Below are 57,671 nucleotides of genomic sequence, written 5' to 3' on the forward strand. Positions count from 1 at the left end.
AAACGCCGCTGAAAACCCAGCGGCGTTGTAATTTGTACCCCCTAAGAGAGTCGAACTCTTGTTGTCAGATTGAAAGTCTGGTGTCCTAACCGTTAGACGAAGGGGGCTTCGAACCAAACCATATGATATTAACACTCAAAAAAGCAGTACGCAACTCACGGCGTGTTGAGACTAAGTACAACTGCAAAGCTACGAGAACAGCGGCGGCAGAGCATTATTGTGCTATGTAGGTGAAGTCGTGAATCGTGCGACCAGCCTCCAAGCCTTTGCGCTCAAAATTCGTAAGAACTCGACCAGCAAAGCGCTCAGACTCGCTAAAATCTGCGTGCGGAAGAGCTGCTGCAGTATCAGCTGTACCTTTCCCTACATGCTCAATTGGAAGACTTGCGCTTAATTCGCCAATATTTGCAAAATCTTCGCGAGAATCCATAATCTCATGCACATGCAAAGCGTAATCCTCAATATCTGTAGCAATGCGCCACGCACCCCCTCTACGCAACGCCTGGTGTATTGTAGAGACAAGCTCTGGCTGCACAATACGACGCTTATGGTGGCGCATTTTAGGCCATGGATCCGGGAAGAAAGTCCAAACTTCTTCTAAAACTCCGCAGTCGCACGCAGCGAAGAAATCAGGAGCGTTAATTTGTGCAATACGAAGATTAGTCAAACCTTGCTTTCCAGCAAGAAGCATTGTGTGAGCAACGCCTGGATCATAAACTTCAAGCGCTAAAAAGTTAGTTTCCGGCAAACGTTCAGCTGCGGCAACAATGTTTTCGCCTTGTCCGGAACCAATTTCAACAATAAGCGGATTGTCATTCCCCCACTTATCGCTAATCCAATCATGCGTAATGTTCAAATTTTCGCGCAATCTAAATGAGCCAGGTGCTTCAGTAACGTCTAGCAGGTACTGACTTGCATAACGCTCCTGAGCGTGCTGTAAACGCGCATCTAAGCGCCCAGAACGACGCACAAACGACAATACAGTGCGTTGCTTGGCTTGCATAGTGTTTTCGTTTTCATTTTCAGTGCTCATGAGATTACTTTCGTTATTTGGGTTACATGCCTTTAGTTTAAATTCGCATGATTTTAGTCATGCTCGTACACATCGCTTTTATGCTACCAAAAAGTATAAAAAAGCAGCGAAAGTTGTTAAACAAACGCTGCTCAATTAATTCTTTAGCAAATACAATTTTAGGAGAACAAGTCACGCGCAGTATTGTCGTTCGGAGCATCCTCCACTTTGATATTCACTTGTGCCGGGCTTAGCAAAAATACCCTAGGAGTCACACGCTCAATAGAACCGCGAACACCAAATACAACTCCAGCAGAAAAATCAACAATACGATACGCAACCGATTCAGTTACACCAGTAAGGTTTAAAACCACTGGAACACCGTCACGCAAAGCACGACCCACCATTTGCGCATCATCGTAAGACTTAGGATGAATTGTAGTAATACGACTCATACGACTAGCATTCGCACGAGCAGAACCGCCACGCAAATCATTACCATGTTGCGACACAGCAGGAGTTACCGAGCGATCATTATCGAATGACGTTTCTTGAACATCAGATTCAGCATAATCATCATCCTCAGGCACATCTGCCATACCAACGTATGACATCACGTTCTTCATAAAGCCAGCCATGAAGCAACCCTCCTCTCGTTACGCTTAACGCAGAAAATCAGGAATATCTAATTCGTCAGGTTCAGCAGTCTGCTGTACAGGAGCTGCAGAAGGAGAATATTGCTGATTCATTGCAGGCTCAAACATAGAAGGCATAGAAGCAGGTTGTTCTACTTGTGGAGCAGCTTGAGCTTCCTCTTTGAAAGATGACGTAGACTGTGCAGGAGCTACAGGCTTAACATCTGCTTGCATATCAACAAACTGACCAGCTTTAGCTGAGGACTCCTCCGCCTTAGGATGGGCATCAAATCCAGCAGCAATAACCGTAACTCGAACCTCATCGCCGTAAGAATCATCCAAAGAAAGACCCCAAATAATTTGAGCTTCTGGATGAATAGCTTTACGAACAAGTTCAGTTGCAGCAGAAGCTTCCTGAAGCTTCAAATCACTTGGACCTGCGATATTAATCAAAGCACCGTGAGCACCCTCAATGCTTTCTTCCAGCAATGGGGAGCTAATAGCAATTTCAGCTGCCTGAGTTGCACGATCCTCGCCTTTTGCAGCACCAATACCGAACAGTGCGGTACCTGCTCCGCGAAGAACAGCTGTAACATCAGAGAAATCAACATGAATGTAAGAATTCATGGTAATTAAATCAGTAATGCCTTGCACACCTGCGAGCAACGCAGTATCTGCCGTCTTAAATGCTTCAATAATTCCAATAGTACGATCAGAAATTTCCAAAAGACGATCGTTTGGAATAACAATCAACGCGTCAACTTCTTTGCGAAGATTCTCGATACCAAGTTTTGCAGATGCAGCACGTTGCGGTCCTTCAAAACCGAATGGACGTGTAACAACAGCAATAGTCAAAGCACCTTGCTGATGAGCTGCACGAGCCACAATTGGGCTTGCACCAGTACCCGTGCCGCCACCTTCACCGCAGGTAACAAACACCATGTCAGCACCCTTAAGTGCCTCTTCAATGTCTGATTGATGATCCTGCGCAGCCTTAGCACCCTTTTCAGGATCAGCACCAGCACCCAAGCCTCGGCTCGAAGCATCAGATAATGAAATCTTTACATCAGCATCAGAACGCAGTAAATCTTTAGCGTCAGTATTAATGGCCACAAACTCTACATTCTGTAGACCCTCGCTGATCATCCGATTGACGGCGTTACCGCCGGCACCACCGACGCCGACTACCTTGATGATGGTTTTGTCGTTGAAATTGTCAGTCTGGGCAATCTCGCTCACCGTTATCTCCTGTCACTCACGCACGTTTACACAATATTTTAGCGTAAAACGCTCGATACTGACGACGTTTTCACAATAAACTGAAAAAATGTCACTGCTTTGATGATACACCGTGCTATATGCAAATATGAGCACAAGGTGATTTTAATAGAACACTATCGAAATAATCAGTGCAAAAAAATGACGAAAGCCCTAGAAAATACTAGTAACTTGCATCCATTGGATCGTCACCAAATAACGCCTCTCGCTCTTCGTGACTAGTTGTACGAGAATCTAACCACCCATACGGCAAATGAACTTTTTTAGCAAATCTAACTCGTCCACGCGGCGTGTCTAACACCTTTTTTGGCAAACAAAGAGAACCATCAAGCATATCGAGATTACGTTGAACATCCTCAATCGACTCGCACTCCATAAACGCTTTACGAGTGCCACCACCAACAGGAAAGCCCTTTAAATACCAAGCGACATGCTTACGCAAGTCGTGAACAGCCATACGCTCGTCACCATCATAAAACTCAACTAAAAGCTTCAAGTGACGCAAAATAACAGAACCAACTTCTGCCAAAGTAGGATTCACACGATTATCGCTACCTTCGCAAGCATTGCGAATATCAGCAAACAACCATGGGCGACCTTGACATCCTCGACCGATAGCAACGCCAGCGCAACCAGTTTCCTTAAACATTGCGAGCGCATCTTCCGCACCCCAAATATCACCATTGCCAAAAACTGGAATATCGAGTGCTTCTACAAGCTCGCCAATACACGTCCAGTCTGAATGACCACCATAATATTCTGCAGTTGTACGAGCATGCAAAGTTACAGCAGCGCATCCTTCTTCTTGCGCAATATGACCAGCTTGAATAAAAGTTTCATGATTCTCGTCAATTCCAACGCGGAATTTAGCCGTAACAGGGATTCCTGCAGGTTCGCAAACAGAAACAACGCGATGCAAAATTTCTTGCAACAAATCAGTTTTCCAAGGAAGAGCAGAACCGCCGCCACGTCGCGTCACTTTTGGAACTGGACAGCCGAAGTTTAAGTCAACGTGATCAGCCATGTTTTCGTCGACAACAATTCGAGTAGCTTGTTCTACAATAGAAGGATTTACACCATAAAGCTGCAAAGAGCGCACTTTTTCGCTAGGCGCAAAACGGCAAAGTCTAAGCGCTTTTGGATTTCGTGCAACTAACGCTCTAGCCGTAATCATTTCTGCCACGTAAAGCCCGTCCGGACCAAATTCGCGGCAAATTACGCGAAACGGCCAGTTAGTGATCCCAGCCATTGGAGATAAAACAACAGGAGTTGCAATATGAACTTTCCCTAAATCTACTGGTTTTATAGAAAAATTCATATTGCTTTAACTCCGTTCACTATAATAATAATTTTGCTTATTAGTGCTTAAGCACTACTCGCTTAAGCACTACTCAAACGCGTATTAGTACAATCCGCCAGCAGTAGCGATTTGTACAGGCTTAGACTCGTCTTCGCCAGCTTCTTTAGCAATATCCGTAGCACCGTCGGCTGCACGAGTACCAACGATTTCAACAGGACCTTGCGGATACTTAACGCGCTTTTCGTTAATTCGGCTAGCAACGTAATCTGCAACCTTGTCCAAAGAAACGCGCTCTTGTTGCATGGTGTCGCGCTCGCGAATTGTAACAGCATGATCTTCCAAAGTATCGAAGTCGACTGTTACGCACAAAGGAGTACCAATTTCGTCCTCACGACGATAGCGGCGACCAATAGCACCAGCCTCATCGTAATCGATAACCCAATCATGCTGACGCAAATCTGCAGCCAAATCTTGAGCAACAGCTTGCAATTCTGGCTTCTTGCTCAAAGGCAAAACTGCAGCTTTAACAGGAGCCAAACGAGGATCAAGTCGAAGAACAGTGCGCTTGTCAACTCCGCCTTTAGTGTTTGGAGCTTCGTCAACGTCGTAAGCATCAACCAAGAATGCCATAAGCGAGCGCGTAAGACCAGCCGCAGGCTCAATAACGTAAGGCACATATTTTTCGCCAGTAGCTTGGTTAAAGTAGCTCAAATCCTCGCCGGAATGCTTAGCATGAGCAGACAAATCGTAGTCAGTACGGTTTGCAATACCCTCAAGCTCTCCCCAATCCGAACCTTGGAAGCCGAATTTGTATTCAATATCGACAGTGCGCTTGGAATAGTGGCTGAGCTTCTCCTTAGGATGCTCATACATGCGCAAGTTTTCTGGCTTAACACCCAAATCCACATACCAACGCACACGAGTGTCAATCCAATACTGGTGCCAAGCTTCGTCGGTTCCAGGCTCTACAAAGAACTCCATTTCCATCTGCTCAAACTCGCGAGTGCGGAAGATGAAGTTTCCAGGCGTAATTTCGTTGCGGAAAGACTTACCAATATTCGCAATGCCAAAAGGCGGCTTTTGACGAGCAGAAGTCATGACGTTCTTAAAATCAACGAAAATACCCTGAGCTGTTTCTGGACGCAAATAATGCAAGCTATTTTCGTCTTCAACCGGTCCTAAATGAGTGCGAAGCATCATGTTGAAGTCACGTGGCTCAGTCCAGTTTCCGCGAGTACCACAATCTGGGCAAGCAATGTCTTTTAATCCATTTTCTGGCATCTTGTCGCCATGCTTTTCAGCATAAGACTCTTCCAACTTATCTGCACGATGACGCTTATGACAATTCAAGCACTCAATCAAAGGATCGTTAAACACGGAAACGTGACCGGAAGCAACCCACACCTGTGAGGGCAGAATAACGGAAGTATCCACACCAACAACATCTCCACGCGTGGTCACCATGTAGCGCCACCATTCGCGCTTGATATTATCTTTTAACGCAACACCGAGCGGGCCGTAATCCCACGCAGAACGCGTGCCACCGTAAATTTCGCCGGCTGGGAACACAAATCCTCGACGCTTAGCCAAGGAGACGACTTCATCAAGCTTTGAAACAGCCACAATACACCTTTTCGTAAAACTAGAAAATTCGGGTGAAAACGTTGCTATTATAGAAAAACCCTGTGACGCTTGTAAAATTGTTAAAGTAATGCAAATTTATAAGTTTGTTGACGCATTATTTGGCGTTGTCTTGTTTTGCTAGATTTGCATAAGATTACGATTTTAAAGGGATTGTTACTATGAGTGAAAATAATAACGAGAATACAAACGACCACGCGAACGAGCACAGAACTAACACGGTCGCGGCGTTGTGCATTGCTCCAAGCGGAGTCGGAGACGAGTTGAGCGAGTACGTGGCGGATGCTGTACAAGTAATTCGCGATTCTGGATTAAAGAACGAAACTAACGCAATGTTCACGAATATTGAGGGCGAATTTGATGACGTTATGCGCGTTGTGAAAGATGCTACGATGACTTTAGTTAGTAAAGGATACCGTACTGGAGTAATACTAAAATTAGATATTCGCCCTGGTTTTAGCAATCAAATTGACGCAAAAAGTGCGCTTGTAGATAAGATTCTCGACAAACGAAATAAAGAAGAATAAAACTAAAATCAAATAGTCTCAAAACTCAAAAAAGTTATAATAAAACAAAAGAAAGCAGGAATTTATGCTGCAACTTACGGCAGTTCAGAAAATATTATCCGATTTAGATGAAACCCAAGCAGAACGAGAAAAACAATACAAATACTTTCATCAACATCCTGAACTGTCAATGAAAGAAGATCATACAGCTCAAACAATTATTGATATTCTTAGCGAAGCTGGGATTGAAACAAAGCGAGTTGGAAAAACAGGCGTTGTGGCAGAGATTAAAAACGGCGAAGGTCCTGTTGTTGCTATGAGAGCGGATATCGATGCGCTTCCAATTAAAGAAAATTCAGGAAAAGATTACACTTCAACAGTTAGTGCGCAAGACGAAAATGGCAAAACGGTTGGAGTTTCACACGCTTGCGGTCACGATTTTCATATTTCCAGCCTACTTGGTGCCTTGAAGGCTTTTAATGAGCATAAAGATGCTTGGAAAGGAACGTATATTGGCGTTTTTCAGCCTGGAGAAGAAACAGCTCAAGGCGCAAAAGACTTGGTGAAAAATGGCATTATGAGCATGATTGCAAAGCCTGACGTTTACCTTGGTCAGCATGTGTTGGGCACTATTCCTGCAGGAACAGTCGGTATTCGTTCGGGCGCGTTCTTAACTACTGCAGCTTCGATTCGCGTGCACATTTTTGGTAAAGGTTCGCATGGTTCTATGCCTGAGTTGAGCGTTGACCCGGTGGTTGTTGCTTCGTCAATTGTGCTTAAATTGCAGACGATTGTTTCTCGCGAACTTGCAGCTAAAGATTACGCAATTGTTACAGTTGGCGCGCTTAATGCAGGAAGTAAGTCGAATATTATTCCTGATGATGCCGAGCTTTTAATTAACACAAGAACTTATAGCGAAGATACTCAAAAATTTGTGCACAATGCTATTGAACGAATTGTGCGTGGAGAGTGCGAGCTTGCAAGATGTCCTAAAGAACCAGAGTTTACGTATTATGATTGCTATCCGCTTACAAATAATGATCAGAATGCATCTTTGCGCGTGCGTAAAGCTTTTGATGAATACTTTGGAGAAGATTCTGTAGATATTTCGCGCGCTTCTGCTTCGGAAGATTTTTCTATAGTCGCGAACGCTTTTAAAACTCCTTACGCTTACTGGAGCTTAGGTGGTTTTGCGGATATGCAGAATGCTCCTGGAAATCACAATCCGGCATTCGCCCCAGATTTGCAGCCCACTCTTAATCGCGGATTAGAAGCTGCAGTTGTGGCAGCTTGCGCTTGGCTCACTAGCGAAAAGTAACAAATCTTAGTGAGATACTAGGCGTTTTTTACGCCACCAAACCTGCGGTCGCGATGCGCATAGCGGTCAATCGACCTCCACAGCACTTCGCGGCCGTAATCCGGGAATAGTTCCGGCACAAAATCAAGTTCCGCGTAGGATGCTTGCCAAGGCAAAAAGTTGCTAGTGCGCTGCTCGCCGGAAGTGCGAATCACCAAATCGCAATCTGGAATATCCGGATTATACAAGTGCTCAGCAATCATTTTTTCACTTACACGATCGCCTTTAATTTTGCCATTTTGAATTTCTTTCGCGATTTGCGCGCAAGCATCCGCAATTTCTGCACGACCGCCGTAATTTATGCAAAAAACAACGTCAATAGTTTTATTATTTTTGGTGATTTCTTGCGCTTTTTCCAACTCGTCAATAACAGACTTCCACAATCTAGGGCGCCTTCCTGCCCAACGAACGCGCACTCCCCATTCGTTCATTTGCGCAACTCTGCGGTGAATAATATCCCTAGAAAATCCCATTAAAAAGCGCACTTCTTGTGGAGATCGCTTCCAATTTTCGGTAGAAAAAGTGTACAAGCTTAAGTAACGAACTCCTGCTTCTATAGCTCCTGCAATAACGTCAAAAACTACCGGTTCTGCAGCTTTGTGACCTTCGGTTCGAATCATTCCGCGCTCTTTTGCCCAGCGTCCGTTTCCGTCCATAATCACACCGACATGACGAGGCACTTTGCCCTTAGGAAAATCTGGTATGTGAGAAGGGTCACTAAAAGGAGCCGCTGGAATATCGAGCGACTTATAATCCACGTTTTCAAAAGCCATACTTACGAATGTAACAACCCCATCGAACGAATAGGTCGCTCAAGATAATATTCAGCCCATTGCTGAACGCATCGCATAGTAGAAGAATCAACCGACACTCCGTCAAGAACAGACCAGTTTCCTTGCGCAAGCGCACACAATTGCAAACGCGTCGAATTAGCACAAACTATTGAATCCGGAGTGTGATCACTTGCACACATCATTCCACCTGCGCAAGGCGAAAAATAGCATAAATCTTCATTTTTCCCACATACAACACAAGCTTGTAGTCGCGGAGACCACCCAGCTAATGACAATGCTCGCAATATATACGACACGCCAATAGCATCAGGAGAATGCTTATGCTTGGACAATGAAAGTAAAGCCGCAGTAAGTAGACGATACTGCCCTAGCGTATCTTGATATTCACGCCTGTATTCATCTGTATATTCGTTAGAAACAAGCAAATCCACAACTTCAAGCATGACGTTTGCATACTCATAGGACGTATAATCTGCACAAATTTCACCAGCATAAGCAGCAATAGAAACAGCCTGCGAGACTACATCCAAAGATTTACCTTGTGCAAGAAGCAAATCAACACGCATAAGCGGCTCAAGACGACCACCAAAACGTGATTTAAGCCTACGAACTCCCTTTGCAACAGCACGAACTTTGCCATGCCGCTTAGTAAGAAGCACAACAATCCTATCCGCTTCACCTAAAGGAAAAGTACGAAGCACAACAGCTTCATCGCGATACAATGGCATAAATCAAACTATATCTTTTTTAATAGTTAGATTAATTACGATCGTTATTTTCCGAATCGTCGTCGCCTTGAGAAGAGCTACCGAAATTAGTAGATTCATCAATATGACCAATAATTGGGAATGACAAATCTGGAATATCTAAACTCAATGGCTTACTCGGCTGCAAATTAGAAACATGCAACTCCGGAATATTAAGCGAAGAATGCTGCGAGGAATGCTGTGCAGAATCTTGAGGAGCAAATGATGGAATTGATTCATCAGGAGCAGGAGCCGCAACAGGCTTAGGTGCAGATGAATTATTGCGATTACGAGCTGCAGGAGTGAAAGAAGGAGGTAGCACAGAAGATTCAGAAGAGTTTCGCATTACTGTAGCGCTTTGCAAAAGCTCGTCATTGCTATCAGTATCGTTAAGAACATTAGAAGGCTTACTTGCAGCAGCATGAGGTGTAAATATTGCGCGCTCAGACTTATTTAACGCTTCAAACGAATCATTAGAATCTTGATTAGCATAATCTACAGGAGCAAAAATGCTTTGTTTATCATGATTTGGCACGCTAGGTATTGAGCGAGGTGCAATCTTAGACAATCTATCCGCAGTGTCTTCATCATCCACAGCATCCTCAACAGGTTTGAATATTGAAGAAGCAGAAGGTGCAGTGGCAGAAGCGGAAGAAGCTGCAGAAGCAGCACTGAAATCAGATGCAGGCTTTATTGAAGGAGCAAATGATGGAACAGGCTCTTCAGAATGGTTATAAGATTCCGTAGATTCTGAAGATTTAGCAGGCTCTTCAGCTTTAGTTACAGGAATAACAGAAGGTGGAACGGAAGCCGAGATAGAAGGTGAAACAGAAGCAGGAGCAGAATAAGATTCAGATGCTGCTCGAGAGTATGAGGAACTACTATTATCCGCATCAACATACTGTTCTACACGCTCAAAAGATTCCAAGCTGCTAAGCAAACGCACACAAGCGTTTAAATAATAATCAACTTGACGCTCATCATAACCGTGCTTACCGTTTTTTTGCGTAAAAATCACATTAGAAACATAAGCAGAATCAATATCTTGTAATGTTTCTTTGTCCGTTTCCCACTCAAGCTCATGACCAAGCATAAGAGCAATCTTATCTAAGGCTTGATCGACCATAATATCCACTTGTTTACGCGCATAAGACGGGTGACGCGAAGAACCACGATCAAAACGATCGCGATAATCTCTTTGAGCATGTTGCAAAAGTTTACGATAAAGCACTTCTACACGAGCTTTCCATGCAACTCGTCCGCATTGCGCCAATTCTTGCTCAGTGCACTTATCTACTACCGCACGTTCCAAACGCGATAACGCAGCATCAACTTGACCAATAATGTAACCATTACGCTCCAAGTCAAAAGAAACCTCTTGAATATCTTTCTGCGTAAGTCGAGCTTCATCGCTTTCGTACAAAGTGTGAGCACGCTCTAGAAAAGCATTCACCTGTGCGACGTTATATCCTAACTTACGCTTACCCACACGCTCCATTGCTGAAGCATTACGAGCGGTATCAGGTTTCTGAGCCATCGAATATCGACCTCCTGAGCACATGTTCTTATTCAGTATACTGTACGCGATTGTTACGACGCGCGCCACACGTTGCATTCGTACACACCATCATGTATGTTTTTAATTTGTTGCAAACGGGCGATTAGCTCAGCTGGCTAGAGCGCCACCTTTACACGGTGGATGTCGGGGGTTCGAGTCCCTCATCGCCCACTTTCTGCTCTTTATTTGGTTTCTGCTTTATTTGGTTTATAGTTTTATTTCACATTGCAGCTTGGTAATTTATTTGCACCACGACCAGAACCAATAGCTTTTAACGCTTTGTAAGCATCATCCAATGTTTTTACACTTACAACGCGCAAACCTTGTGGCACATGCCCAACAACTTCATTGCAATTATCGTAAGGCGCTAAGAACCAAGTAGCTCCATCTCTTTTAGCTGCAATCATCTTTAAACGAATACCACCAATTGCACCAATTTTTTGCGATTTTTCAATAGTTCCAGTTCCGGCTATCGTCTTACCACCAGTTTCTTGTTCAGGAGTAAGCTTGTCAAGAATTCCTAGAGTGTACATCATTCCGGCAGACGGTCCACCAATATCTTCAATATGTAAACGAACTTTTACATCTTCTTTTTTAATTCCAAGATGCTTAGACGCGTACTGTAACGCAACATTTTGAGCAAGATTTTGCGAATTATCCATCTCGTTCGTGGATTCCTTCTCATACTCGTCAGCGCTCTGCCCTACTGGCACAATAGCTTCACGAGGCAACAAACTTTTATGAGGATCCATCCATGAAATCAATGAATAAAATGTTGAAACCTCATATCCAGGAACACCAGAAACATTGACAGTAATCAACAATAATTTACCAGTATCATGATTTTCTTTTACTCGAGAACCAGACATATCAATCACAGGAGTATTTGATAGGGATCCTAAAACATCCTGCGTTGGACCAGGCTCTTCTACGACGTATGCACTTGGAAGCGACAACGCAAAAATCGCAACAATTACTGTAAAGAATCCTGCAAAATATCGCAAAGAATGCGAAGTAATGTACAAAACTAAAGCATGAGACAGCGAGCGCAAGGATCTAAAACACGCACGGAATACACTAGCACCTGTAGAAAAGCGAAACATGCTTGTATCATGACACAAGCCCTATATAGTTTTGCTTTAAAATATATTTGCACGCAAGTTATAGCGCATAAAACCATATTATCGAGTAGAATATTTGTATTAAGAAATATTTTTATTAAGAAGATGCGCTAAACTCGCATATAAAGACGTGTAAAATACGTATAAATACTTATAAAATACGTACAAATACGTGCAGATACGAAACGTATAAAAATAAAAACTGTAAATTATGCAACACGTGGCACGAGAAGGATATGCTCATGAATGACGATGCAATTCACCAATGGCTCATTGAATGCTTTGGGCCAATACAAGGAGAAGAAGCATGGAAACAACTTGATCAGCTTCCGTTTGAGCTACGCGAACAACTCTTAAATCAGAATCCAGATAAGCTTCCTAAACCAGACGAAGTTCGCGGAATGATGCAAGCTTTTAGTGCAGGCGGTCTTAATAATCCATACGAAATGGAAGCAACACTTGAAGAAGGGCCAATTAATCGCAAGTTAGCGCAATCTATTGCTCTACAGCACGCTAATGGCGATCAAGGAAATGTAAATGCAGACGTAGCAGATGCCACACGAAGATCTTTAAGCCAAGCGAACTTGTGGCTAGATATAACGTGCAATTTCAATCCTGCTCCTGGAACGCCAGAAGTATTGTCTAGAGCTGATTGGGTAGAAAAAACGCTGGAAGCTTGGGTTAAATTCGCTAATCCTGTTGCAAAATCAGTAAACGAAGCACTCACTTCTGTTATTGAAGAGCGATTCCGCGATGTGGATGATGCTGAAGTAAAAGGATTATTTGCAGGAGTTGTGCCAATTCCACTGCCTGAAGGAATGAATAATCCAGCGCAACTAATGAAACTGCTTGGAAACACTTCGTTTGCTATGCAACTAGGTCAAGCAGCTGGAGCACTTTCACACGAAGTGCACGGCAGTTTTGATCAAGGTCTTGCGCTTTTACAAAATCCTGCAGGCGGATTAATTCCATATAATTGCATTGAGTATGCAAAAGTGTGGGAATTGGATATTACAGAAGTCATGAATTATTTGGCTTTGCGAGAAGCTGCACACGCAAGATTATTTGCATCCGTGCCATGGCTTATGCCACGATTTGAAGCGCTGATTATTAAGTACGCAAACGGAATAAGCATTGATTTAGAGGCTATGGAAGAACAGCTTCGCGACGTGGAAACAATGAATCCGGAAGCAATTTCAGGAGCTGTTAATTTGCAAAATATTGGCAGCAATGATTCTGAAGAGCAGTGTCAAGCTTTGCATAGTTTGGAAACTTTGCTTGCACTTGTTGAAGGTTGGGTTGATTGTGTTACATGGCAGTCTGGAATGGCTCATATTGTGCACATTGAGCAGTTGCGAGAGATGATGCGTCGCGAGCGAGCTGCAGGAGGACCTGCAGAAGTGACGTTTGAATCGTTACTTGGTTTGCATTTGCGCCCTCGCCGTATGCGCGAGGCATCGCAATTGTGGGAAAAGTTGACTCGCGAGCGCGGTATTGAAGAGCGAGATAGCTTGTGGAGTCATCCAGATTTGTTGCCAACTTTGCCGGAAGCTAGCGAAGTTGCGAAAGACGCTGGTAATGAAAGTAAAGCTGGTAACGCAGGTGACGAAGTTACGAAAGAAATCGATGCGGAGGATGCAACGAAAACTGCTGCAAAAAATGCAATAGAAACTCAGTCTAACCAAACTAGCGAAGCAACTGAAAAAACTAGCGAAACTAGCGAAAGTCACGAAAGTGCAGACAGTTACGAAAGTAACAAAAATACTGATAACGCTATCGAAAATGCGCCTATCGAAAAATCTTTTGAAAAATTAACAGAAGACGATTTAGGCACAAATGATTGGGATGCTGAACTTAGCAAGCTTTTGGAAGAGGATGCACGCCAAAAGAAGCAAAACAGCGAAACCGGTAACGAAACTGACGACGAATCCGGCGACGAATCCGGTAACGAAGCTGGCAACGAATCCGGCAATTCCGACGAAACTGATGCTGACGGCGAATAAAACTCTTGTAAAACTCCTGATTCAATAACAATCCAGCTGAATAATCGACATCAACGCTCAAAACGGCATAAACTGTGCAACTGTGTAAAGAAAAGGTCGGTCTCAACCAAAAACGACCAAAACTTTACACGAGCGTAAAATTTATGCCGCGAGATTAAGCCAGAAAGCGGCTAGGCACGCGATTCATGCCAGTTCCACTGTCTTTTCTAGAAGCGTAAGAAAGATGCAAAGTCTTTTCTGCGCGAGTTATTGCAACGTACATAAGTCTGCGCTCTTCTTCCAAAGCACTGTCATCAGTCGTAGAGCCAAAAGGAATAAGCCCTTCAGAGCAGCCAATTACGTAAACATGCGCAAACTCTAAACCTTTAACAGCATGAATAGTTGAAACAGTAACAGTTGAAATATTAGAAGATGCAAAAATGTCAGAAATACCTTGAGAACCGTAGCTTTGCGCATCCTCTAAAACATTTCGCTGCCACCCCACGTCTTTTCTCACGCGATACGGAAGTTTTGCTGCTTTTAACGCTTTACAAACTACTTGCTGTTGAGCATTGGTTCTCGTTAGTATTGCGCACTCCCCAAGATGTGCAACGCCGCTTTTTACAAGTTTTGCAATTTGCTCAACTACGCCCAAAGCTTCTTCAACATCGGTTGCAAAAACTTGCTGGCTAACACGAACGCCGCCTTTTGTTGCCGCCTTAACTTTTACGTAATCCTTTTTATGCGCAGAAGCCGCAAGCACTCTATTAGCAAGACCTACTATGCGTTCTGTGGAGCGGTAGTCGGTATTCAAACTAATATCTGCTCCAAGAGGAGCAAATTCTTGCGGAAATGAAAGCAAATAGTAACTATTCGCACCTGCAAACGAGTAGATTGTTTGCGCAGGATCGCCCACTACGCAAATATCGCGGTTCTGCCCCATCCATAATCGCAACAATTCGTGCTGTAAAGGAGACACATCCTGATATTCGTCAACTGTGATCCATCCGATTGATTGCTTAATACGGTTTGCAGCTTCCGGAAAATTTCGTAAAATATGGCAGCAAAGTAGAAGAATATCGTTAAAATCGATGCAATTATGCGCATTTTTTTCGGTTTCGTAAGCTTCATATATATCGACAAATTGCTGCGGCTCTAAACCTGCAGGAGGCAAACGGTGCGTAGAAGCGCACACACGCAAGTAATCGTCAGGCGCAATAAGCGAAACTTTCGCCCAATTAATTTCTGCCAAAATATCGCGAGTTTGCAACAAAGTCATATCCGCAAAATCCGGATAACGCTTAAGCGCAGAAGCTATGATTTGCTGAGAATCATTCATAATTGATGGAAATTGTGCTGAACAGACGTCGTTCCACACGCTGCGAATTTGTTGCAAAGCCGCAGAATGAAATGTTGAGACGCATCCAACATTACTTACACCAAGAGCCTCAATACGCGATCTCATTTCCGCAGCTGCTTTTACAGAAAAAGTAACTGCCAAAACTCTTTCAGGATCCCACTTACCAGTAGCGCAAGCATACGCAATTCTGCGCGTAATAGTGCGCGTTTTACCAGCTCCTGCACAAGCTATAATGCGCACTGGCCCTTCTAGTGCGGTAGCAGCTTCGCGTTGCGAATTATCCAACCCGTCTAAAAGTGCTTCTGGAGAAGTCACTTGAGAAGTTTTAGAAGTCACTTGCGAAGGTTCTGGTGAAGAATTCATAATTCTATTGTTGCAGCAATAACAACGCTTACGCAACAAGAATAAAAATATGTGTATAACTTACAAAAAATTGGCAAAATTTCGGTGCTTTGTATTACTGTGGGAGTGTGACACAACTCAGTAGATTCAAGTTGGCAGCACTGGCATCTGCAGCCATGCCCGAAGTACAGTTTGCAGGAACACGCCAAAGTGAGCAAGTTAATGCCACTGATACCGCGGCTGGAATTTCTCACGCCGTTGTGCAAGATATTTCCGGTAAGCTTTACGACGTTTTTATCAGTGCGGATAGTAAAGGTCGCAAGCGTTTGCATGACCGGGCTCGTGCAGCATGGACTCTTGAGCACAGTAAAGATTTGGCAGCTTTGGGATTCGCTTACGACACTATGCTCACGTTTATGCCAGGAAAACGCGAAGATGCTAATAATAACGCTGGAAATGTTGCAAATAATGTAACCGATGAAAATTCTACAGTTGCTGGCACTCAGCAATACGTACAACAGCAATCTACACAACAGCAATCTATACGAATGTCAAGCATTATTGCCAACAACAACGATGAAGACACTGTGCTTATTTGCGAACATCTTGAAGGTAGCGCTCGCGACTTGCGTCTTCTTACTACTGACGATTGCGCAAATGTTGGAACTGCAATCGGCGCTATTCATCGCCTGCGCCCTACTTTCGTAACGCGCGGAAAATACTCTGCTTTTACTACTGGTCAAATTCGCGCACAGTTAACCGGTTGGATTAAAAGACTTCGTCAAGCCGGTCATATTCCAACCGAAATTACTGACAGTTGGTCAAGAGTGTTGGAAACTGAAGGATTGTGGTCATTTGAAACTTGCCCAGTACACGGCGGTTTTATGGATGGCGACATTTTGTTTGCTGGCTCAACAATTACTGCTGTGACAAATTGGCAAAGAATGCAAATTAACGATCCTGCGCGCGATTTGGCTTGGATTTTTGCAAAACTTAACGAGCAGCGCCGAAACGCAGTGCTTTCTGCATACGGTAGAATTATGGGTTCTCGTTTAGATAGTTTGATTATGCTTCGCGCAAACTTGTGGCTGCAAATGGAACAAGTTGGCGATTTTGTTCAAGCTTTGCAACGTGCAGATAACACTAGTATTATGCGTTTTAAGGCTCAAGTTGAGCGTTTAGCGCACGAGCTTAGTCGTATTAGCAATGCACAAACTGCTAAAACTGGTCGTGCTGCAGGAAATCCCGTCTCGACTATTACAGTTGGAACGCTTCTTGAAAATGACAATACGCAAAGTCGCCAAATTTCTAAGAATAATTCTACTGAAAACCAACTAAACACTGGAAATAGCGACGAAACTCATGAGCGAGACATTACTTCAGAAAGAAATACTGAATTAAATAACACTCAAGACGAGACTTACGATAGCAACAAAACTATAAGCGACGATACTCATGAGCGCAAAGTTCAATATGCTGGCACACACGCAGCTAACGCTGAGGAGGCTGAAAAAGCAGCACAACTCGCTGACGACACAGCAACTCAAGTAATTACTCATGTAAAAACCCAAACAGTACACGAAACCGCAGAAACTATTGTGCAAACTGCAATGAGTAAATCTGCCGATAGCAATGCTAGTGCTGAGCATGAAAACGTTAGTAACGCTGGTAGCAATGAGGAAGCTAAGGACGCCAAGAACAACAATGATTCTGAGGTTAAGGATGAAGTTATAGTTGAGCGTGACAGTAAGGTTGATAGCGCAAACGAGACTTCTTCGGACTCAAAACTTTCTGAAGATACAGAAAGAAATACGCAAAAAAATGACGATAAACCAGAAACCGTAATCATCCCTCTGCTAGAGCGTGAAGAACGAGCAATGCGCGACGCACAAGCAGACTTAGACTAAGATAAATAAAATACTAAATACTAATTAAAACGATAAATAGCGTAAAAAGCAAAAGGAGTATGTATGCGAGTTGTTTTAGGAGTAAAAAACGTTTCTGATTCCATCGATTTTGAAACCAACCAAAGCGCAGAAGAAGTGCGCAAAGTGATTAACGATTCCAAAGATATGCTTGAGTTTACGGACGTAAATGGGCGCACTATTATGGTCTCAGCTTCGTCGCTGTCTTACGCGCTCATCGGCGATACACCAAAGCATTCAGTAGGTTTCGGAGCACTCAACTAAAATAACGAACTCTAGCCAAACCTTCTGAAGCTTTGCAGTATTGCTCTGCAGAAGCTAATTACTTATTGCTTAGTGAGCACTAGCATCTGTGCTACCGCATACGCTACTCCGGATGTACCTACAACGCACACAACATAGCCTATTGCGCGGCTCTAGTTGCATGGGATATTCGCGTGGTAGAGATTTGAGATTTTTCGCACTGAGCGCGGCGAACGTCAGAGCCTCAGGCTGCTGATTCGCCAAGCGAAGAAGAAAAATCGAAAAATCTCTGCGATAGACACGGTTATTAACGATTAAACACGCAGAGTTTGGGGGATTTCTTTACGAGCGCTAAAAGAGGACTGAGAAGCTACATTCTTTAAAGAAAGGCGAACACAATAAGCACTTTTAGCAGCCAGAGCGCACGAAGGACGGGACGCGCGAGGAAAGAAATCCCCCAAAACTCGCGCCACATTAAACAAATAGTAAATAAGGAATTTAGAGCTTATAGCCGCGCAAGAGTATTTCCGATACTACTTCGCGGCTTGTTGTTTCTTCGCCCAAACAATTTGGCTTACCATAGCCATGCCAATCCGAGCCGCCCGTCACAAGCAAATCGCACTTACTCGCTAAAGAAAGCAGTCTTTCACGCTGTGCTTTAGAATTTCCGCGATGATACACTTCTAAACCGTCAAGACCAGCTTTAGCAAACGATATAATTTGATTATCCGAAAGAAGCACGCGGTTACGCGTAGGGTCGGCAGGATGCGCAATAACAACAACCCCTCCAGCATCTTTAACAGCCTCAATAACTTCACGAACATTTGGAGAAGGAGTTGGTATATAGTACGGGCTGCACGGAGAAATAGGCCCAGCAAAAGCTTCAGAACGCGTTTTATACACGCCAGCTTTTACTAAAGCATCAGCGATATGCGGCCGCCCGATCGTAGTTAAGTCACCGAGCTTCGCTTGAGCCAAAACGTCATCCCAAGTAATTGGAAAATCGCGCGACATACATTCAACCATACGCTTTGTGCGATCAAAACGACGCTTCCTAGTAAGCTCAAACATGCTCACAATCATGCTATTTTTCGGATTGTACTGGTATGCGAGCATGTGCACAAACACGCCTGAGTCTTGCGCAGTAATCTCCGAACCAAATAATACTGGCACATTCGAAGCTTTAGCAGCCTCTTGAAAATCATGCCATCCTGCAGTTGTGTCGTGATCAGTAATAGCAACACCTTGCAAACCAACGATTTTAGCTTGCGTAATTAAATCTTCTGGAGTTGCAGTGCCGTCTGAATAAACAGTATGACAGTGCAAATCCCAGCGTTCGCGCGCAAAACTCATCATGCTGGAGTTACTATCGCTAGCATGATTTGATGCGTCACGTTGGTTGTTGCTTATTGCGGTCATATAATCATCGTAAACTGTGCCATGTAACGAGAAATGAATATGCACACATAATTATTTGCTATTATTTATTATTATTCACATCATTCGCAATTAGTAACTTTTAGGAGCAGCAATGAAGCAAACTGACGCCGCTAAAGAAAACTATGAAACAACACTTAGCGGATGGAGGCACTCTGCAGCATGGACGTATGGCATTATGCTATTTTTCTCTGCAGTAGCACTTGTAACTTCGCTTATACTTTCTGCTGAAACCCTTGCTTTAGCGCGCGCACCTAAAAAACTGCTCAGCTGCGATTTTAACAGCGTTGTGTCCTGCTCTAGAGTTGCACAAACTTGGCAGGCAGAAATTGTGAAATTTGGCGAATTAAGCTTCCCAAACGCATTCTTTGGAATTGCTGCAGAAAGCGTATTCGTAACGCTCGCAGTTATTGGAATGATTCGCGTACGCGTGCCGCGATGGTTCGCAATCTGCACTTGGCTTGGTGGGTTATGCGCTCTTGTTTATGCTTACTGGCTGTTTTCGCAATCTATGTTCGTAATTCACGCGTTGTGCCCGTGGTGCATTGTGCTTATGTTCTCCACAACAATGCAATTTATATCGTTGACTCACGCAAGCGTAAGTTCGCAAAAGTTGCTTGTTAAGCGTTTTAGCTTGGTTGAAAGCTATTACCGTTTGCGATACGACTTGCTAATAGATGTGCTTTGGGTTGCGGCATTGCTTACTTTGATTTTGTGCCAATATTCTAAAGTATTTTTTGGCTGAATAAGAGCGATTTTTAACGCAAAATCTTAACGCAAGTCTTTCAGCACAAGCTCTTCGCAAGTTGCTGCATGCGCAAGCTTGTATCCGAATTAGTAAGAGTTATGCTGCCTTCTTGAGAATCGCTTGCAAGCTCATTATTAAGTTCCAATATTTTGCGCAAATGATTAATAGTTCCTTCGTTGCCGTCAACAATATTCGTGCGCGCAGGCAAAAACTCGCGGAAATAATCCCTATAAAACACAAAATGAGTGCAGCCCAGCACAACCGAATCAATACTGTCTAAATCATACTCGTCGAAATACTTGTGAAGAGCAGCAAAAACTACATCACGATTATTAAGCTCCCCACCCTCAACAATACGCACTAAGTCGGGGCAAGGCTGCGAAAAAATCGTGTTATTTTGCGAAAAACGTTGCAGCAAATCCGCAAATTTGCGCTCGCGAAGAGTAAGAGGAGTTGCAGCTACGATTACGCGCTGAGGCTCACCTTTACCTAAATCACAAGCTAATTTAAGCGCCGGCTCCATACCTATGATAGGTATATTGTAATGCGCGCGCAAATCGTTCACAGCTGCGGAAGTGGCAGTATTACAAGCAATTACAACAGCTTTTACATTTAAACGAACAAAATGCTCGACGATTGCAAAGCTTAACTTTTTAACTTCTTCAGGCGTTTTAATGCCGTATGGCGCGTTTGCAGAGTCGCCGAAATAAATAATTCGCTCATGCGGCAGAGCAGCATGCAACTGACGAGCTACGGAAATGCCTCCAAGCCCAGAATCAAAAACGCCAATTGCTGCCGACGATGCCATAAACTACCTCCTAAAAACGCTTACTATCGTAATGGCGAGTGTCAACATACTAGGAAAACATACTACGAAATATATTGAACGCTGCCATTTCTAATTATGGCAACTTCGCTAGCAACTTCTTGCACAACGCCAACATCATGAGTAATAAACAAGCATGCGTAACGGTATTTTTGTTGCAAATCATGCAATAAGTTAAGTACACAACGTTGCACTGTTACGTCAAGCGCAGAAGTTGGCTCATCCACAATAAGCAGAGAAGGCTGCAAAATCAACGCTCGCGCAATACCTACGCGCTGTCTTTGACCTCCGGAAAGCTCGTGAGGAAAACGGCTTGCGAATTCAACTGGCAGTTGTACTTGATTAAGCATTTCTTCAACGCGCTCTAAACGCTCATTGGCATCAAGATTCGTGTGTAAAAGTAATGGTTCTGCAATACTCCAGCCAATGGTTTTACGCGGATTTAGTGCGGAACCTGAATCTTGAAAAACGTATCCAATTCGCGATAATGCTTGGCGGCGAGCTTTATTGTTTAATCTGTTTAAGTTTTCTCCATTAAGTAGCACTAATCCTGAATTTGGTTTGATTTGCCCAGAAATAAGCTTTGCAATAGTGGTTTTCCCAGCTCCAGACTCCCCGACTAAAGCTAGTGTAGAGCCAGAGTTAATGCGCAAGTTTGCATTAGCGAGAGCAAGCTTATTTGAATTTTTGCTAAAACGAGCATGCGAATACTTCACACTTACGCCTTGAACTTCAACTACTGGAGATTCAGATCCTGGAGATTCAGAAATATTCTTAGCAATATTCTTAGCAATTGCTTTTGCTACTTCTTCTATACTTTCATAAGAATCACCACTTGAAGCATATTGCATATCAAATTTAGGAACAGAATCTAGCAAAGTGCGCGTATATTCGTGCTTAGGATTCGCAAAAATATGCTGAACTTCGCCAGATTCCACAATATTCCCGCCTTGCATTACATACATTTCATCTGCGAGCGCGCGCACAACACTCATATCGTGCGTAATAATTAACACAGCAAGCTGTAATTTCTCCGACAAATTACGTATAAGACGTAAAATATCTCGTTGCGTGGTGATGTCGAGTGCTGTTGTAGGCTCGTCTGCAATCAAAACTTGTGGATGATTTATTAAAGCCATAGCAATCATCGCACGCTGGAGTTGGCCGCCAGAAAGCTCATGCGGATAAGAACGATACACGCGCTCAGCATCACTCAACTCAACCTCGAGAAGCTGCGAAATCACACGCTTCTTACGATCTCTTTGGCTAAGCTTTCCTGCTTTTTCAGGATGATATATTAGCGCTTCTTCTATTTGCTTGCCAATTGTTTTCACAGGATTAAACGCACTGGACGGCTCCTGAAAAATCATGCCAATCATGCCACCGCGAATATGCTCATAAGAGGCATCTTCGCTAAGCAAATTTATAAAAGATTCGTTAGTATCCGAAGCGTTAAGAAGCGCCGCATTCCCTTCAACACGCGCATTATTATCGAGCAATCCCATAAGAGCCAGCGCAGTAAGTGACTTTCCAGAACCGGACTCGCCTACTAACGCAGAAACTATTCCAGCACGCAATCGCATAGAAACATTGCGTGTAATTTGCCTACCGTCAATCGAAACCGACAAATCTTCAACGCTTATAACAATTCTTTTACGCGCATCCAAATCTTTATTATTCAAAGCTTGCGCATCCAAATTCGTCATCTTCAATCACCTATTCAAAGACACAGCCGCATAATTAGGGTAAGCAGGAAAACTTCCGATGTAGAAATTCTCAACACCGCTTCCATGAATAAACGTATTATGCGAGTAAATAAGCGGAACAACAGGAGAATCTTCCATAATAGCGTGATCCGCCTTTTGCCACAGTTTATGAGCCGAATTCTCGTCAACAGTTTGCACAGCTTCGCGAATTAAAGCATCTACTTTAGGATTCGAATAACGAGAAATATTCCAGTTACCGCCGCCAATTTGCGAAGAATCAAAAAGCGGTCCCAAATTCGCAAAAGCAGAAGGAAAATCAGGCTGCCACGAAGCCAAAGCCAAATCGTAATCTCCGGAATTTGACGTAATTGCATCCGTAAAGTTTACTGCGTCAACAGTTTTAATCGTCACTTTAATACCAGCTCGCTTTAAACTTGATTGCACAGAAGATGCCACTTGCGTTTGATCCGGACGAGCAATCAGAATCAACTTAATATCGGTTTTACCTGATTTTTTCAACAGTTGTTTAGCTTTCTCAACGTTCCCTCGAGGATCTTCAGAATACAAATTAAACTGCTTTCGACCAGAAATACCAGGCGTAATAAGCGTAGTAGCAAAACCTCCAGCAATTTCGCCACCCTTCGCAGTTCGATACGACTGCTTATCAACAGCATACTGAATCGCTTTTCGAACATTGATATCCGTTATTCTGCGCGTATTAATAGCCAAATATTCAAGAGCACCATCACTACTAGTAGTTAGCAACTTGCGAGATTGAGGATGCGCTTGTGCTTGTGCAAGCTGAGCAGGCGGCACAAAATCAGCCAAAAATGCGGTTTTTGTATCCGTATTTCCTTGAATCATAGACTGAGCTGAAACAGTAGTATCTGAACCAAGTTTCCACACAATTTCATCTGCAGAAGCTGTGCGAGTACTGTCGAGCTTGGAATCCCAATACTTATTGCGTTGCATTACAACTTGCTTTCCGACTTCGTTCTGCACAATCCTGTATGGTCCTGAAGATTTCGGCCTTTTACTATATGTCTGAGCATCGCCTGAACTAGTTGGAACTGGCACAAATGCAGCCAAAGATGTCACCCACGGCCAATCTGCAAAAGGTGCTTTCAAATGGAAAATAATCGTTTGATTATCTGGAGTTTCAATCGAATCAAGCGACTTTCTGTCGAATGGTCCTCTATAGTTTTCAGCTCCAACAAGAAGAGTTTTGTGATATCCAAAACCACCGCTTAACGAATCTGCAAACGAGCGCTCAATACCAAATTTAATATCGTGCGAAGTGATTTCGGTTCCATCTTCATACTTAACACCTTTTTTAAGAGTGTATTTCCAAGTTTTTCCGCCGTCACTTGTTGTGCCAGTATCCGTTGCCAAATCTGGAACTACACGCGTTTGCTTGCTTAAATCCGGATTTACTTTCCAAGTAGTAAGCGCGCGGAAGATGAAATTATTTGACGTAATTGGCAAACCCTGACTGCGCGCTGGATCGAAATTCATATTCGTATTTGACGTAAATATTGTAAAAGTTCCGCCTTTTTTAGGATTAGAATTTAGCACGGAAGTGTTCGTAATACTGGTTTTCCCAGAGTTGTAATTTGTGCAAGCTGAAAGCGAAAGTAGTGAAATTGTAAGTAGTGAAAAAGCTGCTGTTGAAGCAAGAATTTTCTTTGAAGCCGTATTATTTTTGAAAATGAACATAATAATCCCCTTATTTCTTTAATCTTTTCTATTTAAAATTTAATTCTTTAAAACTCGCGCATAAGCTATTTAACATTTTTGAACTTGAGAAAAAGTGAGCGAGCTGACACGAGCAGCATCAAGCAAACGCAAGCGCTTAGCCCTCGCCCACTAACAATTTCACTCGAAAAGCACTAACAGACTGCAGCACGAGGATCGATGAAACGATAACAGATGTCAACAATAAGATTCGCAACAATCACAAGCGCAGCCGCAAAAAGCGTCACACCAACCAGCACTTGCAAATCAAGATTTTTAACAGAATCAAGAAGTAGTGAACCCAAACCTTGCATAGAGAAAACTCTCTCAGTAATCACAGCACCGCCAAGCAAACCGCCTAGATCCAAGCCAAACATTGTTAGCACAGGAAGCATTACGTTAGGCAGAGCGTGACGAGTTATAACTTTCGTTCGCGGCATACCCTTAGCCAAGGCAGTGCGCATATAATCCTGTTGCAACTCGTCAAGCATATGAGCACGAGTAAGTCGCGTATAATAAGCAGCGTTAAGAAGTGCCAAAACAATCCACGGAAGTAGCAAATGCTGCAGCCAACCTAAAGGATCATCCGAAAAATTCACATAACCGCCTGTAGGGAAAATTGGCAGATACACTGCAAAAGCAAGTATTGCAAGCATACCAATCAGGTAAGCAGGAGACGAAATCCCCACTGAAGAAAGCGCTCTAAATGCACGATCAAAAAGCGATCCTTCTTTAGAAGCAGAAATCACTCCGGTTACTACACCAATAATTACCCAAAGTAATGCAGCGCCAATCGCCAAAGAAGCTGTCACAGCAAAACGGCTCATAATAAGATCTGTGACTGGTTCGTTAAGCGTGAAGGACCAGCCTAAGCATGGAGACGAGCAGATAATTGCGTCACCAGCGGCTGAAATTCCTGAGGATGCAGAATTAGTTCCAAATTCTCGTCCAAAAAATATCCCACGAATATAGTTTCCAAGCTGCTCATACCACGGCGCGTCCGTGCCCATAAATGCGGAAACTCGAGCCAAACGCTCAGGAGTGCACGGCTTTCCGCAAGCTAGTTGCGCAGGATTCGCTGGGAGCATAAAGAAAATAAGGAATAATACAACTGCAATCAGTGTTAAAACAAGTACCGCGCTTGCTGAACGCTTTATTAAAAACGTAAGAAAATCTACGGTTTTGCTAATAATTCGCGGGTTTTTTGCGGATTCATTATTGCTGTTATTACCAATATTTTGTTGCATATTTTTCTTCTGCGTATTATTTACATTCTGCTTATTGCTGATATTTTTCGTACTGCTATTACTATTTTTTGTATCGCTATTACTAATATTTTCCTTATATCTCATGCCGTCGCCGCCTTTTTAGCGCGAGGCTGAAGAGCACTGGCCAAACCGTCACCAACAAGATTAAAACCGAAAGTTAGCAAGAACAGTGCAGTTCCAGGGAAAAGTAAATACCATGGGTCAACTAAAACCCACTGCACAGCTTCCGCAATAGCGCGACCCCACGAAGGCGAAGGCGGATTCATACCAACGCCAAGGAAAGACAACGCAGCTTCAGCTCCAATTCGTCCAGGAATAAGGAACGTTACATTCACAAGCAACAACGGCATCATATTTGGCATTATTTGTTCACGAAGAACATGCCACGTACCGGCTCCCATTACGCGAGATGCAACTGCAAAATTGCGAGATTTAAGCGTAAGAGTTTGAGCGCGAACTAAACGCGCAATACTTGGCCAACCAAAAAATCCTAAAACAAGTATTAGTAGAAGCGGACGCGGAAAATCTTGCGGCACAACAGCAGACAAAGCAATCGCAAAAATCAGGAACGGGAAACCGAAGAACACGTCCATTGTGCGCGAAAGCAAAGCATCTGCAAAACCACTGAAATACCCTGCAATCATGCCGATTACGATGCCAAGAAATAGCGATATTATGGTAGAAGCGACGCCAATTCCAAGAGATACGCGCGCGCCATGAGCCACAATTGCAAAAATATCAAGACCACGAAGTGGCGTAAGACCAAACCAATGCTGGAAATTAATGCCACCAAAACCTGTTGGAACAGAATTAAAATCTAAATATTCTGGATGCTCATCATAAGGATTATTGCCAGTGATTGCAGTAAAAGCATCGGCAAAAATTGCCAAAATCACAAAAATTGCAATAATTATACTTCCGATAATAATGCCAGAATTATTTCCAGTAGGAACGGTGACGCTAGATGAATCACGCTTATAGCGTGAACGAAATACACCGACCCTTCTCATCTTTACTCATTTCGTCACCTGCACTTTCTTTTTGAATATCATGCAATATAAATTAACGCAAAACACAAATCGAGTAAAAATTTGTATTGTTGTCTTATCGACACTATAGGAACCCATAGAAAACGGGGTGTCACATTGACTCGCTTTTCGATTAAGCGTAGCGCGAAAAGAGACCCAATGCGGTAGCACCGACTCAATGCTGAAAGCACAGTGTGCTTTCAGCGTCGGCGCGCACTCGATTACGCTTTCTTTATTCTCTTAAGAAAGCGTAATCTGACGACCAACAATCCAAAAAATGTTAATTAACTGCTCTTGCTTGAAGCTGCATTGTGCGCTTCAAGCAAGCTCAATGCGGTAGCGCTTGCTTCTATAAATAGCCTTTAACCACAATGCGTAAAAAATCTAGGAAAGCCGACTTAAAGCATTTACGATACTTAATACAAAACAACAATCATTAAAAATAGTTTCAATTGATGCTATTTTACGTTAAAATAGACGATAGAAGGTGAGTATGAATTTTGAGTACGATCCTGCAAAGAGCTTAAAAAATTTAGCTAAACATGGTATCAGTTTCAAAAAAGCTCAAATACTTTGGAATAATGAAATAACTGAAATCAAATCCAAAAATTCAGGCAATGATGACTCTCGCTACTTAGTTTTTGGAAAGATAGACAGCAAACATTGGACTGCAGTAATAACAAAAAGAAATAATCGAATTCGTATTATTTCTGTAAGAAGATCACGAAAGAAGGAGGAACAATATTATGAAAAACACCACAAAAAGTAAAGAGATAAGCGGAAAAGAAATTGATAGAAAATTCGATAACGGCGAAGACGTACTTGAGTACTTTGATTTGGAGCATCCAATTATAGAGAACCACTCGAACGAACAAAAGCACGTCACTTTTATTATGCCTGGATGGATATTGAGAATAATGAAATTCTTTAGAGTAGCTACAACACGGTAGTCAAATAAAACTAGAAGTAAAACAAAACGTGCCGACGTATTGAAATACACCGGCACGTTTTGTTTAGTTAATTAGCTGTTAGTCGTGTTTTACGCACGCTTAAGAGTTACGCTAAGCTCAGTTGCGCTAGAATCAGCCTCAACAACCTCGAAGCTCGTAGCCAAAGTCTCCTCCGCAATCAAATCGCGGAACTGCTCAACTTTAACAACGTCCGAAGCTGGCACGCTCAAAGTCAAAGCGATTCGGTCACTAATATCCAAACCGTTCTCCTTACGGGCATCCTGAACAGCGCGAATAGCGTCGCGAGCGTAACCTTCAGCAAGCAAATCGCTAGTCAAAGCAGTGTCGAGCATAACGAAACCGCCAGTTGGCATTGCAGCAGAAGCAGTATTCGCAGCCGCTTGAGCATCCGAAGACTCAACGCGATTTACAAGCTCATATTCGCCCTCAACAAGCGCAACTTCGCCGTTTGGAGTCTGAACAACAGGAGCGCCAGACTCGTCAACTCGCCAATCGCCACTCTTAGAAGACTTAATAGCAAACTGCACTTGCTTGCCCAAACGAGGACCAGCCGCGCGCGCATTCACCTTAAGCTCGTGAACAATCTTCAAACCGTGGTTGCTTGCGTCTTCCAAAGTGCAGAATGTAACATTCTTCACGTTAAGCTCGCGCTCAAGAACCTGCTCGTAAGGCTCAACAGCAGCAGTATTTTCTGCAACAACCGTCAAGTTTGCCAATGGCTGGCGTACGCGCAACTGTTCCGCCTTACGCAACGAAAGCGCAGAAGACACAACCTCGCGAACCTTATCCATAGCAGCAACCAAAGCATCGTCATGAGCAAGAACAGCACCAAGCTCAGTGACTGTTCCAGCCTTAGGGTTCTTCTCACCGTCTGAAAGAGTTTCAGGCTCCACCAAATAAGGCCAATCAGCCAAATGCACGGATTCGCCACCGGTAAGACCGCGCCAAACAGCCTCAGCTTCCATAGGAGCAAGAGGAGCAATCGTGCGCATGAACACTTCCAACACAGTGTAAAGCGTGTTGAAAGCAGTCTCGTCTTCATTCCAGAAGCGGTCACGACTGCCGCGAATATACCAATTCGTAAGCACGTCAATAAAATCGCCAACTGCTGCGCAAGCATCGCTAATCGCAAACTCGTTCAAGCACTTTTCTACGCGCTCAACAAGCAAACGCGTGCGAGCAAGCAAATAACGATCCATGTTGCAAAGTCCTGCAACCTCATCCGCGCGAAGGCGACGAGCGTCATAACCCTTACCACCGTTTGCAGCATTCGCATACAAAGTGAAGAAGTAGTACGAGCTCCAAACTGGAAGCATAACCTGACGAACCGTATCCCTAATGCCGTCTGCAGTCACAATCAAATTGCCACCGCGCAAAATTGGCGAAGACATGAGGAACCAGCGCATTGCGTCCGAGCCGTACTCGTTGAAAACGCCGTTCACATCCGGGTAATTGCGCAAATGCTTACTCATCTTCTGGCCGTCGGAACCAAGCACGATGCCGTGGCAAATCACGTTCTTATAAGCTGGGCGGTCGAATAGAGCCGTAGCCATAATGTGAAGCGTGTAGAACCAGCCACGAGTCTGACCAATATATTCAACGATGTAGTCGCATGGGAAGTGCTCTTCGAAGAATTCCTTATTTTCAAACGGATAATGGAACTGCGCGAAAGGCATGGAACCAGACTCAAACCAACAGTCGAGAACATCCGTAATACGATGCATTTGCGACTTTCCAGTAGGATCGTCTGGATTTGGACGAGTAAGGCGATCGATATACGGGCGGTGCATATTCACATTGCCGTCGTCATCGCGCGGATAGTCGCCAAAATCAGCCTTAAGCTCTTCCAACGAACCGTACACGTCTACACGAGGATACTTTGGATCGTCACTCACCCACACTGGAATTGGCGAACCCCAGAAGCGGTTACGGCTAATCGACCAGTCACGCGCGTTAGAAAGCCACTTACCAAACTGGCCGTCCTTAACGTTTCCAGGAATCCAATTAATCTCCTGATTAAGCTCAAGCAAGCGCTTCTTAATCTTCGTAACAGACACAAACCAGCTAGAAACAGGCTTATAAATAAGCGGAGTTGCGCAACGCCAGCAATGAGGATAGCTGTGCACGTAGCTTTTTTCTTGGAATAACAACGCGCGCTGATCTTCCGGCATTTGAGCAAGCGGACCGTCTCCTGCACGCAAGTTACGCAAAATTGGCAAGTTCGCGTCGAAAACGTACAAGCCTTCGTAATCTGGGCAGTCGCTTGTAAACTTGCAACCTGCGTCGAGCACGTCAACGCTGCGAATTTCGTGCGCGTTAAGCGTGTTCATATCGTCCTCGCCGTAAGGAGCCTGGTGAACGAGACCAGTACCTTCAGCGGTGTCAACATAATCTGCAGTGAAAATCGTAAAAGCGTTAGGACCAGGAGTGCCACCCTCTGCGAGCGCAGAATCGCTTGCAAAGTATGGGAACACTGGGTAGTAGCGCCAACCAGCCATCTCAGCACCCTTAAGTTCGCGCACAACTTCGTAATTTTCGCCAAGTTCCTTAGTGTAGGAGCCGAGCAAAGGCTTACCGATGTAGAACTTTTTACCTGCGAACTTGCCTTCAGTTGGGCGAACTTCCACGTAGTCGATGTCTGCGCCAACTACGATTGCGAAATTGGTTGGCACAGTCCAAGGAGTAGTGGTCCAGAATACTGCGTAAGCGTCGGCTTCGTCGCGAAGCTTAACGGCAACGGAAACGGTAGTATCCTGACGATTCTGGTACACATCCGCGTCCATGCGAAGCTCGTGGGCTGAAAGTGGAGTTTGGTCCTTCGGGCAGTACGGAAGCACGCGGTAACCCTTGTAAGCCAAGCCCTTATCATAAAGCTGCTTAAAAGCCCACATTACGGATTCCATGTATGGAATGTTCAGCGTTTTGTAACCGCGCTCGAAATCAACCCAGCGAGCCTGACGATGCACGTAGTTTTGCCACTCGTTTGTGTACTTCAAAACGCTGGCACGGCAAGCATCGTTAAACTTTGCGATGCCCATTTTTTCGATTTGCTCAACCGACTCGATGCCGAGTTCCTTCTGCGCTTCCAACTCTGCAGGAAGACCGTGAGTATCCCAACCAAAAACGCGGTTTACTTTGCGACCGCGCATAGTCTGATAGCGCGGAACGACGTCTTTTGCGTAGCCTGTGAGCAGGTGGCCGTAGTGAGGAAGACCGTTTGCGAATGGAGGTCCGTCGAAGAACACGAACTCGTTTTGACTACCCTTGCCGGACGGACGGTATTCGATTGACTTGCGGAAAGTGTTGTTTGCATCCCAGTATTGGAGAACTGATTCTTCAAGCTTTGGGAAGGAAGGATTTGGTGCAACTTGCGCGCCGGAGTTTTCTTGCGTTGATGCTGAAACACTTACCTTTGGGTATACGTGATTTGCGGACGTATTTTCGGACGCGTTTGCTGCTGGATTAGTGGATTCGCTCACTGTGCTCTCCTCGCTCAACAGGGTGAATATTTCCCTGCGAGGACGACAGTTACTGCCGCGGTACCACCTCGCTTGCTATAAGATGATTACGTAACGTGTATCGCAATGCATAACGCAAGTGCGTAACACAAATATGCAACGCAATCGAACTATTCCCATAGCCTCTCGTGTTTGGCTGTGCGGGCCAACCCCGTCGGTTCTAATAAGCGAAAACCTTACGAATCCTCGCCGTTCTTCCGAAAACTCCCCGCCGATAACGGATCATCGCTTAAGTTAGAAATAATCTAACACTATCCCCTAACATTAGGAATAATTTCGCGACTCGCGAATAATTTTCATGACATTTTCATGACATATTATCCAAAAATGCCTTAGCTTCATTAGCATTGCTAAAAGCAATGCCATCGTCAGAAATTTTGCCATTCATAATTTGATTAGCGTGATTCATAGCCTTAAGCGTTGCCTCGTTTGGAACAGACAAGTTACTATTCAAGATAATATTTTCTTTAATTTTATTTTTCCAATCATAAAATTCATCAATACTAGACATTCCAATGCATTCAATAACATTTTTAGAGCAATTTGGAACTTTATCGCAAAGCGCAACAAGTAATTTTTCAATCTTCTCTAAAAACTCTAGATAATAGCTAGTTTCTAATAATATGTCGAAATCTTTAATAAGTTGAAAGACTGTTGCATTATCACTATGCGGTCTAGCACAATACAAACGTTCATCGTGCGCACAAATATTTCTGAACTCTTTAATTCTTCTATAAGTAGAATCAATTTTTATTGACGTAATATCTTTTTGAGAACAGTGTGAAGAATTATAAAGTTCAGTATATTTTTTAGCAACCAAACCTCTCACGCATTTAGTTTGAGCTTTGTAAAACCAGAACATCTGTCCGAAAGTCAAATCATTAGATAAAACCCATAATGGAACTTGCCCATCGTGATTATTGATACAATGTCGTATGTATTCTTTTCCTATATTTAATTTTTGATTATTTGACTTATTATTTTCTATAATTCGATTAAATGCTTTAATTAAACCACGTGATTCCTTTGGGTGTTCATAGTTATTTTCATTAAGGTAAGCATTAACTTCATTACCGTGCATTTGGCTAAAGCAATATGAACATGATGACCTTAACAATGCTTCTGCTCTAGTTGTAGCCGCAAAGATAATACTGCGAAGTTCACGATCAAATTTAAAAAGATAATAAATGTGTTCAAACTTTGCTCCTTGAACATATTTATTCGAATTGTTTGATTCGAGAAATGGATTTTTATATCCATTTACAACGCTATAGTAACCTTCTCTTTCAAGTATTTCCATAGCTTTAAACTCATCAGGAAACACTACTCCTCTAGACTTAAGCAATTCTATTTGTTGACTGATAGTAGTAAAAGGTTTATAAATCACCATCATCCCCAACATCCCCCACTATTAGATGCACAAAGAGCCAATCAATCGCTTGATTGGCTCTTCGCGAACCAGACACTGCCTGGCTTCACCACTACTCAATTGTACGAAAGAAACTAATGCTTGTCAACAAAAATAGGCAAACTACACAGCACACAACACCGTTGCACAAATATAAACCGCACAAATAAAGTCACACATAAAAGTGCCCCGGATCAGAATCGAACTGACGACACCCACTTTAGGAGAGTGGTGCTCTATCCACTGAGCTACCGAGGCAACAAATGGCAATTATACACTAAGGCGTGTCTCTGCGGCGCGCTTAATCCTCAAGATTAGACTGCGTGCCAGCCGTAGCTGCCGTCGCCGATTGTTCCGCTTGTGCCGCGTCCAACTTAGCGCGAACCGTGGCAAGCAAACCCTGCGCGCGCTTTGCCAACGCCTCGCCAATCTCCCACTGACGCATGGACTGATCGAGCGTCAAACCGCCAGCTTCCAACGCTTGAACCGCCTGAACCAGCTTTTCGCGAGCTTCCTCGTACGGCATCGCCTCAATCGCAGCGCGCTCTTCTTTCGTAAGTGTGCTTGCAAATTCTGTGTTTTCTGCAGTTTCTACACTTTCATTACTTTCTGCCGCTACTTCTTCCGCTTTTTTCGTTACTTTCTCACTCATATCTAACCTTTCGTTGTATCTAAATAAATATCTAAAATATCTAAAAAATTATTTACTTGACTTTTTACTTGGCTTTATGAAAGCAGACTTAGTAACAGCTGACTTTGTTCCAGTCACTTTGCCAAGGACCACGCCACTTTTAAGCGTAACTGTCATGTCGTCGCCAACTTGCGCTAAAGCCGCGTCGTCAAGCACTCGCCCACCACTGAGCTGCACAACAGCGTACCCGCGATTTAAAGTCGATTGCGGACTTAGCGCAGTCAAGCTCGCGTGTGCTTTCTCAACAGTCAAACTCGCGTCGTCAAGAAGTCGCACCAAACCGTGACGCATTCGCTCAACAGCCTGCTGCACAAACAACTCGTGCGGCTCAAGCATAGTGCTCGGGCGCGTAAGGCTCGGGCGGTTCGCGTAACCTTCAACGAGGCGAATCTCATTGTCTACGCGCGCAGAAATTCGCATGCGCATAGTTTGCAACGCGTTATCAATAAGCTGCCACTGCTCGCGTACGTCTGGAACCACGCGCTTTGCAGCATCCGTAGGAGTCGAAGCGCGCATGTCTGCAGCCAAATCAATCAGCGTCCAATCGTCCTCGTGACCAATTGCAGACACAATCGGCGTCACGCACGCAGCAGTAGCGCGAACCACACCCTCATCTGAAAAACCAATCAAATCTTCAAAGCTTCCACCGCCGCGAGCAACGATAATAACGTCAACTTCTGGATCCGCGTCGAGCTGCTTAATTGCGGCAATAATATCCGCCGGGCACTGCACGCCCTGCACGTGCGCGTGAATAACTTTGAAGCGCGTAACAGGCCAGCGCAAATTCACGTTCGTAATAACATCGCCCTCCGCGCGCGCTTGAGGAGCGCACACAAGACCGACACACTTAGGAAATTCCGGCAGCGGAACCTTATTTTCAGCGTCAAATAAGCCCTCGCCCTTAAGCTTTTTTCGCAACTCGTCAATTTGCGCTTTTAAGTCACCGGCACCGACGCGGCGGATTTCGTCTGCAACGAAGCTCAAACGCGTGGCTTTTACCCAAATATCCGCCTTGCCGTGAACGACTACGCGGTCGCCCTGGCGAAGTTCGCGCGCCTGCTGCACGAAATTGCTGAAGCCCATTACTGAAATCGACACTTCTTCATTACTGTCGCGAAGGGTGATGTAACCGGAAGAAGCGCGGCGCATGTTAATTTCGACGATTTGACCCTCAATCCACGCGGCTGGCCAGCGTTCTACTGCACTGTGGAACTTTTGGCTTAAAACGGCAACAGGCCACGGATTTTCGGCAGTCGTGTCGGCGGCTTTTAGAGGGAGCTGTCGCGGCTGAGCTTGCTGCGGCGTAAGTGATTGCAGCTGCGACTGAACTTGTTGCGACTGAGACTGTGCTAAATTTAGCAGCGGTTGTTGCGGCTGTTCAAGCTGGGCATCATCTTGGAATAATTGCGGCATCATATTTGACGAGGTCATGTTTCCAGCTTGACTGCAAAGAAGGACAAACGCGCGCTGCTGCATATGCGTGACGGAGAGATTAGATACGAAAAAACCCAAGCGCGAAGCTTGGGTTTTGCTTGTGCCCCCTCAGGGATTCGAACCCTGGACACGCTGATTAAGAGTCAGCTGCTCTAACCAACTGAGCTAAAGGGGCGTTGGTTATCTTGGCTCGTTTCGCGAACCGAGTAACTACTATACTCAGAATGAGCTTGCGCGCAAGCCGGCGTGTCGCATTGCCCTTGCTTGAAGCTGCATTGCGCGCTTCAAGCAAGCTCAATGCGGTAGCGACGACTCAATGCTGAAAGCACAGTGTGCTTTCAGCATCGGAGCGCACACGATTGTGCTTTCTTTATTTCTTAAGAAAGCACAATCTGACGAGCAAAGAAGCGCGCTTCTCGATACACTAATGCGGTAGCGCTTGCTCAATGTGGAAAGCCCAGTGGTCTTTCCACGCAAGCGCGCACACGATTACGCTTTCTTTATATTCCTAAGAAAGCGTAATCTGACGACCAAAGAAGCTTTGCATCAATGCTTTGCAGACACTGATTCCTGTTGATTAACGAACACTAGCATTCACGCTGCTGCACACGCCATACCAAGCACTCCTACCACACCAAAGAACACTAGCGGTTTTACTAGTAGCGATGGGTGGGTGTTGCTTAAGAGGTACGAATACCAGTGTGGTAGAGATTTGAGATTTTTTGCACTGAGCGCGGCGAACGTCAGAGCCTCAGGCTGCTGATTCGCCAAGCGAAGAAGAAAAATCGAAAAATCTCTGCGATAGACACGGTTATTAACGATTAAACACGCAGAGTTTGGGGGATTTCTTTACGAGCGCTAAAAGAGGACTGAGAAGCTACATTCTTTAAAGATAGGCGAACACACTAAACGCCTTTAACAGCCAGAGCGCCCGAAAGGACGGGACGTGCGAGGAAAGAAATCCCACAAAACTCGCACCACGGCTAAAAGAAATTCCTATCTCACACAGCCACGCAAGAAATTCACAAGCCAAAACCACGCAAGCGCGCGACGATATGCGCTCAGGCAGGTCGTTTGCGCAACTTACGCAACATTTTGCGCGAAACCGCCAGCAAATGCCTGCCTTGCACACTACTCACACCATTCTTCTTTCGCAACGACGCAATCAGCATCATCGCCATCAACACCGCAGACATCACCATCGATATCACAAACAACGTCATCCACAACGACCACTGCATATGGTCGCCCGGCACGTTAGCAGGATCCGGCAACACACGATACCCCGTCACGAGCAGCCTGTGCGTGTTAACTCCATACGGGGTACACGTAATCAGCGTCGCCAAGTCGCGCCCCTTTTCGCGCCGCAACAAACGAATATCGTTCGGCTCCACCACATTTATGCGAAACACTCTGTATCGAAGAGTCTTGCCTTGCACGTCAAAGTAGAAGTAATCACCTTTTTTCAGCGTGTTTAAATCGTCGAACATTGTGGCATCCGGCATACCCGTATGCGCCGTCACAACCGTGTGCCTGCTTTTGCCGCCCACCGGCAAATCCGTGCCGTACAAATGCCCCGCTCCCATCGCGAGAGTATCTTGAGTAGTTCCATGGTAAATCGGCAGCCTCACGTCAATTTTCGGTATTTTCACAACGCCTTCAGCATCGACATCACTAAGCACTTTTTCGTACTCTTTATATTCGGGAGTGTCCATGTAGTCGTTATTGCCGTTATACGGGTCCGCGCTAATAATCGCCTTGTGGCGAGCGTTGTATTCACGCGCTTTTCACAAAATTTCCGAGCGATTTTCTTTAGGCTTTTCCTTATTTAATTTATCGTACTCGATTGAGAGTTCTTTGGCAGCATGGTTGTTGACCAAAGTAGAAACCACAGGATAGCTGAAACACAAAATGCCAATAGTAACAAGCGCAATCGGCTCAGCCAGCTTGCGAAGTGTGGACATTGGTTTTGGGGAAGATTGCTCTTGTGATGATGAAGATTACGAAGACTGCGTAGACTGCGCAGATTCAGTATTTTCGGAAGATGCAGCGATTCCAGAGCTTGCGGAAGATTCCGCACTTTTGGAGGACTTATTAGCGCGCATACGAGTCAGCCGCTTAAATAGCGCGCGAGCAGACTCTGCAAAATCAGCTAGCTTCATAATTCCTCCAATAATAATAAAAAAGGAGCAAAGAGCACTCCCACCTTATTAGAAGATGAAAGTGCTCTTTGTTTATTTACTTTTGTTTGTTTATTTACTTATTTTGTTTATTTACTTGCTGGCGTGCGTATGATGGCGGCGAGTTTTAAACGTTACAGCACCGCTTGCAAGCAATACCATAAACGTCACAACCATGCCAATCACACTGCTACCAGTCATCGCCAAATCAGAAGTCATCTTCTTGGCGGCAGACTTAGCGTCAGCCTGCTCCTTTTCAGCAGCCTTCTGCTTTGCAGCAGCGTTGCCAGATGCAGCACCTGCGTTGCCATTGGAAGAACTTGCGTTGCCATTGGCAGCGGCATCGCCGGATGCAGCGGATGCGCCCGCATTAGTAGAATCCGCATCATCCTTTGAGGACGACTCCGAATTATTACTGGAATTACCTCCAGTAGTAAAGGATTTTCCACCATGATTACCGCCGTGGTTAGAGCTGTGGCTACCGCCATGATTACCACCGCGGCTATTATTGTTGGTATCACCGCTGGCATTACCGCTAGTATTACCGCTAGTATTACCGCTTGCATTACCGCTAGTGCTGCCACCGTTGTTGCCACTACCGTTACCGTGACCCGTGCTTCCACCTTCGCTATTACCAGTATTACCAGAGTTACCAGTATTACCAGCATTACCGCTACCATTCTGGTTCTGATTATTCTTATTATCAGAACCAGTTTGGCTGCCACTATCAGAAGAAGCAGAGGAAGATACAGATACCTCTCCAGAAGCAATCTGGTTACCATTTGCATCCATAAGTAAGATTGTGTGCTTACCTGAATATCCGCTAGGAATCAAAGCCTTGAAATAGTACTTACCGTTTTCATCAGTATGCACTGTCACATATTCATGACCATCTTCACCCTTAAGATCCTTAGGATCAGAGTAAATGAACGCATACATGCGATCACCGGATTTGGCTTTCTTCACAGCTTCAGGCTGTCCAGAAACATAAATCTTTACTTCCTTTCCAGCTGTGACATTCTTGGTTTCTAATCCAGCAAGAGACTTTTGGATCTTTTTTGTAGAAGCAGGAGGAATTGGTGCAGAATCAGTTTGAGTTGACTCATCCTTGGTTCCTGAATTACTTGGCTTCGTTGGATTCTCACCAGGCTTCACACCATTCTTCACCGTGAATGTATATGCAGTAGCTCCATTTGCATTATTACTTGCGTCACTTGCTGTATTACCAGCAAAATCGGTCGCCTCAATAGTGATAGTGTGAGTACCATCAACCAACTTCTTAGTAGGAATCTTCAACGTTAATGTTGTAGAACTTGGCTTATCTGGAGTTGGATTATCGTTAACCTTAGAAACATCCACTAATGTGTCCTCTACTGCTGTAGTTGGAAGATAATTTTCCGTATACGCTACTGGATGACCATCAACCATAACGCGCAAAGACTTCAAATTATCATCTTCTGCTTTAACAGTAATTTCGTGACCATCAGTGATTTCTTCGCCTTCAACCAAACCTGCTTTAACAGTAGGATCAACTTCATCAAGAACAACTGGAATCACACCAAGTAAATGAGATTCAACCTGATCACTTAAGTGCAGCAGCAACTTATCACCATTGTCTACTTGAATGTCAGTTGAGAATTGGCGACGAGTTGTTTCTTTACCATTCGTGTCCAAAGTGTAGAAATCACCTACAGAATCATTATTAATTCGCAAACTTTGACCGAAAGCATCATCTGATACATTTCCACTGAAAGTCACTGTGTCACGATTAGTGAACAACGTGTGACCATACAGTTTTGGAGTATCGAAATGTGCTGCTGGAGGCGTAATGTCGAAGTAGAATGCTGCAGGAGTATCGATTACATTCGTTTCATCGTCTTCATCAGCATCTTCGTCAGTTGATTTAGTGTTCACCTGCAAGCGGAAATCATTTATACCCGGATGCATTGGAAGCTTTACACTAAACTTTCCGTTCTTAATTTCAGCACGCAATGGGTTTGGAGTTACAAGATTCTTAGTTGTAGCATCAAAACGCGAAGCTGGAGTAAACACCACGCTAGTCACTTTGGAACTCACATCACCTTGAGCAACAAAGTAATCAGTGCCAATAACGTCTGGACCATTATTCTTCTTATGAATTAACCACGCATAAGAACCCATAGAGCCAGCATTAGTAAGCATGAAATCTTTTGTTGCAGCTGCAGGTTTAGGCGTAGGAGTTGAACGACCAGCGAGAGCCAAACCTATAGTTGTAGTGTTTTCAGCAGAATCAGTAGCTACAAGAGTTACCATAACAGCTTTAGCGGCAGGAGTAATAACTGTTTTGAAGCTACCGTCTTTACCAACAGTTACTACTTCTTCAGTTTCTTTACTAGCTGCAGCTATATCTGCTTGCTTCACATTTGCATTAATATTCGCTGCTGAAGTTGTATTAGCACCAGAAACAGCTTTAGTAGTAGATTCAGAGGCAGAACCAGAAGCATGATTGTTCACAGAACCAGCAACTGCATTAGCTGCAGTAGTGTTGTCAGCAGCCTTTTGATAATTAAGCGTTAGCTTTACAGTATCTCCAGGAGTATCAGTTACTTTACCAGCAACAGTTACTTTACCATCTGCAGCTACAGGCAAATTACCCTTGTTGTCAAGACCATCAACAGTAATCTTAGGTGTTTGTGCATTAAACTTTAAAACAAGTTTCTTATTGCCAATACGGTCACCCTTACTATCAAAAGCTTTAAGCATCACAGTATTTTCACCATTTTTCAGTGGCACAAACGCATAGAAAGTATTCTCACCCTTGCGCTTTTTAGCTAATTTGACTTCCTGCTTTTTACCGCCTTCAGGAGTCACATAAGCTTTTATAGAAGCAACATCTTTAGTGAGATATCCCTCAAGATAGAACTTACCATTAATATCTGGGTCGGTCTTACTTTCTTCTAGAGCATTAGCTTTAATTTGTTGAGAAGTAAGTTTTTGTTCATTTGGAATAATAAACTTCTTGTTCTTCTTAGATTCTTCTGAACCATCCGGTTTCTTCACAGCATATGTGTCGAATACCTTTTTAACCTCAGTTGAATTCATAGCATTGTCTCGAACAAGCACATCTATGTATTGAGCTTCATTACCAATGTGAATAGTCTTGCACACTCGCGTACGAGTTGCTTCATTCAACGGGCATTGAGTGTCTTCATCACCATAGTTCAAGGCATCCTTTACACCAGGAAGATGAATAGTTGGTACGCCAGGATCAGGGCTTAACTCATCACTAATAACAATCTTCACATTGCCGTTAGCATCACGATCAGATACTGTGACTTTAGGTCCATGATTATCGATTGCTACCTTCATGTCATAAGTTTGCCAATCAAACTTATCTCCTAAGCGAGCTTGAATACGATACGTGTACCATCCGTCAGGAAGAATTTCAAATCTACTTGTTTTTGGATTCCACACAGACCCGTCAAAATTTCCGGCTAAGCCATCGGTTGCTCCAACATTAGAAATAGTAGAACGATTCACGTTGTGTTCTGTTCCAAGAACAATCTTAGTTTTATTATGTGAATCCAACACAGAATATTTTACTTCAGATGCACCGCGGAATATAGCCATAGATGGAACAACATAATCCATCCAGCCATCTCTATTTGCAGGTGAAAATTCGCCAAGTACATAAGGCTTCGTTTCATTATTAACCGGAAGTTTACCCATAAAACCAGCTACAGAAAGCAATGATGTCGTAAGATCACTATGGCTTGCACTATAGCTTTCTCCCGGTTTTACCATTATAGGTTCATCGTTCCAATCGCCAACAAAGCCAAGATATGGCACAGAAACATCTGGCTGAGTATCAGTAAGGGATTCAAATCGCACCCAACCTTCAATATAATGATTGCCTTTAGAACGATTTGGGCTTAACGTAAACTTAACATCAGCGGTTTTGCCAGGCTTTACCGTAACTTCACGCGTTTTTGATTGCAAGGTTTCAGTATTACTAATAGAGGTTACTGTATCTTTATTTGCCTCATTAGACTCATTTACCACATCCTGATCTGGGACAGCAAATTTTACTGGAGTCTTACCATAATTATGCAAAGTAACTGTAAAGTTGCGATTAGAATTCACGTTTTTAAGAGCAACGTACGAATTGCCGTTGACTGTTGCAATCACGTCAGTAGCAACAGCTTTATCTACCTGAGCTAAGCCAGCACCGATTTGACGAGGAGCATAAGGAATTTTCTTACTATTTGCAGAATCTTTATGTCCAATAATACTTGCTGTATTCATTAATGCTTGGCTTACACGGGTAGCCATTTCAGACTTTTTAAGATCAGGGAAACGCTTCTTATAGCTTTCCATCACCAACGCTGAAAGACCGGAAACGTTTGGAGCAGCCATGGAAGTACCAGACATGCTGGTGTACTTATTTCCATTCTGCGTAGACCAAACATTACCACCGATACCAGCAATCTGAGGTTTAAAATCAAATTCTGGAGTTGGACCCCAAGAAGTAAAGCTAGAAGGCTTCCCATCATCCGGATTGGCGATAGTAACGAATTGTTCAGTGAAAGCTATCTTTACTTTCTCACCTTTATCTAATGCTGCTTTAATTTCCAATGCATAAGAACGAGGAATAGATGCACCAAAGCAATTTTTGATTTTCTCCAATCCGCCCATTCCTATGAATAAGGATGAATCTTTGTCGTGATTGTAAACAATCACACCTTTAGCACCTTTAGAAATCGCATTATTAAACTTTTCAGTAAAACTGATATCGCCACGTTCTACGAGAGCATATTTACCTGTAAGATCAAGATCCTTAACATCAGCTTTAGTAGCTTTTTTAGCATCCACAAGTTCATGCTGAGATAGTGCATCCGTTAAAGAACCAATAGAATAGCTGTACGGCAAAGTATGTGACTTGCCATCTTTTCCAACCCAATTTGCAGACTGCTGAGTAATATTTGAATTTTCTACAGAAGCAACGCTGAAAGCAGAAGGATAAGAAGATGGTGAACCAAGAGTTGCATCATCCCACTTACCTAGAACATCGTCTATGCCACCACTTTCAGAGAAGTTCAAGCCGGAGTTTCCTGCAGAAATAACTGGAAGCACACCAGCTTCGTGAGCCTTCTTTAAAGCGAGAGATGTAGCATTAGAAGTTCCACCAAAACCGTTATCTGATCCGAGAGACATGTTAATAACATCAGCACCAAGCTTTACAGAATCCTCGATTGCAGCAACAATATCAACATCACGAGCACCATGCGAACCCGGCACGTTTGAGAATACTTTCATAGCAAGCAGCTGAGCGTTTGGAGCTATGCCATCAACACGATTATGTTCAGATGCAGGAGCACCAGTCTCATCGCCGTTAGCAGCCACAATACCAGCAACGTGCATACCGTGCTGTTCCGCACCCGAGTCTGTGAAATTAGTATTTTCATCAGCGTAATTGAAACCTGCAGGCACTTTGTCGGTAGTGTTGCCTTTACCTGTTGGTTGTAATCGAAGATGCGTCTTAGCTGAAGCGTCAAGCTTCATATCTTGGTGAGTTGGATCTATGCCCGTATCGATGATGGAAACCAACATACCAGTGCCATCAAGATGATATTTTTTAAACGCAGCTTGCACACCTTGCAAATTACGTGCAGTATTTTCCATTGGATGATATAAACGTTCTTTTGCGACAGAAACTACACCTGGCTCACGTTTCAAATCTTGAACGTGTTTTTCAGGGAGAGTAGCTTCAAAAGCACTCATTAAATAACCAACTTGGCGACGAACCGTCATATTGTACTTTGACTTTACGCGGTTAATTAAAACATTCTGCTCATGAATGTTGGCTTTTTCGTCATAATTCGTGAGTTTCGGATGATTATTTTTCAACGTAACAACAACAGTCACTTGAGCATTTGAATTTTTATTAAATTGATCTTTTTTACTGTAATTCTCAAAAGCTTTAGCAAGAGTTGGATTAACATGGCGTAAATCTTCTATAGACTTAATCTCACTATTATCTTTTAAAGATGAATCAAGCATCTTAGAGACAAGTGCATTCCCATCTTTTTTAGTTTCATTATCATTTTTTGCAAATGCCGCAGGAACTGTACCAAGCGGTACCATAAGCGTCGCCGCAGCCACGCCTAATGCTGCTAAACGAGTCAGATATGACGTTCGTTTGAACTTCATAAACATACTCTCCTTCAAAATGGTGGTTGTTATCCCGGAAAAATTTCGGTTCTAGCTATCACAAACTCATGCCAGCTGCCAAAATCTTTCATACTGGCTGCCAAAATTTTTCATGCGGGTGTAAATATTTTTGTTACGCTAGTTTGAATCATTTCCGCTAAATATCGCATAAGAGATATACCCCCCCCCATGCAAACAGCAAATAATGGTGTATTTTTGCAAGTGCAACAAAATATTTTTCATATACTCTAGCACTTGTTTAAAGAGAAAAAATTTTTTTAACTTGTTAATTTAGCAAATAAAATTTGAAAAATTTGTATTTAGGATAGAAAAAATGGCTAAATTACGCCATTTCCTCGCAAACACTTTTCCACAAGTAACATGTAAAAAATCTGTAGTTAACATATAATTTACAGAATTTTTCAACAACCTTGCATTGTGTCAATATTTTTTTAAAAAATATTGCTGATTTACCAACTAATGTTGGTTCGTTGCGCAATATAAACCGTAAATTTTTCAGCCAACCAACGATATGTGCAAACGAGCTAAATTTTATGCTCGCGCGAACGTTATCTCACGTTTGGAGCAACAAACCCACAAAAACCCTCCAAACACGAAACAACCATCCCACATTTGGAGGATTATCTGTTGCAAATCGCTCCATTTACGAGGAACTTGTCTCACGTTTGGAGGATTTGCGCTACTTTGGCACTCCAAACGCGAGGAAAGTTTCTCACATTTGGAGGGATTAAGGCTGCGTAGCACTCCAAACGCGCGCAGTCACAACGCTCACTTACGAAACTCGCGTTGGAAGTCCACTGGACTTCCAACCCAAGCGAGTTTCCGCTCCGAATTGCCTTCGCGCGCGCAATGCTGCGCTCAGGCAGGTCGTCAGCGCACACAAAACACAACCTAGTTCCTAAAACACAGCCACACGAACCTACCCTGCCTTCGTCTTTACTGACGAAGGCAGACCTCGCTTGCGTTGAAAGCCCACTGGGCTTTCAACTTGAGCAAGCTCGGCGCTCCGAATTGCCTTCGCGCGCGCAATGCTGCGCTCAGGCAGGTCGTCGCGCTACTCACGACGCAATTTACGCAGCATCTTACGCGAAAGAATCAGCAAATGCTTGCCGCGAATGTCGAGCTGTCGCCCTCGCTTAGACGTTGCAACAGCAATCATCATGGACAAAACAATCAATGAGAACGCCATTGCAATCACGAATAGCGTCATCCAAAGCGGCCATTGCACGTGGTCATCCGGCGCCTTCACAGGGTCCGGCAGCACACGATACCCCGTCACCAAAAGCCTATGCGAATTCACGCCATACGGGGTACACGTTAGCAGAGTCGCCAAGTCGCGCCCCTTTTCGCGCTGCAATAAACTAATATCGTGTGGCTCAACAACGCTGATGCGGAACACTTTGTATCGTAAAGTTTCGCCTTGCACGTCGAGGTAGAAATAGTCGCCCTTCTTTAAATTCACCAAATCATCAAACATGGTGGCGTCAGCAAGACCCGTGTGCGCGGTAATAACTGTGTGGCGGTTCTTGCCACCAACCGGCAAATCCGTGCCGTACAAATGACCAGCGCCGTGCGCTAAAACTTCCTGCGAACTGCCGTGATAAATAGGAAGCTTTACGCCAATCTTCGGAATTTTTACAATGCCGATAATGCCCATAGGCTCCTCAAGCGCCTTAAGATAACGCTTGTATTCAGGTGTGTTAGTTATGTCTTTTTGCCCATCCGGACCATACGGATCCGTGGTAAGCATATTCTTGCGAGTTTTATTGTAAAGCTTCGCTGCACGAATGTGAGCGCGACGCACGTCACCAGCCTGATCGTGGTTATACTTGTCGTACGCGTTAGAAATCTCCTTCGACACGCGATTATTCCAAAGCGTTGAAACAACAGGGTAACTGAAGCACAAAATGCCTGCCAACACGAATGCGATTGGCTCGACGATGCGGCGGAGCTTGGATTTTTGCTTAGATTCTTGCTTGGATTTTTGCGCACTTGCGGTAGGATGTGCGCTTACGGAAGGTTGCGCGGAAGAGTTTGGGTCTGCAGGATTAGTTTCGGATGCAGTAGTTTCGGATATAGCAGTTTCGGAAGAGCTAGTTTCAGCAGTACTAGTTTCAGCAGTGCGATTCTTGAAAAGCTTACTTACGATGGGGATATTCAGAGCGATTTTGTTGAGGAAAGCATATACTTTAGCAACAGCATCGTTTAATTTCATGCTTCCTCGTTTCGTGAGTTTTTTGTTGGATTTAGATTTGATTTACGATTTATTGATTTTGCGCTCGCTAGTTAGTTCAATTAAAGCGCACAAATATAGAGCCGGGAGCAACAAGTCGCACCCAGCTCCAATATTTATGCCATGCAAACAGATATTTACATTCATGCAGCAGTGACTGCTGATTTTTCTCAGCAGTCATCAACTACAATCAGGCAGCCTGCTGCTCTTCATCCTTCTTGCGGTTGCGCAAGAAGATGAACATACCAACAGCAACCAAGCACATGCCAGCAAGAGCGAAGATGATTACGCCTGCGGCACCGGTCTTTGGAAGGTTGAACCAGTTGTGATCTCCATCCTTAGTAGGAACGTTAGCAATCTTAACAACTTGAGCCCCATCCTTCGAAGGAGCAGAAGTCAAAGTTACTTCATAAACCTTGGTAGAGCGAGTAAAGTTCTCAGGAGCAGAAGTCTCAACAATGTAGAACTTCTGACCAACCTTAGCAGAGTAATCTTCCGTTACACCATTCTTAGTAGATTTCTCACCAAAACCGCTAAGAGAAGTCTTGCAATTATCTGCATTAGTAGGATCATCAGCACACTTCTGTGCTACTTTCAGAGCATTGGAATCAGTAGCAGAATCACCGTTAGCGCCAGCAAACACCTTGAACTTTGCAGCATCAAGCTTGGTTGTTTCACCTTTTTTAGCATCATACTTAAGAATGTGGAACTTACGGAACTCAGTATCTGTAGTTGTATCAGGCACAACTGGCTCATGGTTTTCACCAGTTTTTCCACCTGGGATGAAGCCATACTTGTTAGAAAGCTTATGATCACTACCCGTAGTTACTGTAGAGGCAATCTTGAAGTTAAAAGTCACATGAATCTGTGGCTGCTGCTGAGCATTAGTAACCGCATTCAACTTTGTGATAATCTTCTCAAGACCAGCATCCTTAAACACGACAGAAATACGAGTTCGAGTATTATCATCAGGAGTTGCAGCTTTCGTTACTTCATAATCAGTGCCTTTTATTAACGCATCAGTCTCACCGTCAAGTTTAACTTCAGCAACTGCATTTTCATTAGCATTCTCATATGCTGTAGTTAACGCATCATCAAAGATTGCATACTGGCTAAGATCTTCTTTAGTAAGATTCTTAGCTTTACCGTCTTTATCAAGGTTGGTTGCCTTAGTCTTGTTTGGTGTAGCGTTAATTGTATATGGCAAAACATCACCAACACCAACCATGTTCTTGGTATCAGCCGCCTTAGAAATAGCGTCCTTCACGTTGTGGTTCTTAGGAGTTACGCTTACATCGTAAGTGTACTTGTTGTTAGTAGAGCTCTTATCACGAGTAATCTCTGGAACTGTCATGAAGAATGGAATAACATCAGATGTGTAACCCTTAGGCGGATTCTTTTCTTCAATACGATAGATACCAATGGAAAGATCAGCAAACTTTGCCTCACCCTTAGAATTAGTTGTTTGATCTGGCAATGGAGTTTCATATGCAATAGTGTTATCAGCAACAGTAGCACTCTTGTTAAGTTTATCTACTTTTTGTGCTAAGGTCTCCCAGTCATCTCGACTAGTTAAATTAATGGCAGTACCATCAATTGTCTTAACTTTCTTAGCAGAAAATACAGCGCCAGGAACACCTGCCTTAGTAGTATCATCCTGTTTGTGAATGGTAATGGAACCCTTCTTAGTGGTAGCTTCATTGCCAAGATCCCATGGGGCTTTTTCAGCTGCTGTAGGACCCGTAGCAAATGCCACGTTGTTTGCCACCACGGCGCCGGCGACGCACAGCGTACCAGCCATTGCGAGCGAGGCGAATGCCGCCACGCATTGTTTAGTGAATTTATTCACTTTCTTCTCCTTTATATCAGTGCCCTTGTGGGCAGGTTTTGAGGAAAATACGTTTATTGTTTTATTTTGTGTTGCGCACGGTCGGCGGAGTCATCGCAAAGCCGCATAAACTCTGTCGGCGGCTACGATTTGCGCCGCGCGCAGCAAGATTAAATCCGAACCATGCTCCGGCATAAGTACCATCACTACGTAACGCGTAATGCCATTGCCAGCACATGGAACTTTGATACTGCAGTTTTTAAGCTGCAGAAAATTTTCATCAGCATCGCCACCTTTCGCTACGTCGCCTTAAAGCGCGAAGCTTTTTGGCAGTTTTGCAAATAAAATCTCTAAGCAGTGTCTTACGCAGCAACGTCTCGAGCATCGCGCGCCCCCACTTGGTTTGTTCAAGGAAGAACCCAGCCGCCATCACGCCCGTGCCAATCACAGCAAACGTACCAAGCAGCACATTCCAGTTCATTCCGCCGGTCTTTGGCAGCGCGAATTTAGGCGGATCGATCACGGTCACATTAACAGCAATTCTGTTCCAGTCTTTTCCAACGGTTACGCCGGTAAGCTGAGTTGTTTGCATATTTGTAGACGAATACTTTTTATCAGTACTAAGCCCAGCATTAACAGTGTCATTAAACACCGTCAGCGCATTCGGCTTCAACGCAAACACAGCGCACGTGTAATTTCCAGCCTTTTGAGGTACGCCAGCAATATCGTCTTCACTGCGAGACACAGCGTTTTCTATGCTGTTCGGATCTTTATCATTCTTCGTAAAGCCATACAGCAAGTTAGCCATGCAATTCTTACTGTCTTGACTGCAAGACTTTCGCTGCTCAGCACTTGCAAAAGCCCACGGCTTTACATCTTCGCCATAATTCTGGTTCAGATGCATATTGAGCGTATCGTCAAGCCCGCGACTCCACTTTTGCTCGCCTTGCTTAGCACACATCATACGCAATGAAATATCGCGACGATCCTTCAAGCTCCACGCGAGCACATACGGATTTTTAGTAAGGCTCGTGCCGCTCATGACGGTAAGAGAATTGGCACCACCAAGCTTGTCATGTTCAGGATCAGCATCTTGAGATCTGAGCAATGTCATCTTAAGATCCTTGTCAGCTCCACTGAGGCCTCCAACTGTAACTTTCGCATACACAGGCTTGCCGTTGTTACCAGAATCCGGGTCGTCCGAAGTGGAGCCATCCGGGTAATGGATGACAATCTCTTTCAAGTACGCTTTAGGAGTAACAGCTTGATCTGGGTGGAAGGTCACTTTGCCGTAACGCGTGCCGTCATCCTTGGAACTGTGCTTGCCATTCTTTTGCTTGGAAGGATTGTCAGGCTTATTGCTCTGCTCACCGGTGTTATCTGCGGCGTTGCCAGAAGCCCAATACGACCAGTCTAAAGACACCTTGTTTCCAGCAGTGCCGTCATTATTTACTTCAAATCCGTGAGTAGCATCCTTAAACTCAAACCAAGTTCCGTCCGGAAGCGCACCAGCCTTCACAGCATCCTGGTATTTATCCGCACCGTTAGCACTCTTAACGCTTTGCGGCACAGCATTCTCAACCTTTTGACCAGCCGTAACGCTCACATCAACATACTTCGGGTTGTAGAAGTGGTTGTCGTTGTGAATGTGGATTGGTATTGCGCGATACTCGTAGTCAACACCTTTAACCGCGTTTTTGTTGCCGTTATTACCATCAAGCTTCCACTTGAAGTCTTTCAAAGGATCAGTGTTATTCTTACTTGCATCTTTGTTAAGTGCACCAACAGCTGCATCGAATCTAGCAAGCAAATCGTTATTGTCTGTCTTAAACTGTTTTGCTTTAATCGCGTAAACTACGCATTCGTAGTCGCCGGATTCGTTAGCCTTGCCTTTAATCCACCCACGAGTACGCTCAGTGGTATCTTTTGAGTTACCATTTGCAATGTAATCGTCGTATAGCTGCCTATCAGGGTGGCACTGACTTGCATCCTTCTCGCAAGCTTTCTGCGCTGACGCATCTTCAGTATGATCCCAAATCTTTACATCTTGCATCTTAATACCAGCAATACCGCCCGACTGGTAGTGAGACTTAGTGCCGTCTGAATTGATCTTATTGCAAATTGTGCGCAAATTGATTTTTCCAGGCTTATACTTGGACCATGAATCAAGCCAACGGGTCGTCTTTTTAGAAGTACTAAGTTCCTCGCCCTTAGTGAGTTTGATGGTAGTATCATTCCAGTCGCCGCTACCTTCACGATCGCCAACATTCAGCCGTAAATTACCAGCATCCTCATCATGCGATCGCGTAATGTCTACCTTCGCATAAATAGGTTTACCAAGATTACCAGAGTCCTTATCTTCAGAAGTGGAACCGTCCGGATAGTGCACAATAACCTGCACTTTGTCAGAACCAACAGGGAACCACTTGTGCGGTCGGAACGTCACCTTGCCAAACTGACCCGTGCCATTCTTAGCTGAATCACCAGAGTCAGCTTTATTATCTTGATCATCCTCAAAGAATGTGTAGCTTAAAGATTTCTTAAACTTAAACCAAGTTCCGTCCGGTAGATCACCTTCGCGCACATCGTCTTGCAACGTATTAGCATCGTTGGCATTCTTCTTGCTCTTAGGCACCTCAGTGGCTTGTTTGGTACCAGCCTCCATGCTAATAGTCTTATACTCTGGGTTGTAGTAGTGAGCATCACTATGCACATGAATTGGGAAGGTTACCGAATCCCAATCGATATGCCTTTGAGTGGCTTCTTGAGGACTATCTTCACTACCCGGCTTATCTGTTAAGACTGATTTAATAACCTCTTCAAACTTGCGATCAGCAGGTTTCTTTACAAAGTCATTTACAGCTTTATCAAACTTATTTTGTAAATCACCATGCTTACCATCTTTATTTTCAAGGTCTTTAATAGCGTACACAGTGCACACAAAGTCGCCATTTTCCTTAACCTTGCCATGTAACCAACCCCAAGTGCGCTCTACGGTATCATGCTCATCACCGTATAAGTAAAGGTTACGGTTGCAGTTTTTACCATGAACCGTACATTCATACTTATTCTTTTCAGTAGCTCTTGTCCATTGTGATGGTTGTTTATCAATAAATTCACCGCTTGTAGTATTACCTTTTCGACCGGCAAGTGTCAGACCATTAATACCATCAATCTCATAGCTTTCAGGTTTACCAGTTTGTGGATTCTTTTTATAGCAAAGCATGCGCTGATAAATTTTTCCTTGCTTAGCACTTGACCATGAGTCAAAGAACATTGGCTTAGTGTTACCAGTAGCGTCGCCTAACACTTCATCTTTACGGAAACGCATACCATTTTTATCATTGTTTTCAATTCGTCTTCCGCCATATTGCGAATAAACATTGAGCTTTAAATCATTTTTTTGGATCGGTTGACTAGTTACCTCTACAGGCGCATATACAGGCTTGCCAAGATTACCAGAATCCGGATCTTCAGAAGTGGAACCATCTGGATAATGCACAATTACAGGAGCAAAATATTCACCAAGCATTACAGTTTTTTCTGGAGAAAAAGTAACTTTGCCATATCTAGCGTCAGTAGTACTATCTTCAGGCTCATCCTTGCCTGATTTCTTGTTACTTTGCTTATTGACAAATTTATACCATGTAAGAACATGTTCATTATCTTTAGGATAGGTTCTTAGCTCAAACCAAGTGCCTTTTGGCAACCTAGTACCATTCTGCACAAGCTCCTGTTGACTCTTGTCATTACCTTTCACGCCGTTAGCACCAGAATGGCTTACTGGAGCAGCCGATTCTTTAGACTTACCACCAGCCTGCACATATACCTTATCGTATTGAGGATTATAATAATGCGCGTCGGAGTGAACCTTAATTGGCACAGTTCTAGATGTATAATCAACATCTTCTCTTAACCCACTGAAGGTATCAGAATCAATGATATTAGTAGAAGAACCGTCTTTCTTTCCAATATCCTTATTCTTCTTTTCAGCATCCTCAAATTTCTTCAAAGCCTTAGGCTTCAAAGCATACACAGTGCACTGGTAATTGCCAACCTTTAGTGGCTTTCCTGTGATGCTACCACGCGTACGCTCCATGGTTCTGTCTGTGCTATCAAATAATTTGTTTGCTGCACAGCCCTGACCATTTCGGCACTTTTCTTGTTCCTCATCAGTAGCATGAGGCCACGGTTTTTCACCATTTATTGTTATTCCATTAATACCGTTAAGATAAAACTTAAGATTCAGAAGATTTGTAGTATCAGCACACACAGAGCGAATAGTAATATCGCCAGGTTCCTGCACTGACCAAGAATCTATCCATGGGTGTGGAGTAACATCACGATTCTTGCGGAATACGAATCCATTGGTATAGTTAATCTCTTGACCATTTTGGTTCTTATGAATATGGAGCTGCAAGTCACCAGTGCCAGGGTTATCTCTTGTTACATACACTTGAGCATTAACTGGATCACCATGATTACCAGAATCTTTATCCTTCGAAGTTGAACCATCAGGATAATGCACAACTACAGGTCTCTTCTCAGGCTGACCAGTTTTAGAAGCAGGAACCCACTTATTTGGGTGGAAAGTGACAACACCAGTGGACTCGTTATTAATCTTTGCCCAAGTTGGTGGATTTTGATACTTATTATAAATTTCTGCCTTAAACTTAGTGCCAGATGGGAATTGTTTCCCTCCCCTGTCTTTTGGATTTGGAGAATTCTTTTCTTCACCAGCTTTTACTGTAGTATCGTCATAGTAAGGGTTATACCGGGACGCCTGCGAAACAACGTGTATATCAACGCCTTTTACCTTCACAATTGAATTGTTCATTTTACAATTGTTTGGCTTAGGGTCAGGATAGTTTATTTGAACTTCAAAATGTATAGTTTTGTTTCTATCAGAAGCCTTAGGACTATACTTAACTTCGCCTGTTTTTGGGTTAATATATGCTTGACCAGGCTGCATATTATTAGGATTATTAGTCTTAGTAACACCGGGCGGAAGTATCTCACTATTTCCAATTCCATTCTTTTTAAACGTAAATTCTATTCCAGCATCAGTTGGAATCATCTCAGTCGTAGTTCTGCCCCCATGATTTGGCATGTCCTTATAATATTTAAAATCGCCGTTATAAGAATCACCAACCCACTCACCAGTATTTATATACGGTTTCACGGAAGTAACTTCACCGTAAACAGCGTCCTCTTTAGACCTCTTTGGGAATTGGATGTCATCATCATTTTTAGGATTTAAACCATACTTAAACTCTTCCAAGTCTGGTATGCCGTCGCCATCATGATCATACGGACCAAAAACTGTAAACTTATGCTTATCTCCATAGTAGGAAATCCAACCTGCCATAAAAGGTAACTTATAAGGGTCACTGCCTTCTTCAACTTCTGCAGTAACAATCCAGCGAATAGAATCTACAGCGTTATCTTGTTCCCAAGATTTAAATAACCTACCAAAATTACCAGCTCGACGCCATGTATCTACTTCACATGTTGCATCTGTACCTAAACCACATTTTTCAATAGATGCTTTCCAGAAATTCTCATAATCACTATCACCTGGTAAGCGCGTAGCATTAGTATAACCATTAAAATCGCTTGGTATTTGATCTTTGCCTCGTTCTTCCCAAACAAACCTTTTGCCTCTACCACTGTAACCAGCAAATTTTGTACGATACCTTGTAATTCTTATGCTATTATCCTTGATGTTTTTTGGAAGAATAAGATAAAAATCAGGTCTACCATCATACGCATGTAGAGCAGTATTTTCATCACAATCTACATTTGGATTTTCTATTTTTTTAATTCTGCATCCATTTGCGTTAAAAAGAACATTCCAAGTGATGGTTGTTTTTTTCTTTCCATTAACGGTTACTGTATTTATATCTGGAGACTGAACATCGAAATCTCTATATACATCATAACTCGCAACAGAGTTAGGAGAAATATACCCATTACCAATGTAATCCCAACTAACATTAGCTGCATTAGCTTCTTTCATCGGCGGCACTATGAGCATGGTTACTATGGTGGCGGCGGCTACGAACATTGCGAAGAGCGCGCGACGAAGAGTGTGGGCTGGGTGAGCGGTGCGAGCGATGGTGGTAACGTTGTCGGAATTGGCTGCGCTGTCGGAAATGACTGCTTTGTCGAAAGAAGTGCTGGCGGTGCCGAAAGTACTGGCATTGCTGGAAGAAATAACTGTGGTGCTGGAAGTACGAACGGCGGCATCACGCTCGCTGGTCTTATGCCAGACCAAAGCGCGCGACGCAAGACGACCCACGCGTGATGCGAATCCACGGAACTTTGCTGGTAACATTTTCTCGCCTTCCTAGTCCTCCACTGCTGCACAAGCCGCAGTATATCTCAAATTCCAACTCTCTAATCTTTAAGACTTCACGCACTCAACCTGCATGCGATGCCAATGCTCGGTGCACTAAAACCTTGTACGCACACTACTGCAAATGCCACAGACAGAGCCAACCACAGGTAGTCCAGTATAACATACCTGCATGACCTATATACAAGCATGGTTGCTGAAAAGCCCCTAATATTTATATCCCCCCCCCCATGAAGGATTTCAAGCAAAACACGTATTATAATTGTGCATATAAAAAATTTCTATAATTCGCGAATATCGCTAAAAAATCTACTGTAAAACGCATTTATAATGAATAATTTCCGACGCCAAAACGCAAAAATCGCGTCTTCGGCGTGTCTAAAAACCGACCACTTTCCCACACAAAGTACTACATGTTGTTATAACGCACGCATCGCACCACTATATGCTGTGCTGGTATATGCTCTGTGTGTTGTGTGCTGCGCTGCTGTATTCTGTGTGCTTCGTCGCTATATACTGTGTGAGATTCGTCACTATATGCCATGCTATATATACTGTGCAACGCGAAAGCAGGTCGTCGCGTCAGCAAGAAAATCCGACAGAAACTGTGCAGCTGTGTAAAGGAAAGGTCGTTTGCGCGCAAAAAAAAATCGGGGCAGATGCACTCTCGCACTTCCGCCCCCCAAAACCCTAAGGTTTTCAAGCATTTTCAATTTTATCTTTCACATATCCAACTGTCAATAACAGTACAAATAAAAGCAAGCAATGAGTTAAATTTACTCGCTTTATCATACTCTTTTGTGTACTCAGATGCCTTTTTTATAAATCCTCCTGCAATGTATCTAATAATGCTTTTTTGATCATTCACGCATTCATCACATTGATAATTCCTAGACAAAAATCTCTTATACATATATGCAGTTATCACTATTTCTTTCATCTTCGCATTACACATATTCGATCGCCTCGCACGCTTATTGAACCCTACAGCTTCAATAGCTTTACTTACTTCTTCAAGCAAAAGCACGTTGTCAAAACTCTTTTCAGTAATTCCATCCAATATTGAATTAGAATGAGCACAAGCATTACGCACGGATTTTACCCTGCACAATAAGTGATGCTCCTTCTGCATCTCTCTACTACCCCATCTTTTTGCGCAAAAACGATAAAATCTTAACAATGTTCCAAATGTAATACCTTCAACAAATACCCAAATTGGCATTCCACCTGCATACTTTGCCGCCGGTTCTCTGCTATATTTCCCATCTTTAAGTCGTTCTAATTCAGCAATTAGTATTTTGCGGTCATCGTTATAAAGACTAGACATGTAATCTTCAACAATGGAGTATCCATCTTCTTCAGGATTTTCAGTAAACATTTTCATTAACTTAACTTTTGCCTCATGCTCTATAGCTAAAGTTATTAGAAGCAAAAGTATTTGAAACATCCTATTAAGCTGCTCTATTTTGCATAATTGATCAAAATCCAAGTCAATATACTGGCCATCCCTAGATCCACCAACTCTCTTGCTAAACAATTTTTTATATGAACAAGTCTCAAAATAATATGAGAAGATTGAAAGGTAGGAAATTGCAGAATCTTCAGATTGTTTGTTAAAAGTTATACCTTGCTTCTTAAGATGTTTTATCTGATCTATTGACGAAAGCTTCACAGGCAATTTACTAATTGCACATGTTTTCTTTATATCCGAATCGCATTGATTGTCCATACTATGTATTCCCCTTTTCCAAACTATGGATAAATATCTTTTATTTTTGCGAATACTACCCCAATAGCATTCGATGACTCTTTAAATGCACCAGCGCATATGCAAATATTCTACAAAACACTACACGAAAAGCAACGAATAGACAGGCACGACCAAAAGTAGAAAATCAAAAGTGGGCCTAATGGGATTCGAACCCACGACCTTCTGCTCCGGAGGCAGACGCTCTATCCACTGAGCTACAAGCCCGCAACTCGAGAAAGTATACACGCTAGTGAGGATGCGCGACGACCTGCCTGAGCGCAGCATTGCGCGCGCGAAGGCAATTCGGAGCGCCGAGCTTGCTTAGGGTTGAAAGCACAGTGTGCTTTCAACGCAAGCGAGGTCTGCCTGCGGCTTTATTGACGCAGGCAGGGCAGGTTAGTGTGGTTGTTCATTGTGAATTCGGTTGTGTTTTGCGTGCGCTGACGACCTGCTTGAGCGCAGCACAGGGCGCGCGAAAGCAACTCAGAGCGCCGAGCTTGCTTAGGGTTGAAAGCACAGTGTACTTTCAACGCAAGCGAGGTCTGCCTGCGGCTTTATTGACGCAGGCAGGGCAGGTTAGTGTGGTTGTGCTTTAGAAACTAGATTGTGACTGGGGATGCGAAGCAAAAAGCGACAGAAACTTTACAGCGGCGTAAAGGAAATAACGCGCCGCTAGCAAAAGCCGCTATCAAAAGCAGCCATCGCGCGCATAGAAAAACTCACGCGCCGCCAAGGAAGGCGAAGGTGCCGAAGTAAAGCGCAGCCACAACAGCAACCGACGGCACAATCGCGCACACAGCAAAAATCCACCAGTCGCGCGCACGCACACGACTCACGCGAGCGTGCGAACGCGCACCAATTCCCCCAAAACCGCGCGCTTCCATAGCCGTGGCGAGCGTCGTCGAGCGTCGAATCGAAAGCACAAGCAGCGCAAACGACTGCGGGAAGAACGCCCTCACGCGATGCTCATCACCCAAACCGCGCGAACGCCTCGACGCAGTCAGCGCCGCCCAATCATCCTGCAGCACGCCAAACAGCCTAATTCCAGCCAAACCGCCGTACACGAATCGATCCGGCAAATGCAGCACCTGGCTGAAAGCATCAGCCAAATCCGTAGCATCAAGCCCAATCACCATCACAATCGACGGCACGCCAATCGCCAAAATCCTAAGCGAAGTTGCAACAGCCAACATAGCCGAACGATCCGTAGCATGCATCAGCCACCACTGGAACCAAGTATTTCCGCCACTTTTGCCGTATAGCAACACAGTGAGCGCGGAAGTCGGCGCACCCACCCACACAGGCCACGAAAGGCGAATCACACGCCATGGCGGAAGCTTAATGCACGCAAAAATCACAAATTCCAACAGCAACGCGACCGAAGCAGAAACGCAATCAAGCGTAAAAAATAGCGGAATCGAAGCCGCGAACGCTCCAAAAATGCGAAATACTGGATTAATTGACGCGAGAAGCGGCGATTTGCTTGAAAGTTTCGCTTCCTCGTCGCGATTGTTTACAGCGCTCACTTTGATACGCGAAATGTCTGTTGCGCCGGTAGTTGCGGAAAGCGCTTCGGAAGATTTCACTTCGGAAGCACTCACTTCAGCAGCACTCATTTCAGCAGCTTCAGCTTTCGCATCCGGCACAAGCTCAACCAAGCGCGCACCCAACGCCTCAACCAGCTCACGGTCGTGCGTCACCACAATAATGCTCACACCCTCGCTACGAAGGCTTGCAATCAAGCGAATAATTTGCAACCAAGTTTTGCGATCCTGCCCAAAAGTCGGCTCGTCCAAAATCAGCACACGCGGAGCCGCAGCAAGCGACGCCGCCACAGTCAGACGACGCTTTTCACCTCCCGAAAGCGTGTACGGATTCGCCTTCGCGTAACGAGCCAGACGGAATCGCTTCAGCAACTCCTGAGCCTTCGCGCGCGCCTCATCCGCCGAAACACCCGTGCGAAGCGGCCCCAACATAACCTCATCCAACACCGAACCACACGCAAACTGATGCTCCGGATTCTGAAAAACGTACGAAATGCGCTTCGCCAAATCAGGCGACTTCCACTTCATTGGATCCGTACCATTCGCGCCTTGAGCAAGAGCATCACTCGCCACAACCTCGCCGCTTACTGCCGGCAAAAGACCAGCCAAAGTGAGCGAAAGCGTTGATTTTCCAGCACCGTTCGCGCCGACCAAAGCCGTAATCTGTCCGGCTTTAAACTCAAGATTGATGTGACGCGCAATCGGCTCGCTATTATGGCTGATTGCGAGGTCCTTCGTGAAAAGTAGCACTTCTCCGTAGCCTTCTGCTGGATCGCAGTTTTCGTAATATTTTTCAGAAGATTCTGCATTTGCGGAAGAATTACTTACGGAAGATTCATTTGCAGAAGATTTTACGTTTTTCTTGTAGCGTTCCGGAAGCCAAATACCCAGATCCTCAAAGTCCAAATCGGTGCGATTAAACACCTCGTCTGGCGTGCCGTCCGCCACAATCACTGTGCGCGAAGAAGCCACGCGCGCAATATCGTCATCGTGAACGGT

The 57,671-nt window shown here is 44.0% G+C and carries 34 protein-coding genes, 5 tRNA genes and 1 pseudogene (1 of these 40 cut by a window edge); 9 read left to right on the top strand and 31 right to left on the bottom strand.

The window, feature by feature from the left end; translation table 11 throughout:
* Positions 1–35: 35 nt before the first annotated feature.
* The 6 genes from HXT32_RS04720 to HXT32_RS04745 form a co-directional block, all read right to left on the bottom strand.
* Positions 36–107 (bottom strand) — tRNA-Glu (locus tag HXT32_RS04720).
* Between the two features lie 107 nt (positions 108–214).
* Entirely contained in the window at positions 215–1,033 is an 819-nt protein-coding gene (gene trmB / locus HXT32_RS04725) for a tRNA (guanosine(46)-N7)-methyltransferase TrmB (RefSeq protein WP_012913953.1), read from the bottom strand.
* A 158-nt stretch (positions 1,034–1,191) separates the two neighbouring features.
* Positions 1,192–1,650: a cell division protein SepF gene (locus HXT32_RS04730; RefSeq protein WP_004105139.1), complete on the bottom strand. Its 459-nt coding sequence runs from the start codon at positions 1,648–1,650 to the stop codon at positions 1,192–1,194.
* 24 nt (positions 1,651–1,674) lie between these two features.
* Positions 1,675–2,886 carry a cell division protein FtsZ gene (ftsZ, locus tag HXT32_RS04735; protein ID WP_116440542.1) on the bottom strand — a complete coding sequence of 404 codons (1,212 nt, stop codon included), beginning with the start codon at positions 2,884–2,886 and terminating at the stop codon, positions 1,675–1,677.
* Between the two features lie 202 nt (positions 2,887–3,088).
* A complete protein-coding gene (gene dusB, locus HXT32_RS04740) occupies positions 3,089–4,243 on the bottom strand; it encodes a tRNA dihydrouridine synthase DusB (RefSeq protein ID WP_422118922.1) in 1,155 nt (384 codons plus the stop codon).
* Positions 4,244–4,327: 84 nt separating this feature from the next.
* Positions 4,328–5,848, bottom strand: coding sequence for a glycine--tRNA ligase (locus HXT32_RS04745; RefSeq protein ID WP_004110530.1), 1,521 nt, complete (start codon positions 5,846–5,848; stop codon positions 4,328–4,330).
* A gap of 179 nt (positions 5,849–6,027) precedes the next feature.
* On the opposite strand from HXT32_RS04745, the gene HXT32_RS04750 reads away from it, so the two are divergent.
* Complete coding sequence (locus HXT32_RS04750) at positions 6,028–6,393, top strand: MTH1187 family thiamine-binding protein (protein WP_033888601.1); 366 nt, start codon at positions 6,028–6,030, stop codon at positions 6,391–6,393.
* Positions 6,394–6,457: 64 nt separating this feature from the next.
* On the top strand, positions 6,458–7,690 hold the full coding sequence (locus HXT32_RS04755; protein ID WP_422118923.1) for a M20 family metallopeptidase: 1,233 nt from the start codon (positions 6,458–6,460) through the stop codon (positions 7,688–7,690).
* A gap of 17 nt (positions 7,691–7,707) precedes the next feature.
* Here the strand turns inward: HXT32_RS04755 and HXT32_RS04760 are convergent, their stop codons facing one another.
* Genes HXT32_RS04760 through HXT32_RS04770 form a run of 3 tightly spaced genes read right to left on the bottom strand, consistent with a single transcriptional unit; the run spans position 7,708 to position 10,806 of the window.
* Positions 7,708–8,502 carry an isoprenyl transferase gene (locus HXT32_RS04760; RefSeq protein ID WP_004110536.1) on the bottom strand — a complete coding sequence of 265 codons (795 nt, stop codon included), beginning with the start codon at positions 8,500–8,502 and terminating at the stop codon, positions 7,708–7,710.
* Positions 8,503–8,504: 2 nt separating this feature from the next.
* Positions 8,505–9,251: a DNA repair protein RecO gene (gene recO / locus HXT32_RS04765; protein ID WP_004110538.1), complete on the bottom strand. Its 747-nt coding sequence runs from the start codon at positions 9,249–9,251 to the stop codon at positions 8,505–8,507.
* A gap of 31 nt (positions 9,252–9,282) precedes the next feature.
* Positions 9,283–10,806 carry a DivIVA domain-containing protein gene (locus HXT32_RS04770; protein WP_415685088.1) on the bottom strand — a complete coding sequence of 508 codons (1,524 nt, stop codon included), beginning with the start codon at positions 10,804–10,806 and terminating at the stop codon, positions 9,283–9,285.
* Positions 10,807–10,924: 118 nt separating this feature from the next.
* On the opposite strand from HXT32_RS04770, the gene HXT32_RS04775 reads away from it, so the two are divergent.
* Positions 10,925–10,998 (top strand) — tRNA-Val (locus tag HXT32_RS04775).
* 44 nt (positions 10,999–11,042) lie between these two features.
* Here HXT32_RS04775 and HXT32_RS04780 read toward each other — a convergent pair.
* Positions 11,043–11,930: a PDZ domain-containing protein gene (locus HXT32_RS04780; RefSeq protein WP_422118924.1), complete on the bottom strand. Its 888-nt coding sequence runs from the start codon at positions 11,928–11,930 to the stop codon at positions 11,043–11,045.
* 260 nt (positions 11,931–12,190) lie between these two features.
* Here HXT32_RS04780 and HXT32_RS04785 point away from each other — a divergent pair, with 260 nt between their 5' ends.
* Positions 12,191–13,951 carry a zinc-dependent metalloprotease gene (locus HXT32_RS04785; protein ID WP_288231274.1) on the top strand — a complete coding sequence of 587 codons (1,761 nt, stop codon included), beginning with the start codon at positions 12,191–12,193 and terminating at the stop codon, positions 13,949–13,951.
* A 154-nt stretch (positions 13,952–14,105) separates the two neighbouring features.
* On the opposite strand, the gene HXT32_RS04790 is transcribed toward HXT32_RS04785, so the two are convergent.
* Positions 14,106–15,653, bottom strand: coding sequence for an ATP-dependent helicase (locus HXT32_RS04790; RefSeq protein WP_012913945.1), 1,548 nt, complete (start codon positions 15,651–15,653; stop codon positions 14,106–14,108).
* A 155-nt stretch (positions 15,654–15,808) separates the two neighbouring features.
* Between HXT32_RS04790 and HXT32_RS04795 the strand changes: the two genes are divergently transcribed.
* Both HXT32_RS04795 and HXT32_RS04800 read left to right on the top strand, forming a co-directional pair.
* Positions 15,809–17,539, top strand: coding sequence for a phosphotransferase (locus HXT32_RS04795; protein ID WP_041160557.1), 1,731 nt, complete (start codon positions 15,809–15,811; stop codon positions 17,537–17,539).
* A 63-nt stretch (positions 17,540–17,602) separates the two neighbouring features.
* Positions 17,603–17,821 (top strand): DUF3107 domain-containing protein, encoded by a 219-nt coding sequence (locus HXT32_RS04800; protein ID WP_004105154.1) that lies wholly within the window; start codon positions 17,603–17,605, stop codon positions 17,819–17,821.
* A gap of 477 nt (positions 17,822–18,298) precedes the next feature.
* On the opposite strand, the gene HXT32_RS04805 is transcribed toward HXT32_RS04800, so the two are convergent.
* Positions 18,299–19,156: a PHP domain-containing protein gene (locus HXT32_RS04805; protein WP_422119081.1), complete on the bottom strand. Its 858-nt coding sequence runs from the start codon at positions 19,154–19,156 to the stop codon at positions 18,299–18,301.
* A gap of 175 nt (positions 19,157–19,331) precedes the next feature.
* Here HXT32_RS04805 and HXT32_RS04810 point away from each other — a divergent pair, with 175 nt between their 5' ends.
* Positions 19,332–19,982 (top strand): vitamin K epoxide reductase family protein, encoded by a 651-nt coding sequence (locus HXT32_RS04810; RefSeq protein WP_004110557.1) that lies wholly within the window; start codon positions 19,332–19,334, stop codon positions 19,980–19,982.
* A 40-nt stretch (positions 19,983–20,022) separates the two neighbouring features.
* Here HXT32_RS04810 and murI read toward each other — a convergent pair whose 3' ends face one another.
* From murI to HXT32_RS04835, 5 genes are all read right to left on the bottom strand, one after another.
* Positions 20,023–20,793, bottom strand: a complete 771-nt coding sequence (gene murI / locus HXT32_RS04815) for a glutamate racemase (RefSeq protein ID WP_422118925.1) — start codon at positions 20,791–20,793, stop codon at positions 20,023–20,025.
* Between the two features lie 62 nt (positions 20,794–20,855).
* Positions 20,856–22,517, bottom strand: a complete 1,662-nt coding sequence (gene nikE / locus HXT32_RS04820) for a nickel ABC transporter ATP-binding protein NikE (RefSeq protein WP_422118926.1) — start codon at positions 22,515–22,517, stop codon at positions 20,856–20,858.
* Between the two features lie 6 nt (positions 22,518–22,523).
* The gene (locus HXT32_RS04825) at positions 22,524–24,233 is read right to left on the bottom strand and encodes an ABC transporter substrate-binding protein (protein WP_012913939.1); all 1,710 of its coding nucleotides are present in this window, start codon (positions 24,231–24,233) and stop codon (positions 22,524–22,526) included.
* A 173-nt stretch (positions 24,234–24,406) separates the two neighbouring features.
* Positions 24,407–25,603, bottom strand: a complete 1,197-nt coding sequence (locus HXT32_RS04830) for an ABC transporter permease (RefSeq protein ID WP_415692926.1) — start codon at positions 25,601–25,603, stop codon at positions 24,407–24,409.
* On the bottom strand, positions 25,600–26,529 hold the full coding sequence (locus HXT32_RS04835; RefSeq protein ID WP_004110570.1) for an ABC transporter permease: 930 nt from the start codon (positions 26,527–26,529) through the stop codon (positions 25,600–25,602). The genes HXT32_RS04830 and HXT32_RS04835 overlap by 4 nt, the downstream gene beginning before the upstream one ends.
* Before the next feature lie 511 nt (positions 26,530–27,040).
* On the opposite strand from HXT32_RS04835, the gene HXT32_RS04840 reads away from it, so the two are divergent.
* Together HXT32_RS04840 and HXT32_RS04845 are read left to right on the top strand one after the other, a co-directional pair.
* Entirely contained in the window at positions 27,041–27,316 is a 276-nt protein-coding gene (locus HXT32_RS04840; protein WP_004110572.1) for a BrnT family toxin, read from the top strand.
* Positions 27,294–27,497 carry a hypothetical protein gene (locus HXT32_RS04845; protein WP_033888599.1) on the top strand — a complete coding sequence of 68 codons (204 nt, stop codon included), beginning with the start codon at positions 27,294–27,296 and terminating at the stop codon, positions 27,495–27,497. Before HXT32_RS04840 ends, HXT32_RS04845 begins: the two co-directional genes overlap by 23 nt.
* 89 nt (positions 27,498–27,586) lie before the next feature.
* On the opposite strand, the gene ileS is transcribed toward HXT32_RS04845, so the two are convergent.
* The 14 genes and pseudogenes from ileS to HXT32_RS04915 all read right to left on the bottom strand — a co-directional run.
* Positions 27,587–30,997 carry a mupirocin-resistant isoleucine--tRNA ligase gene (gene ileS / locus HXT32_RS04850; RefSeq protein WP_064622013.1) on the bottom strand — a complete coding sequence of 1,137 codons (3,411 nt, stop codon included), beginning with the start codon at positions 30,995–30,997 and terminating at the stop codon, positions 27,587–27,589.
* A gap of 346 nt (positions 30,998–31,343) precedes the next feature.
* Complete coding sequence (locus HXT32_RS04855) at positions 31,344–32,429, bottom strand: Abi family protein (RefSeq protein ID WP_422118927.1); 1,086 nt, start codon at positions 32,427–32,429, stop codon at positions 31,344–31,346.
* Positions 32,430–32,629: 200 nt separating this feature from the next.
* Positions 32,630–32,702 (bottom strand) — tRNA-Arg (locus tag HXT32_RS04860).
* Positions 32,703–32,745: 43 nt separating this feature from the next.
* The gene (locus tag HXT32_RS04865) at positions 32,746–33,096 is read right to left on the bottom strand and encodes an exodeoxyribonuclease VII small subunit (RefSeq protein WP_076002682.1); all 351 of its coding nucleotides are present in this window, start codon (positions 33,094–33,096) and stop codon (positions 32,746–32,748) included.
* Between the two features lie 48 nt (positions 33,097–33,144).
* Positions 33,145–34,551, bottom strand: coding sequence for an exodeoxyribonuclease VII large subunit (xseA, locus tag HXT32_RS04870; RefSeq protein ID WP_422119082.1), 1,407 nt, complete (start codon positions 34,549–34,551; stop codon positions 33,145–33,147).
* 119 nt (positions 34,552–34,670) lie between these two features.
* Positions 34,671–34,744, bottom strand: a tRNA-Lys gene (locus tag HXT32_RS04875).
* Between the two features lie 886 nt (positions 34,745–35,630).
* Positions 35,631–36,731: pseudogene (locus tag HXT32_RS04880) on the bottom strand (class C sortase).
* A gap of 111 nt (positions 36,732–36,842) precedes the next feature.
* Positions 36,843–42,938, bottom strand: coding sequence for a S8 family serine peptidase (locus tag HXT32_RS04885; RefSeq protein WP_422118928.1), 6,096 nt, complete (start codon positions 42,936–42,938; stop codon positions 36,843–36,845).
* 1,075 nt (positions 42,939–44,013) lie between these two features.
* Positions 44,014–45,174 (bottom strand): class C sortase, encoded by a 1,161-nt coding sequence (locus tag HXT32_RS04890; protein ID WP_415697952.1) that lies wholly within the window; start codon positions 45,172–45,174, stop codon positions 44,014–44,016.
* Between the two features lie 208 nt (positions 45,175–45,382).
* On the bottom strand, positions 45,383–47,041 hold the full coding sequence (locus HXT32_RS04895; protein ID WP_415697951.1) for a SpaH/EbpB family LPXTG-anchored major pilin: 1,659 nt from the start codon (positions 47,039–47,041) through the stop codon (positions 45,383–45,385).
* Positions 47,042–47,300: 259 nt separating this feature from the next.
* Entirely contained in the window at positions 47,301–53,357 is a 6,057-nt protein-coding gene (locus tag HXT32_RS04900; RefSeq protein ID WP_422118929.1) for a Rib/alpha-like domain-containing protein, read from the bottom strand.
* Between the two features lie 736 nt (positions 53,358–54,093).
* Positions 54,094–55,107: an Abi family protein gene (locus HXT32_RS04905; RefSeq protein WP_102703396.1), complete on the bottom strand. Its 1,014-nt coding sequence runs from the start codon at positions 55,105–55,107 to the stop codon at positions 54,094–54,096.
* Between the two features lie 173 nt (positions 55,108–55,280).
* Positions 55,281–55,353 (bottom strand) — tRNA-Arg (locus tag HXT32_RS04910).
* Between the two features lie 494 nt (positions 55,354–55,847).
* A protein-coding gene (locus HXT32_RS04915) for an ATP-binding cassette domain-containing protein (protein ID WP_102703394.1) crosses the window boundary here: on the bottom strand, positions 55,848–57,671 show its 3' portion. It continues 864 nt past the right edge of the window; only the last 1,824 of its 2,688 coding nucleotides appear in the window; its start codon lies beyond the right edge, outside the window; it ends in the stop codon at positions 55,848–55,850.

It is taken from the genome of Gardnerella sp. DNF00747 (assembly GCF_049262675.1).
Taxonomy (GTDB): domain Bacteria; phylum Actinomycetota; class Actinomycetes; order Actinomycetales; family Bifidobacteriaceae; genus Bifidobacterium; species Bifidobacterium swidsinskii.

Coding starts and splice junctions, on each gene's coding strand:
- trmB (WP_012913953.1), bottom strand. CDS start 1,033: ATGAGCACTGAAAATGAAAACGAAAACACTATGCAAGCCAAGCAACGC.
- HXT32_RS04730 (WP_004105139.1), bottom strand. CDS start 1,650: ATGGCTGGCTTTATGAAGAACGTGATGTCATACGTTGGTATGGCAGAT.
- dusB (WP_422118922.1), bottom strand. CDS start 4,243: ATGAATTTTTCTATAAAACCAGTAGATTTAGGGAAAGTTCATATTGCA.
- HXT32_RS04750 (WP_033888601.1), top strand. CDS start 6,028: ATGAGTGAAAATAATAACGAGAATACAAACGACCACGCGAACGAGCAC.
- HXT32_RS04755 (WP_422118923.1), top strand. CDS start 6,458: ATGCTGCAACTTACGGCAGTTCAGAAAATATTATCCGATTTAGATGAA.
- HXT32_RS04760 (WP_004110536.1), bottom strand. CDS start 8,502: ATGGCTTTTGAAAACGTGGATTATAAGTCGCTCGATATTCCAGCGGCT.
- recO (WP_004110538.1), bottom strand. CDS start 9,251: ATGCCATTGTATCGCGATGAAGCTGTTGTGCTTCGTACTTTTCCTTTA.
- HXT32_RS04770 (WP_415685088.1), bottom strand. CDS start 10,806: ATGGCTCAGAAACCTGATACCGCTCGTAATGCTTCAGCAATGGAGCGT.
- HXT32_RS04780 (WP_422118924.1), bottom strand. CDS start 11,930: ATGTTTCGCTTTTCTACAGGTGCTAGTGTATTCCGTGCGTGTTTTAGA.
- HXT32_RS04785 (WP_288231274.1), top strand. CDS start 12,191: ATGAATGACGATGCAATTCACCAATGGCTCATTGAATGCTTTGGGCCA.
- HXT32_RS04790 (WP_012913945.1), bottom strand. CDS start 15,653: ATGAATTCTTCACCAGAACCTTCGCAAGTGACTTCTAAAACTTCTCAA.
- HXT32_RS04795 (WP_041160557.1), top strand. CDS start 15,809: ATGCCCGAAGTACAGTTTGCAGGAACACGCCAAAGTGAGCAAGTTAAT.
- HXT32_RS04800 (WP_004105154.1), top strand. CDS start 17,603: ATGCGAGTTGTTTTAGGAGTAAAAAACGTTTCTGATTCCATCGATTTT.
- HXT32_RS04805 (WP_422119081.1), bottom strand. CDS start 19,156: ATGATGAGTTTTGCGCGCGAACGCTGGGATTTGCACTGTCATACTGTT.
- HXT32_RS04810 (WP_004110557.1), top strand. CDS start 19,332: ATGAAGCAAACTGACGCCGCTAAAGAAAACTATGAAACAACACTTAGC.
- murI (WP_422118925.1), bottom strand. CDS start 20,793: ATGGCATCGTCGGCAGCAATTGGCGTTTTTGATTCTGGGCTTGGAGGC.
- nikE (WP_422118926.1), bottom strand. CDS start 22,517: ATGACGAATTTGGATGCGCAAGCTTTGAATAATAAAGATTTGGATGCG.
- HXT32_RS04825 (WP_012913939.1), bottom strand. CDS start 24,233: ATGTTCATTTTCAAAAATAATACGGCTTCAAAGAAAATTCTTGCTTCA.
- HXT32_RS04830 (WP_415692926.1), bottom strand. CDS start 25,603: ATGAGATATAAGGAAAATATTAGTAATAGCGATACAAAAAATAGTAAT.
- HXT32_RS04835 (WP_004110570.1), bottom strand. CDS start 26,529: ATGAGAAGGGTCGGTGTATTTCGTTCACGCTATAAGCGTGATTCATCT.
- HXT32_RS04840 (WP_004110572.1), top strand. CDS start 27,041: ATGAATTTTGAGTACGATCCTGCAAAGAGCTTAAAAAATTTAGCTAAA.
- HXT32_RS04845 (WP_033888599.1), top strand. CDS start 27,294: ATGAAAAACACCACAAAAAGTAAAGAGATAAGCGGAAAAGAAATTGAT.
- HXT32_RS04855 (WP_422118927.1), bottom strand. CDS start 32,429: ATGATGGTGATTTATAAACCTTTTACTACTATCAGTCAACAAATAGAA.
- HXT32_RS04865 (WP_076002682.1), bottom strand. CDS start 33,096: ATGAGTGAGAAAGTAACGAAAAAAGCGGAAGAAGTAGCGGCAGAAAGT.
- xseA (WP_422119082.1), bottom strand. CDS start 34,551: ATGATGCCGCAATTATTCCAAGATGATGCCCAGCTTGAACAGCCGCAA.
- HXT32_RS04885 (WP_422118928.1), bottom strand. CDS start 42,938: ATGAAGTTCAAACGAACGTCATATCTGACTCGTTTAGCAGCATTAGGC.
- HXT32_RS04890 (WP_415697952.1), bottom strand. CDS start 45,174: ATGAAATTAAACGATGCTGTTGCTAAAGTATATGCTTTCCTCAACAAA.
- HXT32_RS04900 (WP_422118929.1), bottom strand. CDS start 53,357: ATGTTACCAGCAAAGTTCCGTGGATTCGCATCACGCGTGGGTCGTCTT.
- HXT32_RS04905 (WP_102703396.1), bottom strand. CDS start 55,107: ATGGACAATCAATGCGATTCGGATATAAAGAAAACATGTGCAATTAGT.